Raw genomic sequence first — 55,629 nt, forward strand, 5'->3', positions numbered from 1 at the left:
CCTTTCGAAGCCGTCGAATGGGAGGTGCCCCGTGGCAGCCTGCTCGCGCTGTACACGGACGGCCTGGTCGAATCCCTCGAACACGACCTCGACAAGGGCATGGCGCTACTGCTCCAACGCCTGGAGCGGCCCGCTCCCTCGCTGGAGGCCACCTGCGACGACCTGATCCAGACCCTGCTTCCCGTACAGCCCTCGGACGACGTCGCCCTTCTCATCGCGCGCACCCAAGCCCTCGACACGGGCCGGGTCGCCACCTGGGATCTGCCTTCCGACCCGGCTGCCGTGGCGGGTGCGCGTGGCGAGGTCTCCCGTCGCCTGGCGGACTGGGGACTGGACGACGTCTCCTTCACCACCGAGCTGGTGGTGAGCGAGCTCGTCACCAACGCGATCCGCTACGGCAACCCTCCCATCCAGCTGCGCCTGATCCGCGACACCGTGCTCATCTGCGAGGTCTTTGATGCCAGCAGCACCGCCCCGCACATGCGGCGAGCCCGCATCTTCGACGAAGGCGGGCGCGGCCTGTTGCTCGTCGCCCAGTTCGCCGAACGTTGGGGCACGCGCCACCTGGCCACGGGGAAGTCGATCTGGGCTGAGATCGTCATTCCTTAACGAGCGATCGTGACGGCACCTGACCACGTGCGGTCGCTGTCGCGGAAGAACCCGCAGACAACCAGTCCACGGGCACAGTCGCTTCGACGAGGAACTTGCTTCCGGTGACCGATGCGACGCTCGCCCAGGAACATGATCAGTGCCAGTCCGGTTCGCGCTCCCGCTTCGGACCCGCGTTCTGAGCCTCAGTAAGCCGTGAGCCCGTGCTCCCTGAACTGCTCACGGACGCGCTCCGTCAGCGCCGGTTCGGGAACCGGGTTGTCCCGCAGTGGGAAAGGGACCCCAAGAGCCTCGTACTTCGAGGCGCCCAGCTTGTGGAACGGGAGGACGTCCACGCGGTCGACATTGCCGAGACCGGCGACGAAGCGGGCGAGCCCGCTCACGGCCTCCGGGTCGTCGGTCCAGCCGGGGACCAGGACGTAGCGGATCCACACCGCGGTGCCGAGGCTGTCCAGGCGGGTGGCGAAGTTGAGCGTGGGGGCCAGTTCCCCGCCGGTCAGTTTCCGGTACGTGCGAATGTCGAAGGACTTGATGTCCAGGAGTACCAGGTCGGTGTCGGCGAGGAGTCCGTCGGTGGCGCGCTCGCCGAGGAAGCCGGAGGTGTCGAGTGCGGTGTGCAGCCCCGCCTCCTTGCAGCGACGGAGGAGTTCGGCGGTGAAGGCGGGCTGAAGCAATGGCTCGCCTCCCGTGATCGTCACTCCTCCCCCGGCCGTGGTGACGAAGCCCCGGTACTTCTCGATCTCCGCCATCACCTCGTCGACCGTGGCGTCGCGGCCGTCCCGCATGTGCCAGGTGTCGGGGTTGGCGCAGTACAGGCACCGCAGTGGGCAACCGCTGGTGAAGAGGACGAACCGGGTCCCGGGACCGTCCACGCCGGTGGACAGGTCCCAGGAGTGGATCCGGCCCGTCGTCACGACCTTCATCGCACTCACAGCGAGCCGTGGAAGGTGCGGCTGATCACGTCGAGCTGCTGCTCACGGGTCAGACGGACGAAGTTGACGGCGTAGCCGGAGACGCGGATGGTCAACTCCGGGTACTTCTCCGGGTGTTCCATCGCGTCCTCGAGCGTGGTCCGGTCCAGGACGTTGACGTTCATGTGGAAGCCGCCGGAGGCCGTGTACGCGTCGAGGATGCCGACCAGGTTCCCGGCCCGCTCGCCGGGCGCGTGTCCCAGGCCCTCCGGGGTGATCGTCGTCGTCAGCGAGATGCCGTCGCGGGCCTGCTCGTAGGGCAGTTTGGCGACCGACAGCGCGGAGGCGCCCACGCCGTGCCGGTCACGTCCGTTCATGGGGTTGGCCCCGGGTGCGAAGGGCTGTCCGGCGCGCCGGCCGTCCGGGGTGTTGCCGGTGTGTTTGCCGTAGACGACGTTCGAGGTGATCGTCAGTACGGACTGGGTGTGCTCGGCGTTCCGGTAGGTCGGGTGCCTGCGCACCTTGGCCATGAAGGACTCGACCAGGCCGACCGCGAGGGCGTCGGCGCGGTCGTCGTTGTTCCCGTACGCCGGCCAGTCGCCCTCGGTCTCGAAGTCGACGGCCAGCCCGGTGTCGTCCCGGATCACCTTCACCCGCGCGTGCTTGACGGCGGACAGGCTGTCGGCGGCGACCGACAGACCCGCGATGCCACAGGCCATGAAGCGGTGGACCGGGTGGTCGTGCAGCGCCATCTCGATGCGCTCGTAGGCGTACTTGTCGTGCATGAAGTGGATGACGTTGAGCGTGTTGACGTACGTCCCCGCCAGCCAGTCCAGCATGCGGTCGTACGCGGTCGACAACTCCTCGTAGTCCAGGTACTCCCCGGTCAGCGCGGGTACCTGGGGCGCGATCTGCTCGCCGGTCAGCTCGTCCCGACCGCCGTTGATCGCGTACAGCAGGGCCTTGGCGAGGTTGACCCGTGCCCCGAAGAACTGCATCTGCCTGCCGACCGCCATCGCCGACACACAGCAGGCGATCGCGGTGTCGTCCCCGGTGCGCGGGCGCGTCAGCTCGTCGGACTCGTACTGGACGGCGCTGGTGTCGATGGAGACCTGGGCGCAGAACTCCTTGAAGCCGGCGGGAAGTCGGGGCGACCAGAGCACGGTCAGGTTGGGTTCAGGGGCCGGGCCGAGGTTGTAGAGAGTCTGCAGGAAGCGGAAGGAGGTGCGGGTGACCAGCGGACGGCCGTCCGTACCGATACCGCCGATGGACTCCGTCACCCAGGTCGGATCGCCGGAGAACAGCGCGTCGTACTCGGGGGTGCGCAGGAACCGTACGATCCGCAGCTTGATCACGAAATCGTCGATCAGCTCCTGGGCGCCGATCTCGTCGAGGATCCCCTCTGCCAGGTCCCGTTGCAGGTACACGTCCAGGAAGGTGGAGGTGCGGCCGAGCGACATCGCGGCGCCGTTCTGTTCCTTCACGGCGGCGAGATAGCCAAGGTGGAGCCACTGCACGGCCTCGTGGGCGGTGGCGGCGGGGCGGGAGACGTCGCAGCCGTACGTGGACGCCATCCGCGTCAACTCGTCCAGCGCCCTGGTCTGCTCCGCCAGATCCTCTCGGTCTCGGATGACGTCGGACGTGGACGGCTCGGCGTCCAGCATTGCGCGCTCCGCGCGCTTGGCCTCGATCAGTCGGGCGGTGCCGTACAGCGCCACGCGCCGGTAGTCGCCGATGATCCGGCCGCGGCCGTAGGCGTCGGGCAGTCCGGTGATGATCCCGGCCTTGCGGGCGGCGCGCATCTCGGGTGTGTAGGCGTCGAAGACACCGTCGTTGTGGGTCTTGCGGTAGGTGCCGAAGACGCGGGTGACGAAGGGGTCTGGCTCGTAGCCGTACGCCTTCAGGCTGTTCTCGACCATCCGCAGACCGCTGTTCGGCATGATCGCGCGCTTCAGCGGGGCGTCGGTCTGGAGGCCGACGATCAGCTCCCGCTCACGGTCGATGTACCCGGGCGCGTGCGAGGTGATCGTCGACGGGGTCTTGGTGTCGACGTCCAGGATGCCCCTGCGCCGTTCCTCCGGGAACAGGGCGCTGACCTTCTCCCACACGGTGCGGGTGCGGTCCGTCGGACCGGTCAGGAAGGCCGCGTCGCCCTCGTACGGTGTGTAGTTGGCCTGGATGAAGTCGCGTACGTCGACGTGCTCGCGCCATCGTGTCCCGGCGAAGCCGCGCAATGCCTCGGGGGCGCGTGTCCCGGCTGTCACTGTCGCTGTCATCGCCGGTTCTCTCCTTTGTTCCGCACTGGAATGTCTCGCTTTCGATACTCGCGCGACGCGATCGTCGCCGGGAGGGCCGGGCAGGGCCCACGCCCCCGCCGTCCGACCCCCGGCGGAGGCCGTTCGGCCCCCTTGTCACGGGCACTCACGCGGCAGGCAGATCCGGTCGGACGAGGGTGCCCGAGCTGCCGTGGACGATCTCGTACGCGGCGTCCAGGGATCCGATCGCGGCCAGTCCCCCGGTGCGTTCGACGAATCGGGCGGCGGCCTCGGTCTTGGGACCCATCGAGCCGTCTGGGAAGCCGCCGCGGCGCAGTTCGGCGGGGGTGGCGCCGAGGACGGGCCGCTGGTCGGGGGTGCCGTAGCCGGCGTAGACGCAGGGCACGTCGGTGAGGATGAGCAGGAAGTCGGCCTTCAGGTCCTCGGCGAGCAGCGCCGCGGTGAGGTCCTTGTCGATGACGGCCTCGGCCCCGGTGAGTGCGCCGGTGTCGGGGTCGGCGGTGACCGGGACGCCTCCGCCGCCGGCGCAGATGACGAGCGTGCCACTGTTCAGGAGTTCGTGGACGGTGTCGGTCTCCAGGATGCGTTCGGGCGCCGGAGAGGGGACGACGCGGCGCCAGCCGGTGGTGTCGGCGGCGATGTGCCAGCCGCGTTTGCGCGCGAGCGTGGACGCGACCTCGTAGGGGTACACCTGACCCACGAACTTCGTGGGGTGCTCGAAGGCCGGGTCGTCGGCCCGGACGAGGGTGTGGGTGACCAGCGCGGCGATCCGCCGTCCGGGCAGGGCGTCGTGCAGGGTGCGGGCCAGCAGGGAGCCGATCATGCCCTGGGTCTGGGCGCCGAGCAGGTCCAGTGGGTAGGGGGTGCTCAGGGCGGGGTCGGCGGCGCTCTCGACGGCGAGCAGACCGATCTGGGGGCCGTTGCCGTGGGTGATGACGATCTCGTGTTCCTGGGCGAGGGCGGCTATCGCGGTGGTCACCCGGTCGACGTTCGCCTCCTGGACGGCCGCGTCGGGACGTTCGCCGCGGTGCAGCAGGGCATTGCCTCCGAGAGCGATGACGATGCGCATGGCTCAGTCCTCCAGCGTGGCGACGAGTACGGCCTTGATGGTGTGCAGCCGGTTCTCCGCCTGGTCGAAGACGACGGAGGCGGACGAGGAGAAGACCTCGTCGGTGACTTCGAGGCCGTCCAGACCGTAGGTGTCGAGCAGTTCGCGGCCGAGGTGGGTGTGGTGGTCGTGCAGGGCGGGCAGGCAGTGCATGAACTTCACGTCCGGGTTGCCGGTGAGGGCGAGGATCTTGTCGTTGACCTGGTAGGGCAGCAGCAGTTCGATGCGCTCGCGCCAGGTGGCGGCGGGTTCGCCCATGGAAACCCAGACGTCGGTGTGCAGGAAGTCCGCGCCGCGTACGGCGGTCTCGACGTCCTCGGTGAGGGTGATCCGGGCCCCGCTGTCCGCCCCGAGCGCGCGGCAGGCGGCGACCAGCTCCGGCTGCGGCCAGAGCGCCTTGGGCGCTGCGATCCGTACGTCCATGCCGAGCAGGGCGCCCATCGACAGCAGCGAGTTGCCCATGTTGTTGCGGGCGTCGCCCAGGTAGGCGTAGCTGATTTCCGGCAGTGGCTGGGGGCTGTGCTCCTGCATGGTGAGGACGTCGCACAGGCTCTGGGTGGGGTGTGCGGTGTCGGTGAGGCCGTTGTAGACGGGGACGCCGGAGCGGGCGGCGAGTTCGGTGACGATTGACTGGGCGGAGCCGCGGTACTCGATACCGTCGAACATCCGGCCGAGGACGCGGGCGGTGTCGGCGATGGACTCCTTGCTGCCGACGTGGGTGTCGCCGGGGCCGAGGTAGGTGGTGGCGGCGCCCTGGTCGGCGGCGGCGACCTCGAAGGCGCAGCGGGTGCGGGTGGAGGTCTTCTCGAAGATCAGAGCGAGGTGCTTGCCGGTCAGCCGGGGCTGTTCGGTGCCGGAGCACTTGGCCGCCTTGAGATCGGCGGCCAGGTCGAGGAGGTGGTGGATCTCGGCGGCGGTGAAGTCGAGTTCGCTCAGGTAGGAGCGGCCTCGCAGGTCCGTGGTCATGGGTTCCTCGCTGGTGCGGTGGGTAAGGGCAGGGGCTGGGGTGTCGTGGAGGCGTACGGCCGTCTCGGCGGCGACAGCCCTCAGTTGGCCGGGTCGCGTTCGATCGGGCAGCTCATGCAGCGCGGGCCGCCCCGGCCGCGGCCGAGTTCGGCGCCGGCGATGGTGACGATCTCGATGCCCTGCTTGCGCAGATAGGTGTTGGTGGTGACGTTGCGCTCGTAGCCGACGACGACCCCGGGCGCGAGGGCGAGGAAGTTGCTGCCGTCGTCCCACTGCTCGCGCTCGGCGCCCGCGAGGTCCTGCGGCGCGGACAGCATGCGGACCTTGTCCAGGTCGAGTGCCTCGGCGAGCGCTGTCGCCAGTTCGGAATTGGGGGTGACATCGAATCCGGTCGCGTACGCGTCGCTGGGCCGCAGGGTCCACGAGCGAAGGGAGTCGGCAAGGCCGGGATAGACGGCGAAGGCGTCGCCGTCGAGCATGGTCAGCACGGTGTCGAGGTGCATGTACGCCCGGGTGGCCGGGAGTTGGACGGCGATCAGCCGGGTGGCCGTGCCTGCGGCGAAGAGCCGGGCGGCCAGGTTCTCCACGGCCTGGGCGGTGGTCCGCTCCCCCATGCCGACCATGACGGCGCCGTTGCCGAGGACGTGCACGTCGCCGCCTTCGAGCGTCCCCACAGGGCCGTCAAGGATCGGCTCGGGCGCGGCGGAGGCGAACATCGGGTGGAACCGGTAGATGGCCTCGGCGTGCAGACTCTCGCGCCGCCGGGCCTGCTTGGCCATCGGGTTGACCGACAACCGGTCGTACATCCAGCAGGAGTTGTCGCGCGGGAAGAGGTGGTTGGGCAGCGGGGCGAGCGCGAAGGCCTCGGCGTCGAGCGCGTTCCAGACCAGGCTGTGCGGGGTGGCGAGCGGCAGGTCGCTCTTGAGCATGCCGCCGATCAGATAGCCGGCGAGGGTCTCGCCGTCCAGCTCGGCGCACCGCTCGCGCACCGCGTCCAGCAGGGCGGGGCCGACGGTCGCGGGGGTGACGACCCGGTCCAGGAGCCAGTCGCGGCCCTCCGGGACGTCCAATGTCTGGGCCAGCAGGTCGGCGAAGTAGTGCACCCGGGCCCCGTGGTCGCGCAGCACCTGGGCGAAGGCGTCGTGCTCCTCGCGGGCGCGCTTGGCCCAGAGGATGTCGTCGAAGAGCAGGGCGTCGACGTTGCGCGGGGTCAGCCGGGAGAGTTCCAGGCCGGGGCGGTGCAGGATCACCTGGCGGAGGCGGCCGACTTCGGAGTCGACGTGGAAGGTGGTGGCGTTCATGGCAGGGCTGCTCCTGTGGTCGTACGGGTGCGGGGGTTGGCTCGGGGCGTGGTCAATCACGGTTGCGGAGGCGGTTCCTCCGGAGGACACCGGTGCGGCTCGTGGGCACTGCACGGGAGATCCGCTTGGCCGGCGGGACGGCGGTCTCGGGAGCCCTGCCCTCGGAGACAGACTCGGGAGCCGTCGACTCCTCGCCGTACACCCCTTGGCCCCGCTTCAGCCACACGTACACCGGCAGTCCGAGCAGCAGGACGAACAGCCCGTAGTAGACGGTCTGATAGCCGCTGCCCTGGATCGACCAGTACGAGAAGGCCATCGCCAGCGCGGAGACGGTGACGTCACGGGCCAGCCGCCGGGGGCTGAGGTTCTCGCGGCCGCGGACCAGCAGCCAGTACAGCTGGGCGGCGGCGGAGAAGAGGTACGGGATCACGGCGGTCAGCACGCTCAGCAGCACGATCTTGGTGAAGACGTTGTCAAAGCGGGTGTAGCTGAACACGGTGATCAGCGAGGCGAGGACGGTGGAGGCGACGATGCCGAAGACCGGGACGCCCTTCTCACCGCGCAGCTTCGCGAAGGCCCCGGGGAAGAGTCCGTCACGGGCGGCGGCGTACGGCATTTCGGCGCAGAGCATGGTCCAGCCGTTGAGGGCGCCGATACCGGAAATGATGGCGGCCACCGCGACCGTGTCGCCGGCCCAGGTGCCGCCGAAGATGTTGTTGGCGGCGTCGGTGAACGGCGCGGTGGAGGCGCCGAGTTCGCCGTGCGAGACGGTACCGAAGACGGCGAGGGTGCCGAGGATGTAGATGACGGCGCAGGCGAGGGTGCCGTACACGGTGGCGCGGGGCACGTTGCGGCCGGGCTCGCGGACCCGGCCGGCGACCACGGAGGCGGCCTCCAGGCCGAGGTAGCTGAACAGGGCGATGGCCGCGGCTGCCGAGATCGCGCCCATCGCCGACTGGCCACTGGCGTTGAAGGAACCGAAGTTGTGCGGGTCGATGAACAGCAGGCCGATGGTGGCCATGAAGACCAGCGGGATGAACTTCAGTACGGTGGTGACCACTTGGAAGGCGCCGATGTTCCGTACGCCGGTGAGGTTGATCGCGGCCGGGATCCACAGCCCGACCAGCGCGATGAGCACCGACATCGCCGTGCGGTGGCCGGTGTTCACGAACACCTCGACGTAACCGACCCAGGCAACCACGATGGCGGCGTTCCCGGCCCACGCGGTGATCCAGTAAGACCAGGCGTTGAGGAACCCGGCGAACTCGCCGAAGGCCTCACGGGCGTAGACGTACGGGCCGCCGCTCGCCGGGACGCGCTTCGACAGCGCCCCGAAGGTCACCGCCAGCGCGAGTGCGCCGAGCGTGACGGCGCCGAACGCCACGAGCGAGACAGGTCCGTAGGGCGCCAGGGCCGAGGGGAGAGCGAAGACTCCGGTGCCGATGATGCTGCCGATCACGAGCGCGGTCGCCGAGGGAAGGCCGAGGGCCGCCCTGGGGGTCGGCCTTTCGTCGCTTCTTTGGGTGCTGGACATGGCTGTGCTCCTTGCGCGGGTCGCTGGGGACGGGCTGCGGATGACTTGATCCGTGCACGATCCTGCTCGGCAGCCGCAATCGTGGTCAGTGGCCACCCGTCCCCCACCGGGGCCATTGATCCCATTAGGGAGGTCCCGAACGGCCCCGTGTTCCGCCTCCCCGATGGGCGGGGAGGCGGAACACGGGGCCGCTGGCGTGGCGCAGGTCTGGTCAGGAGGAGGACAGGTCCACCCCATAGATCGTGTGGCCTCCCACGAGTTGACGGCCGGTCACCAACTCGGGCTCGATACGGATGAAGACCTCCTTGGGTGAGGCCACCCATGAGCGCGGGCCGGTCCGGGCAAGGCGGCCGTGCTCGGCGGGATCGGTCACCACCGTCGCGCGGCCGGTGACCAGGACACTCCAGCCGGAGTGCGCCGTCGCATCCACCTCGTCCGCTTCGAAGGCGATCACCACGCCGTCGATCGCTGCGGCCAGCTCCGAGTCGGCCGAAGTGCGCATCAGCACCGCCGAATCGGTGTCCAAGGAGAAGTTGACCGGCAGGACGGCGGGCAGGGCGTGGCGCGTGTGGACGACGCGGCCGATCGGTGCCCGCTCCAGCAGACGCAGGCACTCCTCGCGGTCGAGTTCACGGAAGCCGTCGTTGGGATTCATCACCGGGTTCAACTTTCACGGGGTACAGCGGTACACGTTTTATCCTGTGGGGCGGCGAGGGACGGGGCGAGGGCCTGTCGGTCCAGAAACGGCCGGAGAACGGCCGCCCTTCGAAAACCGCCCCTTGCCAGGCGGTCAGCGCACCGTGATCCGGCGCCCACTGGTGTCGACGGGTTCGAGGTGTACCCATACGTCGCGCTCGCCGCCCGCCCATGGACCGCTGTACGCGAGTTCCGTCAGCCGACGCACTGCGTCGGGGTCCGTCACGGCCCGGGCGAAGCCACGGATGAGCACGCTCCAGCCCTGGCTGAGCGCCTCGTCGATGTGGTCGACCTCGAAGGCCACATGCGCCCCGACAGCTGTGGCGGGCACGGCGTCAGATGCCGTCCGGAACATGACCGCCCCGTCGATCACGGTGTAGTTCAGGGGAACGATGGTCGGCCCCTCCGGCGTGTCGATCGCCAGCCTTCCGACGCCGTGCCTGGAAAGCCTGATCCAGCACTCCTCTGCACTGAGCTCGACCAGCTCGGGGTGGCGGGCGGCCCGACCGACACCGGGTGGAAGATCGGCGTCGCCTCCGCGCAGGGCCGCCACGCTCGTCTGCAACGCGTCCGCGAGCCGGATGAGGACGGCAGTGCCCGGCATCGCGGTCGACTGTTCCTCCAGGTACTGGACGTAGCCGGGAGCCGTGCCCGCCCGGGACGCCGCCTCCTCCCGGGTCAGCCCGAGTTCCTCGCGCCGCTGAGCGATGCGGCGACCGATGTCGCCCCGCGCGCTGTCCGTGCTGTCCGCGGTGGCCGCGCTGTCCGACACGGCGTTCGACGATGTCTGTTCACTCATGGCCGTTCACTTCCTCCTGTCAGGGCGTCCTGACCGTCAGGCTTCAGGGCGTCCTGACCGTCAGGGCGTCGTGCTGCGGTGCGCCGAGGACGACCTTGAGCGCGCCTGTGTCGGCGGCCCGCGAGAAGACGTCGTACGCCTCCTCCATCGCGTCCAACGGGAAGGTGTGGGTGACCAGGGACGACGTAGGCAGTTGCCCGGCGGCCGTCATACGCAGCAGGGTGGACGTGGAGTACGTGTCGACCAGGCCGGTGGTGATCGTCACGTTCTTGCTCCACAGGTCCTCGAGGTGGAGTGTCACGGGCTTGCCGTGCACGCCGACGTTGGCCACGTGCCCGCCGGGCCGCACCATGCGCGTACACGCCTCGAAGCTCGCGGGCACCCCCACCGCCTCGATGACCACATCGGCCCCCAGGCCCTCGGTGAGGTCGGCGACCAACTGCTCCGCCTCCTCCCCCGCCACGGCCACCGCGTCGGCGCCGAGGCGCTTGGCGGCGTCCAGCCGGGCCGGGGCCAGATCCACCGCGATGATCTTCCCCGGGGTGTACAGCCGGGCCGTGGCGATCGCGGCAAGCCCGATCGGCCCCGCTCCGACCACGACGAGGGTGTCCCCGGGCCGTACCCGCCCGTTCAGCACGCCCACCTCGTAGGCGGTGGGGAAGATATCGGCCAGCAGCACGGCGTCCTTGCTGTCCACCGCCCCCGGCAGCACATACGTCGACAGGTCCGCATGCGGTACGCGGACGTACTCGGCCTGCGTGCCGTCGATCAAGTGGCCGAGAATCCACCCCCCGCCCGCACGGCACTGCCCGTACATCCCTTCCCGGCAGTAGCGGCACCGGCCACACGCCGTGATGCACGAGACCAGAACACGGTCACCGGGACGGACCGTGCGGACCTCACCGCCCACGTCGACGATCTCCCCGACGGCCTCGTGTCCGAGCACCGTTCCCGGGCGCACCTCCGGTACGTCACCCTTGAGGATGTGCAGGTCGGTCCCGCAGATCGTGACGGCGTCGACCCGGACGATCGCGTCGGTGGCATCCTGGATACCGGGATCCGCGACCTCCTCCCACGCGGACTCTCCGGAACCATGGAACACGAGTGCTTTCATGACGATCCCTTCCTGGGCCTGGTGGATGCAGGTGGCGGGGGTGACGGCGTGCGAGCGCCCCCTTGCGCACGACACCCCTTCTCGTGGGAATCACCGGCTCTGACGATGGTGGAACGCCCTTCGACGGCCTCGTCGCGCGTGGATTGACCTTGTATGTCCAGCCTGAGTGTGACGCTCGCTGTCCGCTTGGGCCGGTCGGTCCCCATTGAGGGACCTGGCGGGGCCGTTCGGGCCGGCCGACGGCCTCGCGTACGAGCACGGTGTCGCCCTCGCTCTCGGACAAGGGCCGAACGGCCCGCCAGCGGACGCCGGGGAGTACCGGACGGCCCCGCGATGCCGCCTGGTCGGCCCCTGCCCTCGCACAGTCCCCGCTGCCACCGTCCTGTCTACGACGAGACGACGAGGAGGTGCAGTCAGATGCACAGGACCAAGCATGTGAGGCAACTGCTGTGGCGGTGGCGGAGCAATCCCCTGCGACGACACGACGACGTCGTCGAGGCCTGGATCGTGCTGGCCGTCTGGGCGGTCATCGCGATCGGCGGCACCCTGACCGGCCTGCTGACGGCCCATGCCGCCGACGCGTCCTTCGCGCAGCTTCGCCGCGAGCGGCACCCGGTCCAGGCCGTCCTCGTCGAAAGCACGGCCCAGACCGTGGCGATCGAGGCGGGTACGCCCTACGACCGTGTCCGGGCGACGGTCCGCTGGACGGCGACGGACGGCTCCACGCACACCGGCCGGGCCCTTGTGGACACCGGGCATCAGGCGGGATCGAAGGTCGTCGTCTGGCTGAACAGCAAGGAGCAGCCCACCACGGAGCCGACGTCCGCGTCAGCGGCCGGCGTCGAGGCGGGCGTGTTCGGCGCCGGAGCCGCACTTGCCTTCGGCGGCCTGGCCTTCGCCGCCGGGCGCGTCGCGCAGTGGCGGCTCGACCAGCGGCGCTACGACCAGTGGGGGCGAGAGTGGGACCAGGTCGGGCCGCGGTGGCGGCGCAAGACCACGTGAGGTGGAACCCGGTACGAAGGGGCCAGCCCCGGGTGGAGACACGTGTGCGGGGCGACCACGACATGGTCGCCCCGTCGTCGTGCGAGCGTCCGCCGAACCCGGCGGACGCATGGGCTGACAGGCCTTTCGTACGGGCCCACACGGCCCTCGCGGGGCGTTCGGGAAACGGCCAAGCTGGCGCTGAGCCCAACTCGGCGTCTCCCACAGTAGTTCTGATCCACCTCCGCGGGGGCACGGGTCGGCTCCGGCGCCAGCAGGGGCCACGCGTGCAGCAGACGCAGCATGAGCCTGCGCCGCTCGGCTTCGTCGGCCGCCCAATGGGCGGCGGCAAGGCTCTCGGGTGAGCCGTCGAGGCCCACGGTGGCCACTGGCTCCATAGCGACTACCTTCGTCTTGAAAGAAGCCGGAATGACGGTGAGCGGGTCCGCTTGCTCGCTGCTCGATCGCCTGCGCCGACGCACCGAACACGGTTGCCTTTCATCCGAGGCTTACCCGAAATCTGCTCGCGGCGCATGTGGACTCCGGTGCGGCAGGCCGTAAGTGCGGGCCTCTGTGATGCCTGGCCCGGATGGCCTCCCGCCGAGGACCTTCGGCCCTATGACCGGGATTCGGCACCGTTCGACCGTGGGGTGAGGAACGGGAGCGAAACCGCCCGCGTGAAACCGGGCCCGCTCAAGGGCGAAACGCGAGCGATCCGCGCGCCCGCGCCAGTGCCTGGGCGAAGCCCCCAACCGGCTGCGCGGAGTTGCCGTCCGCATCCGAGCTCCGGTCGCGCCACGGCCATCGCGTCTGCGCGGCTGACCGCGCGCTCACCGACCGGACGGCACCGCATCGAGGAAGAACGCCCGCGCCGGCAGGTGACCGTCGGCGCTCCGGGCGGGCTCCGTCCGGATCACACCGGTCGGTACGAAGGTGAGGAGAAAGTGATGCCGCATACGGTGGAGTGGAAGGTTCGCCTCTACCTCTCCGAGGACGAGGGAACGACCAGGGCACGTGTGGTGGTGAACACCGGAACCACGACCCTCACCGGCCACGGGGACGCGCACTGCAACCCCGCGGATGCCGATGTGCCCGAGATCGGTGACGAACTCGCGGCGGGCAGGGCCATGCACGACCTCGCCCAGCAACTGGTCAACACCGCCGAGCGCGACATCGAGGGCCTGGACATGCCCGCCACCGGACGGAGTCCTCGCCCGGTGGCCGGATGGCCCATGTGACGGACGCCTGCGCGGCAGCCTCGCATCGACTCCGGCCGCACGCACGCCCAGTGCCCGGCGATGTCGGACATCCGCCCCGGATCTCATGTGTCCGAGGTGCGGGAGCCGTCGGTTCGGCAAGCAGTGTGCTCGGACACCGAGACCACGCCGTCAACGCTCCGGCACAGCCGCTCGATGACGGGGATCAGGCCCTTGACCTCGACGGATCCGCCCAGGGCCCACCTGCCCCCTCACGCGCCTCGACCGTCACCTCCGACGAGGCGGGGCCCAGCGTCCGCCGCAGCACGTCCCCGGTGATCTCCTCACAGATGGCGTCGTCGCGCCGTAGGAAGATCCGTAGCAGGTCGCCGCGGTTGACAATGCCCCGGAGCCAGCCCCTCTCGTCCACTACGGGCCGTCGCCTCACGTTCTGAACCGCCATGAGACGGGCCGCCTCGACCACCGTCCACTCCGGACGGGCGCACACCGCGGGAGCCGACATCAGCTCCTCGGCCCTGGCCCCTTCGGCCTTGACCCGCTCCCACGCCTCCGCGTGCGGAAGCGGGATCCGGCCCGGGGGATCGGCCTGGGTGGAGGCCTTGCGCAGCAGATCGGCCTCCGACACGACACCCATGGAGCGGTCCAGTTCGTCGACCACGGGTACGGCGGTGGCATCGTTCTCGGCCAACAGTCCGACGATCTCCTTGAACGGCATGTCGCGCGGCGCCCGGACGACCTCCCGGGTCATGAGCTCCTCGACCGTACGGTGGTGCATGTCGCCCATCCCGTCCGAACCATGGTGGTCAGGCTGCCGGGCCATGGCGGTCAGGCGTGGTCGCGCGGCAGCTGTGCCAGAAGCCGGCCACTACCGGTTGCGGTGCCCGCGGCACCTGTTGAGGGGCAGGTCGGCCGGAGAACGGTCCGTTCGGCACTCCTGGTCGGGCTGCCCGGCCCATGCGGCGGCGCTGCACACGTGGCACGTTGGGTACAGCACCATTCTGAGGAAGGGGCGGCGACCATGCGAGCTCACCTCGGCGATCAACTCGTTGTCGAAAGCCCGGCCACCGGCGTCACCAGGCGCGACGGCGAAATCGTGGGGCTCCATCACGAGGACGGAACCCCTCCCTACGACGTGCACTGGTCGGATACAGACGAGGTGACGCTCGTGTTCCCCGGGCCCGACGCGCACATCCATCACCTCGAACCAGGGTCAGGAGAGAGCCCTGACCTGGTTTCCCCGCCGAGGACGGACGAGGCACGTCAGCAGACGGGGGCCGGGTCCGACACACCACCACCGGACAGGGCGTCCCACCCTGGTGACATCGGCCGCCGCGTGGCTGCCGAACGCCGGCGGCAGGGACTGACCCGCGCGGAGACAGCCCGGCGCGCCAAGATGGCGCCGCAGTACCTGGCCTACCTCGAAGAGCGGTCGGCCGACCCGAGCCTGGCGACTCTCATCAGGCTGGCCGCCGCGCTCGGCACCTCCGTCGCCGCCCTGCGCGGGGGCGGAATCGATCTCCCGCCCGGCCAGGGCCAGGCGCTCCTCGATCCCCAGCTGCAGGACCTCAGCCCGGAGGAATGTCGCGCCCGGCTCTCCACGCACGGTCTGGGGCGGGTCGCGGTGTCGACCCCGGGCGGACCGGCGGTCGTTCCGGTGAACTACGAAGTCGTCGACGACGCGATCGTCTTCCGGACCGCGCCGGACTCAGCCCCGGCGGCGGCTGTGGGAACGGACGTCGCCTTCGAGGTCGACCATGTGGACGAGGCCATGAGTCAGGGCTGGAGTGTGCTGGCCGTCGGCCCCGCCCGGGCGGTCACCGAGCCCGACGCGGTGCGGCGGTTGACCGATCGCGCCCACAGCAAGCCATGGGCGGGCGGCGCACGCGAGCTGTGGGTGTCGATCAGCCCCACCCAGCTCACGGGCCGTCGTATCAGTCCGCCCGATCCCAGCGGGCACTGACTGCGCTGCCCGGCGGGCATTCCACCGCGAGGATCCGCGACAACCGAGAAGCGGGCTCCGTCCAAGGGTTCGCCGACTCGTGAAGGGAGCCACCGGTGAGCCAACGAGCACTCCCCCCGGAGCATGTGGCGAGCCTGGTCCACGACGCCACGGCCGCGCCGTCGATGCACAACGCGCAGCCATGGCGCTTCCGCTACTTCCAGGGCAGCCGCACATTCCATGTGCGCGCCGATATCGGCCGAGTCATACCGCACGCCGACCCCGACACCCGCGCCCTCCACCTCGGCTGCGGCGCCGCCCTGCTCAACCTGCGGGTCGCGGTCACCCACGGGGGCTGGTACCCGGCGACGCAACTGCTGCCCGACCTCACCGACCCCACTCTGCTCGCGACCGTACAACTGACCGGGTTCGGAAGCGGCGAGAGCGACCTCGCCGCGCTGTATCCGGCGATTCACCAACGGCACAGCAGTCGTTTCCCGTTCGAGGAGACGGAGATACCCGAGGCCGTGCGGACGGCGCTGAGCGACGCCGCCCGTCTGGAGGGGGCGTCACTGTCCTTCGCCACCGCATGGCATCTGGAGGAGGTGCTGGAACTCGTCGAGGAGGCCGAGGCACGCAATCGGACCGACCGGGGCAGCGACGAGGACCTGGCCACCTGGACCCGCATCGGCACCCCATCATCGGTGACGTCGGCCCCTGACGGGGTCCCGGAGTACGCCTTCGGGCCGCGCAAGCGCGGCGGCAAGGGTCCGGTGCGCGACTTCGCGGGCGCCAGGTCAGTGGCGGGCCGCACCGCGACAGCGTTCGAACGCTCCCCCCAACTCGCCCTCCTCAGCACCTCTCGCGATCGCCCGGAGGACTGGCTGCGCGCCGGTCAGGCCATGGAGCACGTGCTGCTGCTGGCCACCCTCGAAGGTCTGTCCAGCTCGTTCGTCACCCAGGCCCTGGAGTGGCCGGACCTGCGCTGGCCACTGCGAGACCCGTTGTCGGGCTCCGCCCATGTGCAGATGGTGCTTCGCCTCGGCTACGGGCCCAAGGGCCCCGGCACACCACGCCGCCCAGTACCGGAGGTACTCGACATCGAGCCCTGAAAGGTGGCATTCGACGTCCACGACACGCTCCAGGGCGTGGACGAGGCACGTGGCGTTCAGCGCCGGGCACTTCGGTCTGTGGCCGGCCCGTCCCGCTCGCCGGCCGTTCCACGCCTTTCAGGACCTGAGCGGCCCACCGCCGCCGGAGCGCGCGGACCCGTCGGCTCGTGCTCGCCTCCTCCGCGCCGACGATGCGGGCGGCAGCCCCGGCGCAGGCGTGGTCGGCGGCGGCCCGCACCGCTTGCCGGTAGGCGGCCTCGGCGTGGACCAGGGCGGCATTGCCCAGTGTGGCGGCGCTGGGCGCGCGTGCGGGTACCGTGCACGAGATCCCCCGAGGGGCGGCGCACCCCCATGGACGCGGTCCAGCCGATGGTGACGTCCGCCGGAGCGGGACCGGCCGCCGCCGAGTACAGGGCGTGTGCTCCCCGCTCAGGACGAGCCCGCGCGACAGCCAGGTATCGGCCTCCCTCAGCCGCTCCCGCCAGGCGGCGGAGCAGGCCTCCTCGGCCTGTAGGAGACGCTGGTGTTCCGTGCGCAGGATGCGCAGCTTCCTCTCCAGGAGGTCGGCTCCGCGCGCGGCGACGGCCAGGCGGTGCAGCAGGTGCTGCCGCCCGGCACGCCCGGGGGGGGACAGATGGGGGCCATCGCGTTCACCCCCGCTCCGCGCCGTGCGCGTCCAGCAGCGCGGACGGCAGCATGGCGAGCTGACCGCGGGGCAGGATGAGCAGCACCCGCCAGGCGCTTTCCAACGTCTCGTCGAGGGCCCGCAGTTCGTCGCGCCGCTGGTCCACGAAGGGCCGCAGGAAGGCCTCGTCGCAGTCGAGGTACCGGCGGTCGGCCGGGCTCAACGCGGTCTGCCCGACCAGGTCGGCGAACTCACGTACCTGCCGGGCGCGCGCCAGGGCCGCGAGCATCTGCGCAGCGACATCGAGGTGGTCGGGCCGGGTACGGCCGGGACCGGCGCCCTTGCGCATCAGGCGGGAGAGCCAGGACAGGGCGTCCACGGTGGATAGGCGCCCTGTGCGTGCGTCTGGCGGGACAGCACGATCTGCCCCTCCGTGATGTAACCGGTGAGGTCGGGGACCGGATGGGTGATGTCACCGGCGGGCATGGTGAGCACCGGAAGGACGTTGACGGAGCCGGGCCGGCCGCGGATGCGGCCGCAGCGCTCGTAGAGGGAGGTGAGGTCGCAGCTCGTCTTCAACACCGCGCCGCTGCGGGCCGCCGACTGGGTCGTGCTCGCCGGATTCGGGGCGCTGCTGCTGGCCGCCGAGGAAACCCGCAGGTGGTCGCTGCGGCGCCACCGGCCCGGGAGCCAGAAGGAAGGAGAGCGATGAGAGGTGCGGGACGCCTGGGTACGCAGATCGCCCAGGTACCTGCAGCCGCCCGCAACGACGTCACCCTCATCGATGTCGACGAGGTCCGCATCGCCGAACTGGAAGACCGCCTTCCCGTACGCCTCGTCGCCGGAGAAACCTGCGACCCCACCATCCTCGAACACGCGAACGCACACACCTCCGACCTCGTCATCGCCGCCACAGGTAACGACGAGGACAACCTCGTCGTCAGTCTCCTCGCAAAACGGCAGTACGCCGTGCCCCGCGTCGCCGCGCGCGTCAACGGCCACGGACACCGTTGCCCTGCTGAGACTGCGCAAAGCGGGTGTCGACGTCATCGAAACCGCCATCACACCGCGATCCCTCGCCGCGGGCCGCACGCTCGCCGAGATCACGCTCCCCGCGGGCGCCGTCATCGCCACGGTCGTCCGCGACGGCCAGCCCGACGTCCCCGCCCCCGAGACGCGGCTCCAGCCGGGCGACGAACGCCTCGTCGTCTCCCACGCCGCCATCGAACAGGAGATCCACGCCGCCTTCCAGTGACGGCCGACTTCTTCAGCGGAGAGATCCGGGCCATGAGCAGATCACGGCGACGACGACTCCCACGTCGAGCAGGACCCCGACGGCGAGCCACGGGTGGAACCAGATCGCCTTGAGAGCTAGCCCGCTGGAAGCCGCCACGATCGCGACGCCCGGCCACCAGCCACTGCTCACGGCGGCACCGGCTCCAGCGACCACGTACAGCAGCGCGGTGTACCAGGCGAGTGCCAGCGCTGCGGCCCTGGCGGGCGCGGCGGAGGCGTGGACCGCCGTGAGGGCCCAGGACCGTCCGGGGTCGAAGCGAAACCTGTCGGCGGGCACGGGTGCCGCCCAGATGCCAGGGTGCAGCAGGCCGTGCGCGATCAGGAACCCTGCCACCAGCACACCGATCATGACCGGTCCTCCTTGGATTCCGGCTCGGAGCCGCCCGTGTCCAGGTGGATGGACAGGTGCCGACCGGTGTCCTGGACACCGTACGAGTAATAGGCGGCCCGCCAGGTCCGGCACAGCACCCCCAGATCGAAGTCGAACGTCGCGCGAGGACAGCGCTCGGTGGCGTCCAGTTGGACCTGGCTGTCCGAGAGTCCCACCAGGGTCGCCATGGCGATCAGCTCCTTCGTTCCGGCCTTGGCCCAACCCCCTTGGATCAGGTGGTCCGGTGTCCCCACCGCGGTCCGATTTGGTCCCACTCCTGGTCCCACAGCTCGTAGCGCCGCTGGTCGAGTCTCCACTGCACGACACGTCCGGCAGCGAAGACCAGACCGCCGAAGGCGAGCGCGGCCGCGGCGCCGAACATGGCCGCCTCGGCTGCGGCCGCCGAGGCGGACGTCGGCTCCGTGGTGAGCTGTCCCTTGTCGTTCATCCAAACCACGACCTTCGATCCGGCCTTCCGCCCGGACTCCACCAACGTGCGGCCGGTACGGAGGGAACCGTCCGACGCCGTCCATCGGACCCCCGCCCGGACCTCGCCGTAGGCCGCCCCCTCACCTGTCGACAATGCCGGCGTCGTGCTCTCGAGCAGGACGGCGTGGACCGAGTGCCGTTCCTGCCGCAGTTGCGTGAGGGATTCCTCGGCGGCATGGGCCGTCACAGCCCCGATCAGGATCCCGCCCAGTGCGATCGCCGTCCACACGACCAGCACGATCCAGGCCTCGAGGATGTCGTAGTGCCGTCGCAAGGGATTGCTTCGCCACCGCCACAGCGGCTGCCTCGCACGCTTCGTCCATGTCTTGCGCATCGGACCGCACCTCCTCGTCCTCACAAACAAGAAGGTGACACCGGAGTGCGAGTGGCGGCATAGGCCGACGAGGCAGCGTCGCGGGGCCGTTCGGCGCTCACTCACGTTCGGCAGCGGGCCGTTCGGCCCTGGTCCGCGTGCGGGTCACCTCGGCCGAGCGCGGGGTCGCACACTCGCTGCCGTCTCCCACGACCGGCGTCCGCCAGGCCCCGGAAGAGGTCGTCATGAGAGCACTTGTGTTCCAGGGCTTCGGAACGTCCGCGTGGACACCGTCGCGAGCTGAGGGCTCGTACGGGCGGTGCCGCGGTCGGAACCGACATCGCCTTCCAGGTGGACCAATTCGACGAGGCGGGAGGGGCCCTACCCGCTTCTTACGGATCCTGATTGCTCGGCGCCGGCCTCTCGGACTCTCTCGGTACACCGGGCGACGGTCGAAGGGACCGCCCGCAAGGTGCTCCTGCACCGCTCCGCGACCGCGGACCTCGTCGTCGGCGGCGCCCGGCACAGGCACGGCCACTTCGGCCTTCGGCTCGGCCGGGTCGGCCACACCCTGCTGCATCACGCGGACTGCCCGGTGGCGATCGTGCCGCAGGGTGAGTGACAGCGGCCGGGCCCGAACGCTGGGCCCGGCCACCGGCCGGTATGCGCGGGCGGCTGGTGTTGAGGGTGAAGTCAGAAATCAACGGCTGCGTCCGCAGCGCCGGACCCGCGAAACCGCCCGCACCGCACGCGGCAGCGGTCGCCCGCCGCGGCGCGACACCCCCGCACACTGACCGATCCGCCGCGGTTTGAGGCCCTCCCGGTGTGGGCGGCGTACAACGCGCGCAGGCTCACTCACTCCTGACCGCCGCCGTGCGCTCGGTCAGTCGTGCGGGACCACCGCGACCGGGGCGGTGGCATGGTGCAGGACCGCTTGCGTCACCGGTCCGATGTGCGCTCCGACCGGCGTACGCCGGTTGCGACGCCCGACCACCACCAGTGCGGCGTCCCGGGAGGCGTCGATCAGGTGGGAGCCCGCGCTGCCGACCACCGCCTGCTCGTTCACGTCGACGCCGGGGAACTTCTCCCGCCACGGCCGCAGTACCTCGATCATGTTGTGCCGCATCTGCGCGCGCAGTTCCGCGTTGAGGTCGAGGTCGAAGGCGCCGCCGTAGCCGTAGGAGGACGGCAGACTCCACCCGTGGACGACACGAAGGTTCCCCCCGCGCCTGGAAGCGGCCTCGAACGCGAAACCGATCACGGAACCGTCCGGATGCTCCAGGTCGAGGCCGAGCACGACACCGTCCTTCAGGTGTTCGTCTGCGACACGTTCGACGGCTCGTACGAGGACGACGGGCCGCTCGGTCCTGGCCACGACGGCGAGTGCCACGGAGCCGACGAGGAAGCCGTGGACTCCGCCCAGGCCCCGGGACCCGAGTACCAGGAGATCGGCCTCCTCGGCGACGGCCAGCAGCGCGGTGACGGGCTGCTCCGGGATCCGCTCGGCGGTGATGTGCAGGCTGGGGTGGCGTTCGGCGAGCCGGGCGGCGGTCTCCCGCGGCAGGCGCTCGGCCCACTCGCTCCGCGGGTCGTCCATGGGCGGTACAGAGGCGCCCGCGAGCGGGGAGTACGTGTACGGCTGCCACTGCCAGGCATGTACGAGGCGCAGGGGCGCGTCGCGCAGCAGCGCCTCGTGGGCGGCCCAGTCTGCGGCGGCGATGCTCTCGGGCGAACCGTCCAGACCGACGGTGATGTTGCGGGACATGTGCGGACCTCCTCAAGGGGTTGTGACTCAGTCTTCGGGTGGCAGGCCCACGTCAGGAGGGGCCGCAGGTCCCGGCGCGGGGCCGAACGGCCCATCCGGCAGGTGTCCCGTTCTCCCGCGGGGGTCGCTTCACACGATCGCGACCGGGCAGTGGGAGTGGTGCAGCAGGGCGGCGGTGACCTGGCCCGGTTGCGGGCCGATGCGGTGGGGGTGGCCGTGGGCACCGACGACCACGACGGCGGCTTCGCGGGTCGCCTCCAGCAGCGAGTGCACCCGGCCGGAGTCGAACGTGCGGACCGCCACCTCGACCTGGGGATAGCGCTGCCGCAGCCCGGCAACCGCGCGGCGTGGTATGGCCTGTTCGGTCAGTGCGTGCACGACAGCATCGTCCCGCACCCGATCCGCAGGGAGGGGAGCCGGTGGTGCGGGCGTCCGGCTCCGATGACTCGCAGAGCGCAGCACACGCAGCCGGCCCCCGCGGCGCTCCGCCTCCGCGAAGGCGAACGCCGCGGCATCCGCGTCGGCGTCGCTTTCCAGGCCGAGCAACACCTCGCCGCGCCCAGCGGATTGGTGGTTCCCTCTCACGACGAGCAGCGGTCCGCGCGTCCGCGCGACCAGCCGCAGGCTCACCGAGCCGAACAGTAAGCCGGCGATTCCGCCGAGCCCTCGGGTGCCGACCACGGTGAGCTCGGCGTCCCGACCGTGCTCGGCCAGCGCCTGGACCGGTCCGCCCTCGAAGGCGGAGGCGGTGACGGGCAGACCGGGGTGCCGCTCACGTACCCGGGCAGCCGCGGACGCCAGCACCGGGCCGGCCTCGTCGAGGTCGGGCACGGCGTACACGATGTCCAGCAGGGCGCCGCGCAGCACCGCTTCCTCGGCGGCCCGGTCCAGCGCCCGTACGGCGATGAGCGTGCCGTCCACGCCGACGGTTACATGACGGGTGGTCATGTCTTGCCCTCCCCTTGGTCGGTGTTGTCCAGGTGGCCACGGACGCCCCGTCGGCCCGGCTCGCCAGCGCCGCGCAGCCCGCTTCCAGGCGGGCGGCGGGAACACGGAACGGCGAGCAGGAGACGTAGTCGAGGCCGGTGTCGTGGAAGAAATGGATGGAGTCCGGGTCGCCGCCGTGTTCGCCGCAGACACCGATCTTCAAGGCCGGGTTCACCGCGCGGCCCTCCTCGACGGCGATCCGGACCAGTCGGCCCACGCCGTCCCGGTCGAAGGTCTCGAAGGGCGAGGTGGCGAAAATGCCCTGGGCGGGGTAGGCGGGGAAGAACGACGCCTCGACGTCGTCGCGGGACAGTCCCCACGCCGTCTGCGTCAGGTCGTTTGTGCCGAAGGAGAAGAACTCGGCGGCCTCGGCGATCCGGCCGGCGGTCAGCGCGGCACGGGACAGTTCGATCATCGTGCCGATGGGGCAGTCGACCGCGAGTGGTCCGCGGGCACGGTCGGGGCCGGCCGTGGCTGCCACTTCCAGGCGTGCACCAGGCGCAGCGCCGTGCCTCGGCGCAGGGCTTCTCTGGCCGCCCAGTGCGCGGCGGCCAGGCCTTCGGGAGAACCGTCGATTCCCGCGGCGACGTGTCGAGGCATGGTCCGCACCTCCTGCGTGCATGCCGGTGGATTTCTCTTCTCCCATCGAGCCTGATACCGGGCCGTGCCCGGGTGCAGGGGCCGGGCAGGCCCTTCCGAAGGGCCCTTCGGCCCCAGTGTTGTCCCGCCCCTCCACGCCCGGGCAGCCTCGCTCGCGTGGGGCACGGGAAGGCGCCGGACCGTATGTACTGGCCGATGCCATACGGCCCGGACTCGGGGCCGATCGGCCCATGTTGGAAGGGGGCCAGGGGAAAGAGATTGGAGGTGGCAGGGTCGCGCTCCTGGAAGAGGAGCTCGAGGAAGAGGACACCATCATGAACGCTTCCCCCACTTCCAGCATCCTGAGGGCATTGCCCGCCGAGCACGGCGAGCGGCTGATGCACAGCGCCCGGGAAGTGTCGTTCCCGCTGGGAACGCGTCTGTTCGAGGAGGGCCGGCGAGCGGACCGGTTCTGGATCATCCGAACCGGCACGGTGGCTCTCGACATGCGCGTGCCCGGCCGCCGCGCGGCCGTGATCGAGACCCTCGGGCACAACGAACTCGTCGGCTGGTCCTGGCTGTTCGGACCGCACACCTGGCATCTGGGCGCCGAGGCCACGAGTCCGGTGCGCGCCTACGAGTTCGACGCCGAAGCCGTTCGCGATATGTGTCAGGCCGATCCGGCGCTGGGAATGGCCGTGGGTCAGTGGGTGGGAGACACGGTCGCCCGCCGGCTGCGGTCGGCCAGGACCCGGCTGTTGGACATGTACGCGCCCTACGGCAGCGGAAGCCTCAGCTGACCACGTCGCCATCCACCGAGTTGTCATCCACCGAGGAGTCACCGTGCACGGCACCCGCACATCGTCAGCGACGTGATGACCCACACCGTCGCCGCCATCGGCCGCAGGGCGAACTTCAAGGAGATCGTGCAGTTGATGGAGCAGTGGAAGGTCAGTGCCCTGCCCGTCCTGGAGGGCGAGGGCCGGGTGATCGGCGTGGTCTCCGAGGCCGATCTGCTCCCCAAGGAGGAGTTCCGCGACAGCGATCCGGACCGGTACACGCAGTTGCGGCGGCTCTCCGATCTCGCCAAGGCCGGCGCCGTGACCGCCGAGGACCTCATGACGGCCCCGGCCTTCACCGTCCGGGCGAACGCGACTCTCGCTCAGGCCGCACGGACCATGGCGCACGCCAAGGTCAAGCGGCTGCCCGTCGTCGACGACGTGGGCCTGCTCGAAGGCGTCGTCAGCCGCGGCGACCTTCTGAAGGTGTTCCTTCGGGAGGACGAGGACATCGCCGAGGAGGTGCGCCGCGAAGTGGTGTCGTATCTGTTCCGTGCGCCGTCGTCACCCGTGCGGGTACAGGTGCACGACGGGGTCGTCACTCTCGCCGGGCGCGTCCGGGACACCTCATTGGTGCCCGTGGCCGCGCGCCTGGTGCGGACCGTCGAAGGTGTGGTGGACATCGAGTTCGAGCTCACGGGGCCGTCCGGGCAGCCGGAGCGGTGACCGGCGGTCGATTCCAGGACAGCGCTCAAGTTGGGCCGGTCGGCCCTAGTGCGTTCGGCCCCGGAGCGTGATGATCGTCGTCACAACCCGCTCGTGGTCCGCAGTCCACCACTGAAACTGAACAAGGGGTCGTCATGGCCGAGGCGCGCACCTTCACGGAACAGAACCCCATCCGGGTCTTCCTGCTGGACGACCACGAGGTTGTGCGCCGCGGTCTGACCGATCTCCTGGACGCCGAGCCGGACATCTCGGTGGTCGGCGACGCGGGCAGCGTCGAGCACGCGCTGGTGCGCGGCCCGGCGCTGCGGCCGGACGTGGCCGTCCTGGACGTACGCCTGCCGGACGGCGACGGGATCAGCGTCTGCCGGGAGCTGCGCAGCCAGATGCCGGAGCTGGCCTGTCTGATGCTGACGTCGTTCGACGACGAGGAGGCCCTGCTCGACGCCATCATGGCCGGAGCCTCGGGTTACGTGCTCAAGCAGATCAAGGGCTCGGATCTGGTCTCCGCGGTACGCACCGTGGCTTCCGGCCAGTCGATGCTGGACCCCACGACGACGGCCCGGCTGATGCGGTCCCTGCGCGCGGACCCCACCGAGGCCCCGACACTCGCTCCCGAACTCGCCGGCCTCTCGCCCCGCGAGCGCGACATCCTCGCGCTGATCGGGGACGGGCTCACCAACCGGGAGATCGGCAAGAGGCTCTATCTGTCCGAGAAGACGGTGAAGAACCACATCTCCCGGCTGCTGGCCAAACTAGGCGTCCAGCGCAGGGTCCAGGCGGCGGTCCTGGCCAGCCAGTTGGAGCACCCCGACACCGCCGACCACCAGACTCGCTGACCCCGGGAGTGCCCTTTCAGGGGCGCGGTGACCTGCGCGACCAGCCCCCGCCACCCGCAGCCGGCGGACACCGGACGCAGAGGTCACCGGCAGTCTCAGCCGTGCGCCGGACCGCCCCCCGGGCCCGCGCCGGGTGCGCTCACCGGCACCCGCCACACCAGCCGCGTGCCACCGCCCCCGGGCCGCTCGCCGAGCGTCAGTACGCCCCCGAGGGCGATGGCCCGCTCCTCCATGTTCTTCAGCCCGCTGCGCCGCACGTCAGCCGGCACCCCGCAGCCGTCGTCCGTCACGGTGAGCGTCAACTCACCACCGGCGCACTGGAGCCGGACGTCCACGGCATGTGCTCCGGAGTGCCGGGCCGCGTTGCTCAGCGCTTCGCCGAGGACCGCGACGGCGTGGTCGGCGATGTCGCCGGGGACCTCGGTCTCGACGAGCCCCTCGATCCGCAGCGCGGGCGCAAACCCGAACGACGTGGTCGAGGCCGTGACCGCCTCGGAGACCCGGCCGCGCAGACCGTTGCCCTCCCGGCCCGCCCCGCCGTGCGTTCGCAGGCCGAAGATCGTGGACCGGATGATCTTGATGGTGTCGTCGAGGTCGTCGACGGTCCGAGTCAGTCGCTCCATGCCCTCGGCATGCTCCATGAAACGCTGGGCGCTCTGCAGCGTCATGCCGGCCGCGAAGAGCCGCTGGATGGCGAGATCGTGCAGATCCCGGGCGATACGGTCACGGTCCTGGAGCAGTGCGATCTGTTCCGCGTCCCGCCGTCGCTCGGCCAGCTCCAGCGCCAGCGCCGCCTGATCCGCGAACCCGAGCAGCGGCCCGGTGTCCGCATCCCCGAAAGGCGCGCCGCCCTGGACCCGCCCCAGCAGCAGCACACCCCGCGCCTTCCCGCTGGTACCGAGCGGCACCGCCACGACGGGTCCGAGCCCGGCCCACTGAGCCTCGCCCTCGCCCACGCGCGCATCGTGTGCGATGTCCGCGCTGACCACCGGCTCCGCAGAGCTCAGCGCGGCTCCGACGAAACCGTCCCTGGCCGACATCACCAGGCCACCGCACTCCTCCGCGCCGAGCCCGACGGCCAGCGCCGGCCGCAGCGCCTCCTCGCCCGGTACGCCCTCCGCGATCATTCCCATGTCCGCGGAGACGATCTTCCGTGCCTCATCGACGATCAGCTCCAGCACCTCCGCGCTCGGCGCGCCGGTCAGCAGGACGCTGGTGACCTTCCCGCTGGCCCGCTGCCAGCGTTCGCGGAGCCTGGTCTCCTCGTACAGCCGCGCGTTCTCGATGGCCACGCCGGCGGCCACGGCCAGCGTCGCCAGGACGGACTCGTCCTCCGCGTCGAACTCCCGCTCATTGCGCTTCTCGGTGAGGTACAGGTTCCCGAACACCTCGTCCCGCACCCGGATCGGTACACCGAGGAAGGAGTGCATCGGCGGGTGGTGGGCGGGGAAGCCGTACGACTCGGGATGCTCGGAGAGCTCCGGCAGCCTCAGAGGCACCGGATGCCGGATCAGCTCGCCAAGGAGCCCGTGCCCGCTGGGCAGCGCCCCGATCTCAGACCGCCGCTCCTCGCCGATGCCGACGGTGATGAACGCGGACAGCTTCCGGTCACCACCGATCACACCCAGCGCCCCGTACTCGGCATCCACCAGAACCACGGCGGCCTCGACGATACTGCGCAGCACCTGCGGCAGGTCCAGCTCCCGTCCGACCGACAGGACGGCCTCCAGCAGGCTGTGCAGGCGGTCCCGAGTGCCACGGACGGCGTCGATGCGCACCTGCAGCTCGCCCAGCAGCTCATCGAGGCGAAGCTTGGGCAGATGCTGCTCGGATCCTCCACGCGTGTCCGCGCCCATCGCTTCCTCCGGCCCATCAAGCGGACAAGGCCGCGCACCAGTTCGCCTGCCCTCACGGTACTGCCTGGGAGGCCTCGGCAGCACCACGCGCTGCTTCGACGTCGGGAATTCTGAACACAGTTCAGGCCATCGGACCGTCGTCGGTTGCCGTCCGGTCGCATCACGCTTCAGGTCGGCGTGAGGGCGCAACCGGAAAGGTTCCGGTTGCGCCCGGTCCCGAAGCGGCGCGGGGTTCAACCCGCCCGCATCCCGGACACCAGTTCGGTTCCGATGTCCGTGGCCCACACCTCGATCTGCCCGAAGTCACGGAAGTCCCCGCCCTTCCCGGAGGAAACGATCTTCCGGGCGACGAATCCCTTGGCCCCTTCCTCCAGGCAGCCCCCGAACGTGGCGTGCGCACGGACACCGAGCCGGGTCATGGCCCGCCGCACACCGGGGACGGGCGGGATATCCTTCTCCGTGGCCGAGGCGTCGAGCGGACCGCTGCTGAAGAACCACAGCGGACGCCCGGCCAGCACTCGGCCGTGCCGACGGACGAAGCGGCGGGCGTCCTTGTGCCAGCGCCCCGCGTACAGTCCACCGCCCACGACCACGGCGTCGTACGACTCGACGCCCGTCACCGAGCGAGCGGGCACCGCCTCGGCGGGCACGCCCCCCTTGCGCAGGACTTCCGCGATGGTCTCCGCGATCCGCGCGGTCGATCCGTTCGTCGTCCCGTAGGCGACGAGCACCTTGGCCGGCATGGCGGTACCCCTCCTCTCGCCCTGCTTCACAGCTTGCGCAGCCATTCCTCGGTGACACCGTGCAGGGCCGGCTCGTCCGGCCGCAGGTGCGAGTCGTCCATCCGGTAGGTCAGCTTGTCGACCACCGCGACCACGCCATCGATCCGGTCGGTCATGGAGACGGCGATCTCCGCCTCGCTCCGGCGCTCCACGTGGCCGTCGAGGGTGACGACGCCCTCGTGCACGCCGACCTCGACGGTCGAGGGGGGCAGCCACAGCGTGCGGACCAGCACCTCGTCGATCACCTCGCGGCGGATCACGTCGTCCGGCTGCAGGAAGACCTGGATCAGATCGCGGCGGGTGACGATGCCGACGACCCGGTCCTCGTCGTCCACCACCGGCAGCCGCTCCACGCGGCCGCGCGCCATGGTCCGGGCGGCCTCGGCGATGGTTTCGTCGGCGTGCACGGTGACCGGTGGCACGGACATCAGCTGTCCGGCGGTACGTGCGTGCCCCTTCGCGGCCTCCCGTCGGGCTCCGCGGGTCAGCCCGGTGAACCGGAAGCGACGCGGCGTCTCGTAGGGCTCAGGGACGCCCGCCTGCCGGACCATGAGGTCGGTCTCGGAGATCACACCGAGGACCTTGTCGTCCTCGTCGATCACCGGCAGCCCGCTGATGCGGTGCTCGGTGAGCAGCCGTGCCACTTCCTTGAAGGGGGTGCCGTACCGGGCCGTGACGACCTCCGTGGCCATCACCGATCCGACCTTGTTCTGCCTCATCTCTGTTCCTCCTCAGCGCAGTCGGCGCAGATAGGGGTCCTGGGCGCGGCGCGGCAGCAGGCGGACGCGTGCGTCGAGCACGGTGACCGCGGCGGGTGTCGCCAGGACGGGGTTGAAGTCGGCCTCGGCGAGCTGCGGCAGGTCGCCCGCCATGCGGGACAGCCGCAGCAGGAGCTGTTCGAGGCCTTGGAGATCAGCCGGCCTGCTGCCGTGCGCGCCCAGCAGCAGGGGCGCGCAGCGCGGCGCGGTGATCAGATCGTGTACGTCGTGGTCGGTCAGCGGGGCGAGGCGGGCGGCGTGGTCGGCCAGTACCTCGGTCGCCGCGCCGCCGAGCCCGAACAACACGAGGGGGCCGAAGACGTCGTCCTGCGCCACGCCCGCGAACAGCTCGGTGCCGCGCGCCGCCAGCGGCTGGACGACGACTCCGGTCATGAGTCCGGCGAACCGGGTCTCGAAGTCCCGGAAGGCGGCGCGTACTTGGGCGTCGCCCTGGAGGTCGAGATGGACCGCGTGCTGTTCGGTCTTGTGGACCATGCCGGGCCACTGGGCCTTCATGACCACGCGGCCGTCGGCACCGCGCAGCCGTTCGGCGGCGATGACGGCGTCGTCCTCGGTCTCGGCCCAGGCCCACGGGAGTTGCGGAATGCCGTAGCAGGCGAGGAGTTCGGCGCAGGTGCGCGGGTCGAGCCAGCCGCCGTCCTGATGGGCGGCGAGGTAGGTCTCGACGACCGTGTGCGCCGAGGCCGTGTCGACCTCCACCAGCTCCGGGATCGTGCCCACGGGCCGGTTGAGCCAGGTCGTGCGACGGGCGGCGTGCGCCAGGGCACGTGCCGCCGCGACCGGTTCGGCGTACGAGGGAACGGCGCCGCCCTCCCGCGCGGGCAGCAGCTTGACCGGCAGGTCCTGCTCCAGGCGTACGACGGAGACGGCCCGTTCCCGCCGTCCGGGGCCATCGGTGAGGGCGCGCACGAGGTCGTCGCCGGTCGCCACGGCGACCGCGGTGGGGACGAGGGCCACGAGCACGGCGTCGATGCCCGGGTACCGCAGAAGCCGGTCCACACAGTCCCTGAGCTCGTCCTCCGTGACGGCCGCCGTGGCGTCGACAGGATTGCCCACGGCCGCCCCTTCGGGCAGCACGGCGAGCAGGTCGTCGATCAGCTCGGGGGTGGGGGCGGGCAGGGACAGTCCGGCTTCGGCGCAGGCGTCCGCCGCGAGGACACCCGCGCCGCCCGCGTTGGTGACGATCGCCACGCGGGTCCCGGTCGGGAGCGGCTGGGCGTGCAACAGCGCGGCGGTTTCGAGGAGTTCGCCGACCGACCGGGTTGCGGTGATGCCCGCCTGGGTGAACAGCGCCTGCCGGGTCATGGTCCGGGTCGCGGCGGCCGCGGTGTGCGAGGCGGCGGCACGGCGACCGGCCTCGGTACGGCCCGCGTCGACCGTCAGAACAGGCATCCGGCGGGTCACACGCCGGGCGGTGCGGGAGAACGCCCTCGGGTTGCCGAAGGACTCCAGGTGCAGCAGGGCCAGGTCGGTGCGGCCGTCGCTCTCCCACCACTGGAGCATGTCATTGCCGCTGACGTCGTACTTGTCGCCGAGCGACACGAAGGACGAGACACCGATGCCGAGCCGGGACAGCCCGTCGAGCAGGGCGATGCCCACGCCGCCCGACTGTACGGCGACGCCCGCCGTGCCGGGGCGCGGGTGATCGGCCGCGAAGGTGGCGTCGAGGCGGAGCCTCGGGTCGGTGTTGGAGATGCCGAGACAGTTGGGGCCGACCAGCCGCATGCCGTAGGTACGGCACGCGGTCATGAGCGCTTCCGCCTGGTCGGGGTCGAGCCCGGCCGTCACCACGAGCAGCGCCCGTACGCCGGCCTTGCCGCACTCCTCGGCCGCGGCGGGCAGAGCGTCCGCGGGTATCGCGAGGACCGCGAGATCAGGGACCTTGGGCAGCGAGCTGACCGACGGGTAGGAGGGCACGCCGAGGATCGAGGAGACGTGGGGGTTCACCGCGAAGAGCCGTCGGGTGAAGCCCCCCGCGTGCAGATGATGCAGGAGAGCCCGCCCCACCGATCCGGGCCTGCGTCCGGCGCCGACCACGGCGACCGCGTCGGGGCGCAGCAGCGGTTCCAGACTGGCGACGTCGGCGGCCCGGCCACGGGCCTCGACGGCCGCGAGGTAGGTGTCGTCCTCGTCGAGCGCGATGGTGCAGCGCACCTCCGGACCCTCGAACCGGCGTCCGGCGCGCAGGCCCAGGTCGGTGAAGAGCCGCAGCACCTCGTAGTTCTCGCTGAGCGCGTCGGCGGTGAACGTGGTGACACCGTCCGCACGCGCGGCGGAGACGAGGTGTTCGACCAGGAGGGTGCCGACACCCCGGTGGTGCAGCCCGTCGGCCACGGCGATCGACATCTCGGCCGTCTCGGGGTCGTCGACGGTCTCATACTCGGCCAGGCCGATCACCCGGCCCTGCGTCTCGGCGAGCAGCGCCCGATAGCCGGGGCGGGCCGGCGCCGCGGCCCGATCGGCGGCCAGGTCGGCGGAGCGGCGGCTGGCGGCGAAGAACCGCAGCCGGAGGTTCTCCGGTGACATCTCCTCGTAAAGCCCTCGCAGCTGCTCATGGTCACCGGGCCGCACGGACCGTATGCACACGGTGGTGCCGTCCGCGAGCAGAGCGTGCACGGTGGGGCGGTCGCGCTCGTCGTCCGTCATCTCGGGCCTCCTCAAAACCTCTCGACCCTTCGAGCATCCAGCAGTGCGCGGGCCCGCCCCAGGGGCTGGTCGGGTGCGCCGCATGGGCCGGTCGGCCCCTGTCTCGTGGGCCGGTCCACGGCGGAGGGTGGACACCCTGGAAACCCCTACGCATGGAGGGACGAACTGCCATGACCGAGCCGATCGTTGTCGGGGTCGACGCCTCCGCGCCCAGCAGGGCGGCGGCCGAATGGGCGGCGGGGGACGCGCGGCTGCGCGGACTGCCGTTGCGGGTCGTGCACATCGACGGGGCCGAACCGGCCGGAGAGATCGCCGCGGCGCTGCTCTCCCTGGGCTCGCGGGCCTCGTGCACCGTTCTCGGGCTGCGCGGCAAGGACGGCGTCCCGGGGCCGGCCGTGGGTTCCGTGGCCCATGAGGTGGCGGCCCGCTCAGACCTACCGGTGGTGCTGGTGCCGGGCGGCGGCCACGGCCGTACGGGCGGCGAGTGGCGTACGGGCCAGGTGGTTCTGGGCGTGGATGCCCGCGACCCGGTGAGCGCCGTCGTGGACTTCGCGTTCGATGCCGCCCGGCGCCGCGGTGCCCGGCTGCACGCCGTGCACGCCTGGCGGCTGCCCTCCCGCGCCGAGCGGTGGATGCCGTACGCGCTGCCGGAGGAGGACCGGGGCGCATGGGAGGACCAGGAGGTGCAGCTGCTGTCGGACGCGCTGCGGCCGTGGCGGGAGAAGTATCCGCGGGTGGACGTCTATGAGGACGTCCGCCTGCAGAGCCCGTCGGCCGCCCTGGTCCAGGCGTCGGCCTCGGCGGAGCTCCTGGTGGTCGGCCGCGCGGGCCGGACGCTCGGCCCCACGCTGAACGCGGTGCTGGAGCAGACCGGATGCCCGGTGACCGTGGTTCCCCACTGACGAGGCACCGGTCACCGGTCCGGCAGGGTGAGGGTGCGGGATTCGCCGGGCGCCACGGACACGGTACGGCCGCGAGGGCGACGTCGATCGGGCCGGACGCGGGCACGGCCACCATCAACTGGCCTGCGGACAGACGCAGTCGCACGCCACGATGACTGCGGTAGCGGAATGTAAAGCCATACTCGGGCACCTCTGGCAGCGGCACCGGATCGAGCCAAAGCGTGTCGCCCCGCGTCTCCAAACCGGTCAGGCAGAGAGCCTCTGGAGCGGGTGGAAGAAGTGCAGCCGCAGCACCGGACCCGGGCTGTTGGGCACCTCCAGCTCGGCGTTGAACCACAGCTGTTGCCAAGCCGTGCGGTGGGAGCAGGCTCGCGAGGTCCGGAGTCGAGGTGCGATCTGCCCTCGACGTAGCGCACACAGTCCTCGCGCGGGTCGAAGGGGCGCTTGCCGCGTGGGCGTAGGAAGGCGTCGAAGGCCGTCTTCCACGCGGCGGCGTGCAGCCGCGCGGAGTCCGTGATGACGCCGTCGGTGTCGAGGACCACGGCCCGCGTCCCCCGCAGCGCACGGGGTACGCGGGCCATGCCGCTCCGCGCTCATCGGTCGTCGGCCACCAGTGCGGTGAGGTCGAGGAGCCGGTTGGTGTAGCCCCACTCGTTGTCGTACCAGCCGAAGACCTTCACCAGGGTGCCGTTGGCCTGGGTCAGGGCCGGGTCGAAGACGCAGGAAGCCGGATCGCCGATGACGTCCCGGGAGACGATCGGCGCCTTCGAGACGCGGAGGATCCCGTTCAGCGGTCCCTCCGATGCCTCGGCGAAGGCGCTGTTGATCTCCTCTGCCGTCGCCGCCGTCCGCAGCACCACCGCGAGGTCGGTGAGCGAGCCGTCCTCGACGGGCACGCGCACCGCGATGCCGTCCAGGGCACCGGCCAGTTCCGGTATCACCAGCCCGACGGCGCGGGCGGCTCCCGTGCTGGTCGGGATGATGCTCAGAGCCGCCGACCGGGCCCGGCGCAGGTCCTTGTGCGGGCCGTCCAGCAGGGACTGATCGTTGGTGTAGCCGTGGATGGTGGTCATCACGCCGCACTCGATGCCGAAGGCCTCGTGGAGCACCTTGACCATGGGCGCGACGCAGTTGGTGGTGCAGGAGGCGGCGGACACGATCCGGTCGTTGTGCGAGTCGTAGGTGTCGTCGTTGACCCCCATGACGATGGTGGCGTCCGCGTTCTTGCCGGGCGCCGAGAGCAGCACCGTGTGGGCGCCGCCCTTCAGGTGCAGGGCCGCGGCGTCGCGGTCGCGGAAGCGGCCGGTGGACTCGATGACGATGTCGGCGCCGTGGTCGGACCACTGGAGGGCCGCCGGGTCGCGCTCGGCGGAGACGGAGATGCGCCGGCCGTCGACGGTGATCGAGCTGTCGTCGTGCAGGACCTCCCGCCCGATGTGCCCGAACGTCGAGTCGTACTCCAGCAGGTGGGCCAGGGTGGCGGGCGGCGCGATGTCGTTGACGGCGACCACCTCGACGTCCTGGGTGCCCGCCTGCTCCCGGTCGAGTGCCGCGCGCAGATAGGTGCGGCCGATGCGGCCGAAGCCGTTGATGCCGACGCGTACGGTCATGGCATTGAACTCCCTTGCGGGGTGTGGGATTTCGGCCGGTGCGGGGTGGGGCTCAGCCGCTCCAGGTCCAGTCGGCGACCTCGGGCAGGTCGGTGCCGTGTGCGCGGATCCAGGCGTGGTGGCGGGTGCGGACGTCGGCCATCTGCTGGCGGACGGCGGCGGCGCGGACGCCGAGGCCGGGGACTCGGTCGATCACGTCCATGACGAGGCGGTAGCGGTCCATGTCGTTGCGGACGACCATGTCGAACGGGGTCGTGGTGGTGCCCATCTCCTTGTAGCCGCGTACGTGGAGGTTGGCGTGGCCGGCGCGGCGGTAGGCGAGCCGGTGGATCAGCCAGGGGTAGCCGTGGTAGGCGAAGATCACCGGCTTGTCGGTGGTGAACAGCCCGTCGTACTCGAAGTCGCCCATCCCGTGCGGGTGTTCCTCGCGCGGCAGCAACCGGGTCATGTCGACGACGTTGACGACGCGGACGGCCAATTCGGGCAGATGGCGGCGGAGCAGGTCGGAGGCGGCCAGGATCTCCAGGGTGGGGACGTCACCCGCGCAGGCGAGGACGACATCCGGTTCGCGGTCCCCGTTCGCCGAGCCCGCCCACTCCCAGATCCCGGCACCGCGGGCGCAGTGGTCGCGGGCCTGGTCCATGGAGAGCCAGTCGAAGCAGGGCTGCTTGCCCGCGACGACGACGTTGACGTAGTCGCGGCTGCGCAGCACGTGGTCCGCCACCGACAGCAGGGTGTTGGCGTCCGGCGGCAGATAGACCCGTACGACCTCGGGGCTCTTGTTGAGGACGTGGTCGACGAAGCCGGGGTCCTGGTGCGAGAAGCCGTTGTGGTCCTGGCGCCAGACGTGCGAGGTGAGCAGGTAGTTGAGGGAGGCGACCGGAGCGCGCCACGCCAGCTCCCTCGACGTCTTGAGCCACTTGATGTGCTGGTTGACCATCGAGTCGACGATGTGCACGAACGCCTCGTAGCAGGAGAACAGCCCGTGCCGGCCGGTCAGCGTGTAGCCCTCCAGCCAGCCCTGGCAGAGGTGTTCGGAGAGGATCTCCATCACTCGGCCGTGCCGGTCCAGGTGCTCGTCCACCTGGAGGGTCTGGGCCTGCCAGGCCTTGCCGCTGGCGCCGAAGACGGCTCCCAGCCGGTTGGAGGCGGTCTCGTCGGGGCCCACCAGGCGGAAGTCCCGGCGTTGGGAGGTGTCCTTCATGACCTGTTCGAGGAGGTCGCCGAGGACCCGGGTGGGCTCGTGCAGGGTGGCGCCCGGTTTGTCGACGGGGACGGCGTAGCGGTCGAGGGACGGGACGGGCAGATCACGGACGAGCAGGCCGCCGTTGGCGTGCGGGGTGCCGCCGAGTCGCTTCGAGCCGTCGGGTACGCAGGCGAGGACGTCGGCGACGGGGCGCCCCTCGGCGTCGAAGAGTTCCTCGGGACGGTACGAGCGCAGCCAGGTCTCCAACTGCCCCAGGTGTTCCGGGTTTTCGCGGACCGCGGCCAGCGGTACCTGGTGGGCGCGCCAGGTGCCCTCGACGGGCACACCGTCGACCTCCGCCGGTCCCGTCCAGCCCTTCGGGGTGCGCAGCACGATCATGGGCCAGCGCACCCGCTCGGGCACGCCGTCCTCGCGGGCGGTGCGCTGCATCAGCGCGATACTGTCCAGGGCCCGGTCGAAGGCGCCCGCCAGCGCGCGGTGGACCTCGTGCGGGTCGTCGCCGGCGACGTGGATCGGGTCGTGGCCGTAGCCGCGCAGCAGCTCGTCGAGTTCGGCCTCCGGGATCCGGGACAGGACGGTCGGGTTGGCGATCTTGTAGCCGTTGAGGTGCAGGATCGGCAGCACGGCGCCGTCGTGGACCGGGTCGAGGAACTTGTTGGAGTGCCAGGACGCGGCCAGCGGCCCCGTCTCCGCCTCGCCGTCACCGATGACGCAGGCGACCAGCAGGTCCGGGTTGTCGAAGGCGGCCCCGTAGGCGTGCGCCAGCGAGTAGCCGAGCTCACCGCCCTCGTGGATCGAGCCCGGGGTCTCGGGCGCGACATGGCTGGGCACCCCGCCGGGGAACGAGAACTGCCGGAACAGCCGCTCCATGCCGGCCTCGTCCCGCGAGACGCTCGGATACGTCTCGCTGTAGGTCCCCTCCAGCCAGGAGTTGGCGAGGACCGCGGGCCCGCCGTGTCCTGGCCCCCACACGCACAGCGCGTCCAGAGCACGGGTCTTGATCACCCGGTTGAGGTGCGTGTGCACCAGGTTGAGGCCGGGTGAGGTGCCCCAGTGGCCGAGCAGCCGCGGCTTGATGTGCGCGGGGGTCAGGGGTTCGGTCAGCAGCGGGTTGGCGAGCAGGTAGATCTGGCCCACGGCAAGGTAGTTGGCGGCGCGCCAGTGGGCGTCCAGGGTGCGCAGTTCGTCGTCGGTCAGTACGGTGCTGTCCTGGTGTTCGACCTTGGGCGGTTCGACCTTGGGCATGGTGACTCCGTAAGTCATCGAGGTGCGTCACGAGGTGTGTCGCAGGGCGTTTCGCGGGGCGTGCATCGGTGTGCGTGATCGAGCGGAGAAGGCGGCGGCGTTGCCGCGCGAGGCATGCGAGCGGGAGCTGCTGCACCTCCAGACGGAGCTGGTGAAGCTCCAGGAGTGGGTGCGCACCGAGGGCGCCCGGCTCGTGGTGATCTTCGAGGGCCGGGACGCGGCGGGCAAGGGCGGCACGATCAAACGGGTGTCGGAGCATCTTGACGGGCGGCAAGCTTCTGAGCCGCTCATCCGCGTTGTGGTACGACGGCGACCGGGCAGGCTGAGTGGTGCAGGACCGTGTGGGCGACCCGGCCGAGCTGGAATCCGACGTGTCCACTGTGTCCGTGGTGCCGCTGGACTCCGACGACGAGCAGGTCGGCCTCGTCCGAGGCGTCCAGCAGGACCCGGCGAGCGCTGCCCTCGGCGGTCCTGCGGCGCAGGTCTACGGCAGGATGCTCGGCCGCGGCCGTGCTCAACGCCGACTCCAGGATCTCGACGGCCCGCTGCTCGTGCAAACGGGCCGGTTCACCCGTGAGCAGGGGGTGGTCGGTGCTCTCGTATGCCGGGCAGCGCCAGGCCCGTACGGCGTCCAGGGTGGCCTTGCGGACCTCGGCCTCCTCGAAGGCGAACCGGGTGGCCGCCGTGCCGTGCGGCCCCTCGCCGACTCCGAGGACCACGCGCCGGTGCCTCCCGGCCCTTGCCTGGTTGTCGTGGCTGCCGCGCAGCACGATCACCGGGCAGGCGGCGCGGCCGGCGATCGCGAGGCTGACCGAGCCCAGGAGCAGTTCGGCCAGGCCGCCGCGGCCGCGCGATCCGACGACCAGCGCGGCGGCGGTGTGCGCCTCGTTCGACAGCACGCTCACAGCGTCGTCGGGCAGGACATCGGTGGTGACCTTCACGTCCGGGGCGCGGCGGTGAGCGCGCCGTGCGGCGGCCTCGACGATGTCGTCGGCCATCACCTGCTCCGAGGACCTGCCGAGGCCCTCGGCGAGCGCGGCGCCCTCGTAGCGCTCCCACAGCGACGCGTACACCAGGCGCAGAGGCACGTCGCGCAGCGCGGCCTCGTCCGTCGCCCAGTCCACGGCACGCAGGCTGGACTCCGAGCCGTCGACGCCCACGACCAAGGGCAGCACCACGGTCCTCACCGTCCTTCAGCGAAGTCGAAGACGATCCGGGCCTTGACCTGACCGCGCAGCACCGCGTCGATGGACTCGTTGACGGAGACGAGGGGCCGGGACTCACGGATGACCCGGGTGCGGCCCGCCGCGTGCAGCTCGAAGACCTCGGCCAGGTCCTGCCGGGTGCCCACGATCGAGCCGATCACCGACGTGCCGTTCAGTACGGTGTCGAAGATCGGGACCTGGATGGTCCCGTGCGCGGGCAATGCCACCATCACGAGCTTCCCACCGCGCCGGAGTCCTCCGTACACGGCGGCGAACGCGGCCTCATTCACCGCGAGCGCGATCGCCGCGTGCGCGCCGCCGAACCTCTTGAGCACCTCGGCCGGGTCGTGTGTGCGGGCGTCGATGACGAGGTCGGCGCCGAGTTCCGAGGCGAGTTCGAGCTTCTCGTCGGTGACGTCGATCGCCGCCACCGTCGCCCCGGCGATCTTCGCGTACTGGACCGCCAGATGCCCCAGTCCGCCGACGCCCGAGATGGCCACCAGCTGGGCGGGGCCGACACCGGCGACCTTGAGCGCCTTGTACGTCGTGACCCCGGCGCAGGTGAGCGGGGCGGCGTCGAGCGGGGAGATCCCGTCGGGCACCGGCTGGGCGAAGTCGGCGCGCGCGAGCATCTTCTCGGCGTAGCCGCCGTCGCACCCGTATCCGGTGTTGACCTGCTGCTCGCAGAGCGTCTCCCAGCCGGACAGGCAGTGCTCGCACCGTCCGCAGGCCGAGCCGAGCCAGGGCACCGCGACGCGCTGCCCGAGCGCGAGATGCGTGACGCCGTCGCCGAGCGCCTCGACCAGCCCGACGCCCTCGTGACCGGGGACGAAGGGCGGGTTCGGCTTCACCGGCCAGTCGCCGTGCGCGGCGTGGATATCGGTGTGGCACAGCCCGGAAGCCTCCACCCTGACGCGGACCTGGCCGGGGCCGGGCTCGGGGTCGGGGCGCTCCTCTATGACCAGGGGTTCGCCGAACGCTCGTACGACTGCCGCTTTCATGGGGGTCTCTCCTCGGATGGTGAGGCGCGTCTGGTGGTGAGTCGTGCCGGGTGGTCGGTCGTGCCGGGCGTCAGTCGTGCGGGACCACGGCGACGGGGGCGGTGGCGTGGTGCGGTACTGCGTGGGTGATGGGCCCGATGTGGGCGCCGAGCGGGGAACGGCGGATACGGCGGCCGACGACGACCAGGGACGCCTCCGCGGAGGCGTCCACCAGGTGATCGGCCGCCTTCCCGGACAGCGAGTCCTCGACGACGTCCAGGGCCGGGAACTTCTGCCGCCAAGGACGCACGGCCTCGGTCAGGGCGGCGGCCTGCTCCCCGGCGATCTGGGCGTTCAGTTCGAAGTCCGGGGCCATGCCGTACGCGATGTAGGGCGGCTCGTTCCAGGCATGGACGACACGCAGGGAGGCGCCGCGCAGAAGGGCCGCCTCGAAGGCGAAGCCGATCAGGGTGTCGTCGGGGGCCGTGGTGTCGAGCCCGAGCACGACGGGTCGCGGGGCCGCAACGCCGGAGTCGGTGCCCGAGGTGTCTCCTTGGGCCCGCACGAGAACGACCGGACGCTCGGCGTGTGCCACGACGGCCAGGCCGACGGAGCCGACCACGAAACCGCCCACCCCGCTCAAGCCACGGGATCCGAGCACCAGCAGTTCGCCGTCCTTCGCGCCATCGGTCAGCACCTGGGCCAGCCGGCCGGTGACGTGCTCGACGAGCACGTCGACCCCCGGGTGGGCCGCCCGCAGTCCGTCGGCCGCTTCACGCAGTATCCGTTCGCTCCATTGCTGATGGGTCTCGGGGCCGGGCAGCAGTGCCTGGGCGATGGGTTCCGGGGCGGGCTCCCAGACGTTGACCAGCTTCAACGGCAGCCCTCGGAGCTTCGCCTCACGGGCCGCCCAGTCGGCGGCGGCACGACTCTCGGGCGAGCCGTCGAGGCCTACGGTGACGGTGCGGGGCATGATCTCCACCTCCTGAACCAGGATCGCGAGATCCCGGTTCCAGCGTCGTGTCGTGGGGGGTTCACGGTGCAGGGGCCGCAGGTCCCCGGAAGGGGCCGATCGGCCCTATGGACCCGCGGGGCGAGCGTGGGAGGGCAGCCCTTTCCGGGAGCCGCCCTCCCCTCCGCGGTCAGCGCAGCCAGCCGTGGTCACGGACGATCGGCAGCTTGGCCCAGAGCTTGCCGACGCCCAGGGTGTCGCCGGCGGCGGCCAGTGCCAGTGCGATGAGGACGACGGCGTAGACGAGGTGGTAGTCCGCGAACGGGTTGGTGGACATGCTCGCCGTGCCGTCGGACAGGTGCCTGGCGGGCGGCCACTCGGCGACCCACATCAGCGCCATCATCGCGGTGCCCGCCACGGCGGCCAGGCGCAGCGCGATCCCGCCGATCAGGGCGAGCCCGATGCCGAGCAGTCCGGCCATGAACAGCCAGTCCGCCCAGGTGTCGCCCGCCCAGGAGTGGAAGGTGGACTCCATCGGCCCTGCGGCGACGCCGCTGAGGAAGCCCTTGGTGGGCGAGCCGCCGTCGATCCAGCCCTTGCCGGAGGGGGTGGCGTAGCCGAACCCGAAGGTCTTGTCGAGGAAGGCCCACAGGAAGACGAATCCGGTCAGCAGACGCAGCGAGGCGAAGGAGTAGGCCCGCAGGGTGTGCGTGTCGGTGCTCGCCGACACGGCGGACTCAGAGGTGGACGCGGCCCGGTTCCTGCGGAAGGACGGCAGGTGGAACCCCGGGCTCCGGTGAGGGTGCTCGTGCACGGCCATGGTGGTGATCCCTTCGGGGAATCGGAGAGTGTCGGACCGGTGCCCGACAGCGACCACTCTGGTGGCGCGGGACGGGCGGCACCGGGTGCCGAAGGGCCGCGACCGTGGGGCTGAACGGCCCTATCTGTAAGGCCTGTCGGACTTGGCGTCCGGCGTGTCCCTGCCACTGAGCCAGAGGTGTCCACCCGGGGCGCCCGTCTCCGCCCCGGCCTCACCCATCCGCACAATTCCAGTGACAGGGGCCGTTCGTCCCCTGCCGAAGGTGGGGCCTCAGCGGTCTGATGGGAGGGAGGGCATCAGGAAGACCCGCCGCCGCCAGATTCGAGGGCACACCATGGACCGGCGCATCCCGTGGGAACTGTTCCGCCGCTCCGCCACCCTGCTCTCCGGCCGACGCTTCGAACCACTGCTGCTGGCGGCCACCGCCGGCGCCCTGACCGCCGGTGGCATCGCCTGGCTCGCCGGTGCACCCGACATCGCCGACCTGTGCTGGGGTCTGGGCACCGTGATCGCCGTCGTGCCCGCCGTCGTCTGGGTACTGGCCGCGCTGCAACGGGGACACGCGGGCGTGGATCTCATCGCGGTCCTGGCGCTCGGCGGGACCCTGGCGGTGCGGGAGTACCTGGCCGGGGCGCTGATCGCGCTCATGCTGGCCTCCGGACGGACTCTGGAGGCCGCGGCCCAGCGGCGCGCCTCGCACGATCTGCGGGCGCTGCTGGAACACGCGCCGCGCTCCGCCCGCGTCCGGACCCTCGACGTGGTCAGGGAGGTGTCACTCGCCGAGGTCGCGGTCGGTGACCTGGTCGTCGTCGGTCCGGGCGAGGTGGTCCCGGTCGACGGTCGGGTCGTCGGCGCCACGGCCGTGCTCGACGAGTCGGTGCTCACCGGGGAGTCCCAGCAGGTCGAGCGCGCCGACGGCGAGCGGGTGCGCAGCGGTGTGGTCAACGCGGGCGGCGCGTTCGAGCTGCGGGCCACCGCCACCGAGCAGGACAGCACCTATGCGGAGATCGTCCGGCTGGCGCGGCAGGCCGGTGCCGAGTCCGCCCCCGTGGTCCGGCTCGCGGACCGGTACGCCGCCTGGTTCCTGCCGCTGTCCGTGGCTGTAGCGGGGCTGGCCTGGTGGGTCAGCGGTTCCGCGGTGCGGGCCGTCGCGGTCCTGGTGGTCGCCACCCCGTGTCCCCTGCTGCTCGCCGCGCCCGTGGCGATCGTCTCCGGCCTGTCCCGGGCCTCCCGCTACGGCGTGGTCGTCCGCGACGGCGGCGCCCTGGAGAACCTCGGCCGGGCCCACACCCTGCTGCTGGACAAGACCGGCACCCTGACGTCCGGCCGCCCACGGGTGCTCGACGTGGTCGCCGCACCGGGCCGGGAGCCGACGGAGGTCCTACGGTTGGCGGCCTCGCTCGACCAGCTGTCACCGCACGTCCTGGCTCATGCCCTGGTCGACGCCGCCCAGGCACGGAATCTGGAACTCTCCATGCCCGCGGACGTCGCCGAGGAGCCCGGCCTGGGGGCCACCGGCACCGTCGAGGGCCACCACCTCGCCGTCGGCCGCCACGGCGTAGGCGCAGGGGACCCGACGTGGGCACGCGCCGTCGACAACCGTGCCGTGCTCGACGGCGCGGCCGTCGCCTGGCTGACCGCCGACGGCCGCCTCGCCGGCGCCGTACTGCTGCGCGACCCACTGCGCCCCGACGCTCCCCGGACCCTGCGCCGACTGCGCGCGGCGGGCATCCGACGACTGGTGATGCTCACCGGCGACCGCACGGAACCCGCCCGCGAGGTGGCCACGGTGCTCGGCCTCGACGCCGTCCACGCCCACCTCACCCCCGCCGACAAGGTCGCCGCCGTACGCGCCGAACGCGCCCGCGCCGTGACCGTCATGGTCGGTGACGGCGTCAACGACGCCCCCGCCCTCGCCGCCGCGGACGTCGGCGTCGCCATGGGGGCCCGCGGCTCCAGCGCCTCCTCCCAGGCCGCGGACATCGTGCTGACCACCGACCGGGTGGACCGCCTCGCCGACGCCGTCACCATCGCCGTACGGGCCCGGCGCATCGCGGTGCAGAGCGCGCTCGGCGGCATGCTGATGTCGCTCGCCGCGATGGCCGTGGCCGCCTTCGGCATGCTGCCGCCGGCCCCTGGTGCCCTGCTCCAGGAGGGCATCGACGTCGCCGTCATCCTCAACGCTCTGCGCGCCCTGCGCGCCGACCGGAAGAGCCAGCCGGCCCTGGAACCCACCACCGAGGCCCTCATCCACCGCTTCGCCGCCGAGCACGACGACCTGCAGGAGGTCCTCGAAGCCGTACGCGGCGCCGCCGACCAGCTCTCGAACACTCCAGGGCCCGCGGCCCTCGCATCGGTACGCGAGGTGCACCGCCTGCTCACCGAGCGGCTGCTGCCTCACGAGTACGCCGAAGAGCACCAGCTCTACCCGGCCCTTGCCTCCTCGCTCGGCGGCCCCGAGACTACCGCCACCATGAGCCGCGCCCACGCCGAGATCGAGCGCCTGGCCGGACGCATAGCCACACACCTCGCCCTCAGCGGGACCGACGGCACACCTCGCCCCGAACAACTCGACGACCTGCGCGCCTGTCTGTACGGCCTGCACAGCGTCCTGCGCCTGCACTTCACCCAGGAGGAGGAGAACTACTTCTCGCTCGCCCCTTGACCGCCCCCGCGTCCCAGCCACTCCCGGTAGGCGGACATGGCCGCGGGCAGGGTCGGGAAAATCAGGCGGTGTCGATGGCCTCGGTCGGCCCGAAGGCGTCGAGGTCGTCGCGCAGGTCCTGCTTGACGCGGGCGAGCGCGAAGACGATATGACGCGGTTCGAATTCCTGACGCAGGGCCCCGCCACCCGACTCAGTCTCCCGACCGACCTCGCGAAGGCGGGAGCCGTGACCGCAGCAGAGCTGATGGCTGCCCCTGCCCTCACCGTCCACGCCGACGCCACTCTCATCGAGCCTGCCCGCATCATGCGTACGGATGCAGGTGAATGACGGCATCGTGACACTCACCGGGAAGATCGAGGACCCCTCGCTGACACCCGTTGCCGCCCCTTGGTGCGGGCCGTCGAGGGCGTGGTCGTCATGCGACACTGCGCCGGCTCGGCAGACACGACAACTCCGCGACGAGCCGCCCCCGGTCCCCTATGCGGACCACGGACGTCTGCAGCGGCCCGACCCCTACCCTGATTCACAGGGCATCGACGAACTGCCACCCGCGGACGTGCTGCAAGGTGCGGGCAGTCCGCCCCCCCATTTCGCCACCTGCCCAGTGCATGTCCACCCTCCCGCGTGTTGACCCGCGCGGAGAGCGTCACGGGCGGGGTGACGCCGGCCGGGTGCGAACGGCATCCCGCTCGCGCGGGCCGCGAGCACAGCTCATGAACTGGCAAGGACCTGGCGAACGGTGGACAGACGTGTGCGCGGCCGGCAGAAATCTCCCGGACCGCGCACGGCGAACCCACACTCAAACGTGATGTACGGGGATCCTTCCAGCGTGGCGCGCCCAGACCGGGTCACGGGTGGGCCGACCGGCACCGCAAAGTCCCCGCTCGGCGGCACCTTTCATCCCGTCATCCTGCGCCACTTCGGTCCGATCCGCTCCCACTCCACGTCCCACTGCTCCATACGGCGCCGGTCCAGACCAACGCGTACGAGCCGTCCGCAGACCAGCACCGCGACGCCGCCGCTCAGGTCGGCCGGCACGCCAGTGAAGACCGCCCGCAGTCGCACCTGAGATGCGGTGGCGGGCTTCGCCACCAACCTGCCCTTGTCGTTCGTCCACACAGTGACCGTGGCGCCTGCGGCGCTACCTGGCTCAACTCTTGTCCGCCCCCTGTGCGCCGAACCGTCTGCGGCAGTCCAGCGAACCGCCCCCCATACCTTGTCGTCGCCGCGGAAACCGGACGTCGTAGTGAGCGCGGTCTCTGCCGCGGCCTCAGTCAGCGCAGCCGGGATCGCGCGCAGTCCGGCACGTTCTTCGGCGAGGCCGTGTTCCACCGACGCTGCGGTCGCGAGGCCCGCGAGCACCCCGACCACCAGCGCGAATGCCCAGGTGACGAGCACGACCCAAGCCTCCAGGCGATCGCTGTGACGCCGCAGTGGATTACGCCGCCAGCGCCACAACCACACCTTCGCCGCCCTCGTACGACATGTGTTCGCCATCAGTGGACACCCCCTCCCGAGTACTGACAGCACTCCCCGTCAGTTGCTGCCAGGAACGTCCCACTGACGCCCACCGCGCGGGAGGGACCGACCGGACCCTCCCGCAGGGACGAGCAGGCCAGACGGCAGACCAGGAGGGGCCACTCGGCACTGCCGCCCACCCTCGGTTACCCACCCAGCCTCAGGTTGGGGCCGGACGGCCCCTCCGCCCCGCTCCTCTCACGGCAGCAGGCTCAGGGCATCGCACGCCTTGCAGCTCGCCTCGCCCGAGAGGAGGCCCTCATGTCTGCCACATATCTCGACTCGTCAGCGTTGGAGAAGCTGATCTCGGCGGCCGTCGCCGCGCCCTCGATGCACAACACGCAGCCCTGGCGTTTCCGCCTCGACGCCGACTCGACCACCATGGAGATCCATGCCGACGCCGAGCGGGGACTTCCACACGAGGACCGGCACGGCCGGGCCCTACACATCTCCGCCGGCGCGGCCCTCTTCAACCTGCGGGTCGCGGTGAGCCACTTCGGCTGGAAGCCGGTCACTCGGCTGCTCCCGGATCCCCGCCACCCCGGTCTGCTCGCCTCGGCGCACATCACCATGCGCACCAACCCGCGCACCCTCCACGGCGACGACCTGTACGAGGCGATCTGGCACCGGCACAGCAGCCGATTCCCCTTCGCCAACCAACCTGTTCCCGGGACCGTGCTCCACGAACTTGCCGAAGCCGCCCACTCCGAGGGCTCGACGCTCGCCGTCACCGGACCGCGCGAGACGGCGCGGCTGCTACGGGTCACCGCCGAAGCGGAGCACCGCAACCACGCCGACCCGGCACGCAGCACCGAAAGCCGCCGCTGGTCGAACCGGGACAGGGCCGCGGACACAGGCATCCCGTCCACGGCGCTCGGGCCCCAGGACACCTTCGAGCAGCTTCCGCTGCGTGATTTCAGCGCGCGGCGATCCCTGGAGCAGCTGCCGGCCCGGCCATTCGAACGTGCTCCTACGCTCATGTCGCTCAGCACCAGCCACGACCGGCGCGCCGACTGGCTCCGGGCCGGACAGGCACTTGAGCGCGCCCTGCTCGTCGCAACAACCCACGGAGTGCGCACCTCACTTCTGCACCAGGCACTTGAGTGGGCCGACCTCCGTGACGAGCTGCGTTCCGTGACGTCTCCGTTCGACCACGTCCAGATGCTCGTACGACTCGGCTACGGCCCGGAAGGGCCTCCCACTCCGCGCCGCACACCACATCTCTTCCTCGACCACGGCGGCACTGGCCCTCAAGCGGATCAGCACTGACCGAGCAGGCGGCGGAAGCACTGCGGGCGCAAGGGCGGAACGGTCTCGTCGCTTCTCATTCGACCGTGTAGCTGGGGACCGCCGGCATGTATCCCTGCAAACTGGCTGGAGCATGTAGATGACCTTCGTCCGGCCGACCTTGAAAGCATGGCTCGCAGTGCTGTTCCTGCACGCGTGCTCCTCCGCATCGCCGTCTCGCGCCCACCGGGCCGGTCGGCCGTGCCCGGGGCCGACCGGCCCATGGGGCGACGGCCCAGTGCGCCGCACAGTGGAAAGGAACAGACGTGACGAAGGAGGCGGGAGTCATGCAGCACCGAATGGTGAGCGACCTGATGACGACATCGGTCGTACGGGTACAGAAGAACACCGGCTTCAAGGAGATCGCCAAGCTACTCGCCGAGTACGACATCACGGCAGTACCGGTCGTGGACGACGACGACCGGCCCGTGGGCGTGGTCTCCGAGGCGGATCTGCTGCGCAAGGAGGCGGGCCAGCTGGACCCCTCGGGGCTGCTGCCGGTCCTGCACCCGCGCCCCGTCGACCGGGCCAAGCAGGAGGCGACCACCGCTGAAGGCCTGATGAACAGCCCGTCCATCACGGCCAGGCCGCATTGGACGGTGGTGGAGGCCGCCCAGGTGATGGAGCGCTACCGCATCAAGCGGCTGCCGGTGGTGGACGAAGCCGACCGCCTTGTCGGCCTGATCAGCCGCGCCGACCTGCTGCGGGTGTTCCTGCGCGGTGACAGTGCCATCCGCGAGGAGATCTCCGGGGACGTACTGGTCCGCACGCTGGGCATCGCGCCCGACTCGGTGACCGTGCACGTCGTGGACGGCCGGGTCACCCTGAGTGGAACCGTCGAACGGAAATCCCTCATCCCCGTCGCCGTGCGGCTGTGCCAAGGCGTGGACGGAGTCGTGGACGTCACCGCGCAGCTGAACCATCGGACGGACGACACCTCCGAAAGCCCGGACACCGCCTCACCACGCCGCGCCCAACTGGCGCCTTGACGGGCAGCCGGATTGGCGCCTTCCCGAGTGAGACCGACCCGAGTACGGCACGACGTTCGGGGCAGGTCGGCCTGGGTCGCGGCGTACTGAGGTGGAACAGCTCCCGGGCACGCTCCAGATCCCGCTCCGTACGCGCAGCTGTACCTCCAGGTCACCTGTGCCGTGGTGACCGAGTTCCGTCACGTCGCGGGTGAAGCCGGGAACAAGGTCCACGTTCTTCGGATCGGCCTTGAGGTAGACGAGGAGCTTGGTCTGCTGCGCCAGACGCAGGCGAAGTTCCGCAGCCGCCGGTACGCGCAGTACGTCTTGCGCTGGACCTGGGTAACGCCGTCCCCGAGGCTGAGCAGGATTTCATCGACGGCCGCGGTCAACTCCGCCATCGTGGCGTCCGCCGTGCGTGATCGCATTGCCTCGGCAGTGCGGCGACGCTCCACTGCCCTCGGTACTGCTCTGTGCCCCGTGACGGAGGCCACGACCTCAAGGCCGGATCGCCCCTTGTGGGATCGGGAGCGACCTCGACGGCCAGCGGGCAGGTACAAGGGCCGGTCGTGGAGAACCCAGGGCCTGTCGGCCCTACTGCCCGCAGCGTGGGCGGAGCAGGCTCGCAGCGAGACCCAGAAGCGGTCTCGCGCGTCCGGTGCCCCGCTGCGGCGACGCCTTCCCGCACCCGGTGACCCGTCACCGCGGTTCATCCTCCGAAGGAGCGAAACATGGCCACCTTGATCATCCTCGTGATGGTGCTGGTCGTCCTGGTCCTGATCGGGCTGGCGATGGCGATCCGTATCGTCCGGCAGTACGAGCAGGGCGTCCTGTTCCGGTTCGGCCGGCTGGTCGGCCCACGCGAGCCCGGGCTGCGGTTCATCGTCCCCTTCGTCGACGTCCTGCACCGCGTCTCGCTGCGCATCGTCACCATGCCGATCCAGTCCCAGGGCATCATCACCCGCGACAACGTCAGCGTCGATGTCTCCGCCGTGGCCTACTTCCGCGTGGTCGACGCGGTCAAGTCGGTCATCGCGATCGAGAACGTGAACTCGGCGATCAACCAGATCGCCCAGACCACCCTGCGGAAGGTCGTCGGCCAGCACACCCTGGACGAGACCCTGTCCGAGACCGACCGCATCAACCTGGACATCCGTCAGATCCTCGACGTCACCACCGCTGAGTGGGGCGTGCAGGTCACCCTGGTCGAACTCAAGGACATCCAGCTGCCCGAGTCCATGAAGCGCGCGATGGCCAGGCAGGCCGAGGCCGAACGGGAGAAGCGCGCCAAGATCATCAATGCCGAGGGTGAGTCCTTGGCCGCTGCCGCTCTGGGCGAGGCCTCCGACACGATGATGGCCCACCCGCTCGCCCTGCAACTGCGTAACCTGCAGAGCCTGGTCGAGATCGGCGTGGACAAGAACACCACCGTCGTCTTCCCGGCACCGCTGATGAGCACCATCGGAGAACTCGGCGCCTTCCTCGCCCGCGAAACGACGGCGGCCGCCGCCACCACGGTGCCGCCGTCCCCCACGCCCCTACCAGCTCCCGGCCTGACCAAGTCCGCTCGGGTGCCGGCACCGTACGGGGTGACCGAGACCCTGTGAGTGTCCCTGGCAGCGCGAGGCTTGCGGTGGCCCACGGCGCACATCCGCCGGCCGGGTCACCGCATCGTGGTCCGCGTCCCTGCTCCCACCCCCCACTCGCGGCGAGGCCGACGGTTCGCATCAGGGCGGGCCGCCGACCGGCGTGGGGCGGGGCTTCGCGGTGCTGAAGTGGGCGGCACGGCGCCTCAGATGGCGGCGGCCGGCGTAGTGGCTGAAAACCGGAGGTGCCGTGGCTGCAGCTCCGTAGAAGAGCCGTTTGCCGATCTCGATGAGGGCCAGGTAGGCGAGGATCATGCCGACCAACGTGGCGAAGAACGCCCCGGGAAGTGGTTGGAAGCCCAGCGTGTGGGCGAGTGGTGTGGCCGGCAGCACTGCGCCGACCATGACGACACCGAGCGCGGCGAGTGTCAGCGGCAGGCTGGGGTGGCTGCGGAAGAACGGGATACGCCGGGTGCGGATGGCGAAGATGACCAGGGTCTGGGTGGCCAGCGATTCGACGAACCAGCCGGAGCGGAACTGGGCGGGCCCCGAGTGGAAGACCCAGAGCATGACGCCGAAGGTGACGAAGTCGAACACCGAGCTGAGCGGTCCGAAGGACATCATGAATCGGCGGATGAAGGCGATGTCCCAGTGCGAGGGCTTCCGCAGCTGCTCCTCGTCCACGTTGTCCGTCGGGATGGCCAGCTGACTGCTGTCGTAGAGAAGGTTGTTCAGCAGGATCTGTGAGGGGAGCATCGGCAGGAAGGACAGGAACAGCGAGGCGCCCGCGGCGGAAGCCATGTTGCCGAAGTTGCTCGAGGTGCCCATCAACACGTACTTGATGGTGTTGGCGAAGATCCTGCGGCCCTCGCCCACACCGTCCGCGAGGACATTGAGGTCTTTCTCCAGCAGGATGACGTCCGCCGCGTCCTTGGCGACATCGGTGGCCGAGTCGACGGAGATGCCCACGTCGGCCGCGTGCAGAGCCAGTGCGTCATTGACTCCGTCGCCCAGGAACGCCACACCGCCGCGGCTGCGCCGTTGCGCGTGCACGATACGTGCCTTGGCCTCGGGACTCACTCGCGCGAAGACGGTGGTCGTCGTGATCGCCTCGGCCAGTTGTGCGTCGTCCAGTGCATCGACCTCGCTACCGGTCATCGCGCCCGCATCGGTGAGCCCCAGGTCATGGCAGACCTTTGCGGCGACTGCGGCGTTGTCGCCGGTGACGACCTTCACCGCGATGCCGAGGCCGGAGAGTCTGCGCAGCGCTGTGGCGGCGTCCGGCTTGGGCGGGTCGAGGAACACCAGCAGCCCGGCCAGGCGCAGCCCCCGCTCGTCCTCGGGCCCGACGCCCTGCGTCGCAGCGGCGACGGGCCGGGTGGCGACAGCGACCACCCGGTTGCCTGCGGCGAACTCCGCCGCCAGGGCGTCATGGACTCCGGATGGGACGTCGACACAGCGGTCCAGGACCGCTTCCGGGGCGCCCTTGGTGGCCAGGCTCGTGTGGCCGTTGCTGTCCCGCACGAGGACCGAGACCATGCGCCGTTCGTGATCGAAGGGCAGCACCGCGACCTGTGTGTACCCGTCCAGCGCGGCCCGCTCGCCGACGGTGGCAGGAGACCTCCACAGGGCCTGGTCCAGCGGGTTCCCGCCGACGTCCTGCGCATCCCTCGCCGCGTTCTCGGTACTGAGCAGTCCCCACCGCACCACAGCGTCGGGGCCCTGGCCGTCGGCCGGAACGGCGCGCATGTACTCGATGCGGCCCATGGTGAGCGTGCCGGTCTTGTCGGTGAACAGGACATCGACGTCGCCCAGGTCCTCGATGCACACCAGCCGCTTGACCAGCACCTTGCGCCAGCTCATCCGGCGCGACCCGGCGGCAAGGCTGGTCGAAACGACAGCGGGCAGCAGTTGCGGGGTGATACCGACCGCGATGGCCAGTGAGAACAGCAGCGCGTCGATGATCGGCTTGTGCAGGGCTACGTTGATCACGAAGATCGAGGTCGTCAATGCACCCGCGACGTAGACCAGTAGCAGAGAGAAGCGCCGCAGGCCGACCTGGAACTCGGTGTCGAGCGGGTGGGTGTCGAGCCCGGCGGCGATCTTGCCGAACTCGGTGTGCGCCCCGGTGGCCACCACCACCCCTCGGGCAGCGCCGGCCCGGACGACCGTACCCATCAGAGCGCACCCGGACAATTCGGCCAACGGGGTCCCGGCCGCGACGGCGGCGAGGTTCTTGTCCACCGGCAGCGACTCGCCGGTCAGCACCGACTCGTCGCACGCCAAACCGGCGGCCTCCACCAGCCGCAGGTCCGCCGGCACGATGTCGCCCAGGCGCAGTTCCACCAGATCACCGGGAACCAGCGCCGTGACATCCACCAACGTGGCCCGGCCGTCGCGCAGCGCCACGGTCTGGTGGTGGATCTGGGAGTGCAATGCTTCGGCCGCCTTCTCGGCCCGGTACTCGTTGACGAAGCCCAGTCCCACGGACGCACTCACGATCAGCCCGATGATCACCGCATCGTTACGCTCCCCGACCAGGAAGGACGCGACAGCGGCCGCCACCAGCAGCAGCCCGAGCAGCGGCGAGCGGAGCTGATGCCACAGCACAGGGAACATCCGGGCACGGTGTGTGGCGACCGCGTTGGGGCCGAACTGTGCCTGGCGTCGCAGGACTTCCTCGCCGCTCAGCCCCTCGGAGGCGACGACGCCGAGTTCACGCATGACGTCGTCCCTCGACAGGGCCGCCGCCGACACCACGCCGGGCGAGAGCACGGGCGGCTGCGCCGGAGCGAAGACGCTCATCCCGCCCCGCCCACGGAGGCGGAGGTACCGGCCCTCGGTGCGGGGCACCGTTCGGTCTCACGATCTCGGCACTGCTGCTCGGTCACGCACATCGCCGCCCTGAGGCTGTCACGCCCGGTGAGGACGCGGGTCCAAAGACCGGGCGCGCTCAGTGGGGTCCAGCATCGCACGCTCATCGCAGTTGACTCCCGGCACGTGATGAACCCGCTCAGCATCGGCGGGCCTGACTGCGCTGCCTCGCAGGGCCGCATCGGTGACGAACTCGCCGCCGGCCGGGGCCTGGAGTACCTCACCCTCGGAGTTCAGGGTTCCGTGAAGATCAGGGCGAGTACTTGGTCCGGTCGGGACTGTCCGACCGCAGGACGGCCAGTCGGCGCCGGTACTCGTCCTCGTCGAGCTCCCCCCGCGCGAACCGTTCGGCCAGCAACTGCTCCGGGGTGGTCCGAGAGGCACGCGTATGCGTATCCGCACTGCCGCGGCTCAGAGCCCGGAAGAGCAGAACGCCGACGGCGATCAGCAGTGCCCAGAAGAGGACCATGCTCAGCGACATGGCGAGCCAGCCCCAGCCGTTCATGTGGTTCGAGTTCCAGTTCCAGTACATGGTGTCAGTTCCTCCCAGGTGGGCTGCGCGGGTCGCCGGACGCAACCCGCCGTCGTCAGTCGTGCGGGACCAGCACGACCGGCCGGTTCACGTGGTGGATCAGCGCATGGGCCACTGGCCCGGTGTGCGAGCCGACCGCGGCACGCCGCCTCCGGTGGCCCACCACCAGCAGTCCGGCTCCGCCCGCGGCGCGTACGAGGACATGAGCCGCGCGGCCCTCGTGGAGGTTCTCGCGGACGACCACATCGGGGTACTTCGCACGCCATGGTTCGAGCAGCTCCGTGAGCTCGTGCTCTGCCTCCTCTCTGATGCGCGTGCGCTCCTCGACGCCGGGGATGGCCCCGGTGAGCGGCACGTGCCAGGCGTGCACGGCGCGCAGCGGCGCCTGCCGGAGTTCGGCAGCGCGGAACGCGAAGTCCAGGACGTCGTCGCAGGGCCCGCCGCTGTCGACGGCGACCGCGACATCCCGGTAGGGCGTACGGGCCAAAGCCGTTCCCGAGTCGTCGGGGAGATGTTCGTCGGCCGTCGTCTCGCCCGCCCGTACGAGCACGACCGGCCGGTCGGCGTGGGCCACGGTGGCCATGGCGACGGACCCCGACATGAACCCGCCGACGCCGCTCATCCCGCGGCTGCCGATGACCAGCAGTTCCGCGTTCTCCGCCTCGGCGAGGAGCGCGGGCCCGGGCTGCCGGCGAATCTGCTCGGCGGCGATGTACAGCTGCGGATAGTGCTCGTTCAGCCGCTCGAGGGCACCGCGCAGGATCCGGCGCGCGTGGTACTGCGGTGCCCGGATCTCTGGCAGGTCCGCGTCGGTGTCGTCGTCGGGCAGGCCCTCCCAGGCGTGCACCAGACGGAGCGGGAGCTCTCGGCGCAGGGCTTCCCTGGCCGCCCAGTCGGCTGCGGCGAGGCTCTCGCTCGAACCGTCCAGACCGGCCACGACTGGCCTCGTCATGGCTGTCGCCTCCTTCGTCTCCCTCCGTGTCCATGAGCGCGTCGCTCAGCACGGTCCAGGAACTCCTACAGATGAGGCACGACGGCCACGGGGCAGCCGACGTGGTGGATCGCGGCGTGGGTGACGGGTCCGGTGCGAGGGCCGACCGGCCGTTCGGCGAGCCGGTGTCCGACGACGAGAAGGCTCGCTCCGGTCGAGGCCCGAACGAGTGTGGTCGAGGCCTTGTCCTCCACCACCGTCTCCAGGACCTCCACGTCGGGGTACTTGTCGCGCCACACCTGGAGCACGGCCTTGAGGAAGCCAAGCCACTCCTCGCCCCGCCAGCGGTCGTTCACCAGGCCGATGTCGCCCGATCCGAGGCCGATCGAGCCGGGCGCGTGCCAGGCGTGCACGGCCCGCAGCCGCGCGTGCCGGAGCCGGGCCGCCTCAAAGGCGAACTCGATGACCTCATCACAGGCGTCGTCCAGGTCGATGGCCAGCACCACGTCCTGGTAACCGGTGTCCGTCGAGGGGCTCGAATCGCCCGTCGGCATGTGCTCGTCCGCCGCCTCCTCGTCCGCCCGTACGAGGACGACGGGACGTGTGGCCTTCGCGACCACACCGAGCGCGACGGAGCCCACGAGGAATCCGGTGAAGCCGCTCAGTCCGCGCGAGCCCAGGACCATCACGTCGGCCTGGTCCGCCGCCTTCAGCAGGGCGGCGACGGCCGGGCCTTCCATCTGCTCGTCGGAGAGGCGGACACCCGGACACTCGGCGCGGACGCGTTCCTCCGCCTGTCGTAGTGAGCGCCGGGCCAGGTGCCGCTGAGCGGCGTTCGCGATCTCGCCCTCCTGCTGGCGGGGGTGCCAGTTCCAGGCGTGCACCAGGTGCAGCGTTCGGTCCCGCCGTTGGGCCTCGCGGGCCGCCCATGTGGCGGCGGCCAGGCTCTCGGCGGATCCGTCCACTCCGGCGACAACGGGTGGCAGCATCTCGGCACCTCCTGCGCTAGGTCTGTCTTCCTGTACCAGCATCACGCCGTGCTCCACGCGGGAGCAGGTGCCGACGGGTCCTCTCCGGGGGCCGTCCGGCCCCTCTCGGCCCCGCCCGCGGTCAGTCCGGCCGGGGGAGACGGCGCGTGTCCCCCGGCGGCACGGTCATCTCCAGCCGACCGTGCTCCAGGCGCAGCCAACCTCCCCAGTGCTCCTGGTAGTGGAGGGAGAACCCGTAGGCCGACAGCTCCGGCGCCGACACGGAACCGAGCCGGAGCCGCGGCGGCGCGGGTCTCCAGTCCGGTCGGTCCGCGCTGGACGAGGTCGGGCGTGCCGGCCATGGCGCCCGGGTGCCGCCCCGGTGGATACCCTCGCCCGTGGTGCAGCCCTGCAGGTCGGCGATGTCGCCGCGCAGGCTTCCTGGCAGTGCGTCCATACCTTCGCCGGCGGGCCCGGACCACGACCCCAGCCGTGAACCAGGCCGCTGTGGGTGGAACCGTGGCCGGCGCCATAGAGGTAGTGGTCGACGATGCGCCGCCAGGAGTCGTCGTCGAGCCGATGGCCCGGCCTGCCGAAGAGATCACGGAGTTCGGCCGATGAGAAGAGGTAGCCGAGCATCAGCACGTCGGCCTGCTTGGACGCTTTGCCGTTCGACGCCCCGGCCCGCCTCGCCCCAGCGGCGCAGCAGTGCGGCATCCCCGCTGCCGAGGACGGCCCCGCGCAGCTGCTGTTCCAGGGAGCCTCTGGGCACCACGACGAGCGGCGCCTGGGAACGCGGCAGCAGCGGGCGCGTGCCTCGCCGACCCGGCCTTCGGCCGGCAGGTGGGACACGTCGTCGAAGTCGGTCCTCACTGGGTGTGGCAGGGCATAGGGACGGGAGCCGAACAGGTCGCGTCCCAGCACGGCGCGCAGCCGCGTCATCTCGGCGCGCAGCGTCGAGGAGGGCACCTCGCGCGTTCCGGGAGATCCACGGCGAGCCGGTACCCGGCCACGCCCCGGCCGGCCAGGGCGAGCGCCAACACGACCTCGCTGTGCCGCGGACTGAGGTAGCGCACCTCGCCGACGTGCTCCAGCAGGGCGCCGTCCCGGCCCAACGCCCACAGGCGGACCTCGGCCTGAGGCGCGTTCTCGCCGCCGCACACCTGCCCGTCCGGTCCGAGGAGAGGCACGGACGGCATACCTGCGAGCCGCGCCCCGGCCGCCACGCGGCGGCGCGCACCGCGGCCAGGGCCGGCGGCGTGGAGATCACAGCGCCGCCAGACAGGTCGACGACACCGAACACACGCCCAGTGGCGGGGTCACGCACCGGGGCGGCGGTGCAGACCAGTCGTGCACGGCGGCGCTGCAGTACTCACCCGCCACGATCTGGACGGGGTTTCCCAACTCCATTGCGGTGCCGTAGGCGTTGGTGCCGGCCTGTCCCTCTGTCCAGACGCTCCCTCGGCGAAGTGCATGCGCTCGGCCCGTCTCATGGCTCCCGGGTCCCCTTCGACCCGGAGCAGGGGTGCCGTCGGCATCGGCGACCGCGAACACATGCCCGTCGTCGGAGTCACCAGAGCCCAACAGTTCGCACAACAGGGGTAGTACGGCAGCGAGGGGGTGGGCGCGGCGACGGACGTTCAGCTCCTCGGCCGCCCAGCGCGGCGGTGGCGGACGGCTGCCGTCGGTACGTACGTCAGACACCCGGCAGCGTCGCCAGGAGTCGGCCACGAGACCCCGCACGTCCCGCTCTTGGTCGGACGAGGTCAGGGACTGCTCGTGGGCGGCGCGCGACGCGGAAACCGACGGGCGCTGGAAGCGTCCATGGCACCTCCTGCGAACCTTCGTGCCGAACCGGTCCCATCACCCTCGTCCGTGCGACGGCGCGGGCCGTAGGAGCCGGACGGCCCCGGCGCCGGGAACTCTCGGCCGCGGCACAGTGACCGCGTTGCCACAGGGCCGGCCTGCGGCTCAGGAGTCAGCGGTT

The 55,629-nt window shown here is 70.9% G+C and carries 50 protein-coding genes and 11 pseudogenes (2 of these 61 running past the window's edge); 18 read left to right on the plus strand and 43 right to left on the minus strand.

Annotated elements, in window-relative coordinates; all coding sequences use genetic code 11:
• Positions 1–609, plus strand: the 3' portion of a protein-coding gene (locus OG568_RS08045) for a SpoIIE family protein phosphatase (RefSeq protein WP_329536299.1). Its footprint begins 1,770 nt before the window's first position; only the last 609 of its 2,379 coding nucleotides appear in the window; its start codon lies off the left edge, out of view; it ends in the stop codon at positions 607–609.
• A 185-nt stretch (positions 610–794) separates the two neighbouring features.
• Here the strand turns inward: OG568_RS08045 and pflA are convergent, their stop codons facing one another.
• From pflA to OG568_RS08090, 9 genes are all read right to left on the minus strand, one after another.
• On the minus strand, positions 795–1,532 hold the full coding sequence (gene pflA / locus OG568_RS08050; protein WP_329530888.1) for a pyruvate formate-lyase-activating protein: 738 nt from the start codon (positions 1,530–1,532) through the stop codon (positions 795–797).
• A gap of 5 nt (positions 1,533–1,537) precedes the next feature.
• Positions 1,538–3,796, minus strand: coding sequence for a formate C-acetyltransferase (gene pflB / locus OG568_RS08055; protein WP_329530889.1), 2,259 nt, complete (start codon positions 3,794–3,796; stop codon positions 1,538–1,540).
• Between the two features lie 145 nt (positions 3,797–3,941).
• The gene (locus OG568_RS08060) at positions 3,942–4,865 is read right to left on the minus strand and encodes a carbamate kinase (protein ID WP_329530890.1); all 924 of its coding nucleotides are present in this window, start codon (positions 4,863–4,865) and stop codon (positions 3,942–3,944) included.
• A gap of 3 nt (positions 4,866–4,868) precedes the next feature.
• Positions 4,869–5,870, minus strand: a complete 1,002-nt coding sequence (gene argF, locus OG568_RS08065) for an ornithine carbamoyltransferase (protein ID WP_329530891.1) — start codon at positions 5,868–5,870, stop codon at positions 4,869–4,871.
• Between the two features lie 80 nt (positions 5,871–5,950).
• Positions 5,951–7,171, minus strand: coding sequence for an arginine deiminase (locus OG568_RS08070; protein ID WP_181648367.1), 1,221 nt, complete (start codon positions 7,169–7,171; stop codon positions 5,951–5,953).
• 52 nt (positions 7,172–7,223) lie between these two features.
• Entirely contained in the window at positions 7,224–8,705 is a 1,482-nt protein-coding gene (locus OG568_RS08075) for an APC family permease (RefSeq protein WP_443077579.1), read from the minus strand.
• Between the two features lie 211 nt (positions 8,706–8,916).
• Positions 8,917–9,360, minus strand: coding sequence for a pyridoxamine 5'-phosphate oxidase family protein (locus tag OG568_RS08080; RefSeq protein ID WP_181648369.1), 444 nt, complete (start codon positions 9,358–9,360; stop codon positions 8,917–8,919).
• A gap of 135 nt (positions 9,361–9,495) precedes the next feature.
• Entirely contained in the window at positions 9,496–10,200 is a 705-nt protein-coding gene (locus tag OG568_RS08085) for a helix-turn-helix domain-containing protein (protein ID WP_329530892.1), read from the minus strand.
• Positions 10,201–10,243: 43 nt separating this feature from the next.
• A complete protein-coding gene (locus OG568_RS08090) occupies positions 10,244–11,314 on the minus strand; it encodes a zinc-dependent alcohol dehydrogenase family protein (RefSeq protein WP_329530893.1) in 1,071 nt (356 codons plus the stop codon).
• Between the two features lie 417 nt (positions 11,315–11,731).
• Here OG568_RS08090 and OG568_RS08095 point away from each other — a divergent pair, with 417 nt between their 5' ends.
• A complete protein-coding gene (locus OG568_RS08095) occupies positions 11,732–12,316 on the plus strand; it encodes an Rv1733c family protein (RefSeq protein ID WP_181648372.1) in 585 nt (194 codons plus the stop codon).
• Between the two features lie 152 nt (positions 12,317–12,468).
• On the opposite strand, the pseudogene OG568_RS08100 reads toward OG568_RS08095, so the two are convergent.
• A pseudogene (locus tag OG568_RS08100) lies at positions 12,469–12,693 on the minus strand (universal stress protein); the annotation flags it as partial.
• Between the two features lie 549 nt (positions 12,694–13,242).
• On the opposite strand from OG568_RS08100, the gene OG568_RS08105 reads away from it, so the two are divergent.
• Positions 13,243–13,533, plus strand: coding sequence for a DUF1876 domain-containing protein (locus OG568_RS08105; protein WP_329530894.1), 291 nt, complete (start codon positions 13,243–13,245; stop codon positions 13,531–13,533).
• A gap of 83 nt (positions 13,534–13,616) precedes the next feature.
• Here OG568_RS08105 and OG568_RS08110 read toward each other — a convergent pair.
• Positions 13,617–14,287, minus strand: a pseudogene (locus tag OG568_RS08110) (CBS domain-containing protein).
• Positions 14,288–14,530: 243 nt separating this feature from the next.
• Here OG568_RS08110 and OG568_RS08115 point away from each other — a divergent pair.
• Both OG568_RS08115 and OG568_RS08120 read left to right on the plus strand, forming a co-directional pair.
• The gene (locus tag OG568_RS08115) at positions 14,531–15,472 is read left to right on the plus strand and encodes a pyridoxamine 5'-phosphate oxidase family protein (protein ID WP_329530895.1); all 942 of its coding nucleotides are present in this window, start codon (positions 14,531–14,533) and stop codon (positions 15,470–15,472) included.
• A gap of 95 nt (positions 15,473–15,567) precedes the next feature.
• Positions 15,568–16,563: an Acg family FMN-binding oxidoreductase gene (locus tag OG568_RS08120; protein ID WP_443077581.1), complete on the plus strand. Its 996-nt coding sequence runs from the start codon at positions 15,568–15,570 to the stop codon at positions 16,561–16,563.
• Positions 16,564–16,717: 154 nt separating this feature from the next.
• Here OG568_RS08120 and OG568_RS61335 read toward each other — a convergent pair.
• From OG568_RS61335 to OG568_RS08130, 3 genes and pseudogenes are all read right to left on the minus strand, one after another.
• A pseudogene (locus OG568_RS61335) lies at positions 16,718–17,197 on the minus strand (V-type ATP synthase subunit D); the annotation flags it as partial.
• 16 nt (positions 17,198–17,213) lie between these two features.
• Positions 17,214–17,567, minus strand: a complete 354-nt coding sequence (locus tag OG568_RS08125) for an ATP synthase beta subunit C-terminal domain-containing protein (RefSeq protein WP_241756950.1) — start codon at positions 17,565–17,567, stop codon at positions 17,214–17,216.
• Positions 17,537–17,770: a hypothetical protein gene (locus OG568_RS08130; RefSeq protein ID WP_329530896.1), complete on the minus strand. Its 234-nt coding sequence runs from the start codon at positions 17,768–17,770 to the stop codon at positions 17,537–17,539. Before OG568_RS08130 ends, OG568_RS08125 begins: the two co-directional genes overlap by 31 nt.
• Between OG568_RS08130 and OG568_RS08135 the strand changes: the two genes are divergently transcribed.
• From OG568_RS08135 to OG568_RS08145, 3 genes and pseudogenes are all read left to right on the plus strand, one after another.
• Complete coding sequence (locus OG568_RS08135) at positions 17,745–17,900, plus strand: hypothetical protein (RefSeq protein ID WP_329530897.1); 156 nt, start codon at positions 17,745–17,747, stop codon at positions 17,898–17,900. The two genes, OG568_RS08130 and OG568_RS08135, sit on opposite strands and share 26 nt — an antisense overlap.
• A pseudogene (locus OG568_RS08140) lies at positions 17,897–18,136 on the plus strand (NAD-binding protein); the annotation flags it as partial. The gene OG568_RS08135 and the pseudogene OG568_RS08140, both read left to right, overlap by 4 nt.
• Before the next feature lie 154 nt (positions 18,137–18,290).
• A complete protein-coding gene (locus tag OG568_RS08145; RefSeq protein WP_241757486.1) occupies positions 18,291–18,443 on the plus strand; it encodes a hypothetical protein in 153 nt (50 codons plus the stop codon).
• A 12-nt stretch (positions 18,444–18,455) separates the two neighbouring features.
• Here OG568_RS08145 and OG568_RS08150 read toward each other — a convergent pair whose 3' ends face one another.
• Genes OG568_RS08150 through OG568_RS08160 form a run of 3 tightly spaced genes read right to left on the minus strand, consistent with a single transcriptional unit; the run spans position 18,456 to position 19,677 of the window.
• Positions 18,456–18,833, minus strand: coding sequence for a hypothetical protein (locus OG568_RS08150; RefSeq protein WP_329530898.1), 378 nt, complete (start codon positions 18,831–18,833; stop codon positions 18,456–18,458).
• Positions 18,830–19,042 carry a hypothetical protein gene (locus OG568_RS08155; RefSeq protein WP_181648377.1) on the minus strand — a complete coding sequence of 71 codons (213 nt, stop codon included), beginning with the start codon at positions 19,040–19,042 and terminating at the stop codon, positions 18,830–18,832. The genes OG568_RS08150 and OG568_RS08155 overlap by 4 nt, the downstream gene beginning before the upstream one ends.
• A 44-nt stretch (positions 19,043–19,086) precedes the next feature.
• Complete coding sequence (locus tag OG568_RS08160) at positions 19,087–19,677, minus strand: Rv1733c family protein (protein WP_181648378.1); 591 nt, start codon at positions 19,675–19,677, stop codon at positions 19,087–19,089.
• Positions 19,678–20,089: 412 nt separating this feature from the next.
• Between OG568_RS08160 and OG568_RS08165 the strand changes: the two are divergent.
• Positions 20,090–20,278: pseudogene (locus OG568_RS08165) on the plus strand (universal stress protein); the annotation flags it as partial.
• A 261-nt stretch (positions 20,279–20,539) separates the two neighbouring features.
• Here the strand turns inward: OG568_RS08165 and OG568_RS08170 are convergent.
• The 4 genes and pseudogenes from OG568_RS08170 to OG568_RS08185 form a co-directional block, all read right to left on the minus strand.
• The gene (locus OG568_RS08170) at positions 20,540–21,421 is read right to left on the minus strand and encodes a universal stress protein (protein ID WP_181648379.1); all 882 of its coding nucleotides are present in this window, start codon (positions 21,419–21,421) and stop codon (positions 20,540–20,542) included.
• 129 nt (positions 21,422–21,550) lie between these two features.
• Positions 21,551–22,369, minus strand: coding sequence for a universal stress protein (locus OG568_RS08175; protein ID WP_329530899.1), 819 nt, complete (start codon positions 22,367–22,369; stop codon positions 21,551–21,553).
• Positions 22,370–22,415: 46 nt separating this feature from the next.
• Positions 22,416–22,844 (minus strand): annotated as a pseudogene (locus tag OG568_RS08180) (putative PEP-binding protein); the annotation flags it as partial.
• The gene (locus tag OG568_RS08185; RefSeq protein WP_443077582.1) at positions 22,820–23,008 is read right to left on the minus strand and encodes a universal stress protein; all 189 of its coding nucleotides are present in this window, start codon (positions 23,006–23,008) and stop codon (positions 22,820–22,822) included. The pseudogene OG568_RS08180 and the gene OG568_RS08185, both read right to left, overlap by 25 nt.
• Before the next feature lie 314 nt (positions 23,009–23,322).
• On the opposite strand from OG568_RS08185, the gene OG568_RS08190 reads away from it, so the two are divergent.
• The 3 genes from OG568_RS08190 (at position 23,323) to OG568_RS08200 (ending at position 25,328) form a co-directional block, all read left to right on the plus strand.
• The gene (locus OG568_RS08190; RefSeq protein ID WP_329530900.1) at positions 23,323–23,787 is read left to right on the plus strand and encodes a Crp/Fnr family transcriptional regulator; all 465 of its coding nucleotides are present in this window, start codon (positions 23,323–23,325) and stop codon (positions 23,785–23,787) included.
• Between the two features lie 75 nt (positions 23,788–23,862).
• A complete protein-coding gene (locus tag OG568_RS08195; protein WP_329536302.1) occupies positions 23,863–24,492 on the plus strand; it encodes a CBS domain-containing protein in 630 nt (209 codons plus the stop codon).
• Positions 24,493–24,626: 134 nt separating this feature from the next.
• Positions 24,627–25,328, plus strand: a complete 702-nt coding sequence (locus OG568_RS08200) for a response regulator transcription factor (protein WP_329530901.1) — start codon at positions 24,627–24,629, stop codon at positions 25,326–25,328.
• 95 nt (positions 25,329–25,423) lie between these two features.
• Here OG568_RS08200 and OG568_RS08205 read toward each other — a convergent pair whose 3' ends face one another.
• From OG568_RS08205 to OG568_RS08220, 4 genes are all read right to left on the minus strand, one after another.
• The gene (locus OG568_RS08205; RefSeq protein WP_329530902.1) at positions 25,424–27,184 is read right to left on the minus strand and encodes a sensor histidine kinase; all 1,761 of its coding nucleotides are present in this window, start codon (positions 27,182–27,184) and stop codon (positions 25,424–25,426) included.
• A gap of 233 nt (positions 27,185–27,417) precedes the next feature.
• Positions 27,418–27,927, minus strand: coding sequence for a flavodoxin domain-containing protein (locus OG568_RS08210; protein WP_329530903.1), 510 nt, complete (start codon positions 27,925–27,927; stop codon positions 27,418–27,420).
• Positions 27,928–27,953: 26 nt separating this feature from the next.
• Entirely contained in the window at positions 27,954–28,685 is a 732-nt protein-coding gene (locus OG568_RS08215) for a CBS domain-containing protein (RefSeq protein ID WP_329530904.1), read from the minus strand.
• Positions 28,686–28,697: 12 nt separating this feature from the next.
• Positions 28,698–31,391: a bifunctional acetate--CoA ligase family protein/GNAT family N-acetyltransferase gene (locus OG568_RS08220; RefSeq protein ID WP_329536303.1), complete on the minus strand. Its 2,694-nt coding sequence runs from the start codon at positions 31,389–31,391 to the stop codon at positions 28,698–28,700.
• A 170-nt stretch (positions 31,392–31,561) separates the two neighbouring features.
• Here OG568_RS08220 and OG568_RS08225 point away from each other — a divergent pair, with 170 nt between their 5' ends.
• Positions 31,562–32,293, plus strand: a complete 732-nt coding sequence (locus tag OG568_RS08225; RefSeq protein ID WP_329530905.1) for a universal stress protein — start codon at positions 31,562–31,564, stop codon at positions 32,291–32,293.
• Between the two features lie 133 nt (positions 32,294–32,426).
• Here the strand turns inward: OG568_RS08225 and OG568_RS08230 are convergent.
• From OG568_RS08230 to OG568_RS08245, 4 genes and pseudogenes are all read right to left on the minus strand, one after another.
• Positions 32,427–32,711, minus strand: a pseudogene (locus tag OG568_RS08230) (glycosyl hydrolase family 65 protein); the annotation flags it as partial.
• Positions 32,677–32,874, minus strand: a pseudogene (locus tag OG568_RS08235) (hydrolase); the annotation flags it as partial. The pseudogenes OG568_RS08230 and OG568_RS08235, both read right to left, overlap by 35 nt.
• A 12-nt stretch (positions 32,875–32,886) precedes the next feature.
• Entirely contained in the window at positions 32,887–33,903 is a 1,017-nt protein-coding gene (gap, locus tag OG568_RS08240) for a type I glyceraldehyde-3-phosphate dehydrogenase (RefSeq protein ID WP_329530906.1), read from the minus strand.
• 52 nt (positions 33,904–33,955) lie between these two features.
• Positions 33,956–36,355, minus strand: coding sequence for a phosphoketolase family protein (locus OG568_RS08245; protein WP_329530907.1), 2,400 nt, complete (start codon positions 36,353–36,355; stop codon positions 33,956–33,958).
• A gap of 70 nt (positions 36,356–36,425) precedes the next feature.
• Here OG568_RS08245 and OG568_RS08250 point away from each other — a divergent pair.
• Positions 36,426–36,632, plus strand: a pseudogene (locus tag OG568_RS08250) (polyphosphate kinase 2); the annotation flags it as partial.
• A 10-nt stretch (positions 36,633–36,642) separates the two neighbouring features.
• Here the strand turns inward: OG568_RS08250 and OG568_RS08255 are convergent.
• The 4 genes from OG568_RS08255 to OG568_RS08270 all read right to left on the minus strand — a co-directional run bounded on the left by OG568_RS08255 (position 36,643) and on the right by OG568_RS08270 (position 40,312).
• Positions 36,643–37,533, minus strand: a complete 891-nt coding sequence (locus OG568_RS08255; RefSeq protein WP_329530908.1) for a universal stress protein — start codon at positions 37,531–37,533, stop codon at positions 36,643–36,645.
• 5 nt (positions 37,534–37,538) lie between these two features.
• Positions 37,539–38,561 carry a zinc-dependent alcohol dehydrogenase gene (locus OG568_RS08260; protein WP_329530909.1) on the minus strand — a complete coding sequence of 341 codons (1,023 nt, stop codon included), beginning with the start codon at positions 38,559–38,561 and terminating at the stop codon, positions 37,539–37,541.
• 70 nt (positions 38,562–38,631) lie between these two features.
• On the minus strand, positions 38,632–39,513 hold the full coding sequence (locus tag OG568_RS08265; protein ID WP_329530910.1) for a universal stress protein: 882 nt from the start codon (positions 39,511–39,513) through the stop codon (positions 38,632–38,634).
• A gap of 169 nt (positions 39,514–39,682) precedes the next feature.
• Positions 39,683–40,312 carry a hypothetical protein gene (locus OG568_RS08270; RefSeq protein WP_181652438.1) on the minus strand — a complete coding sequence of 210 codons (630 nt, stop codon included), beginning with the start codon at positions 40,310–40,312 and terminating at the stop codon, positions 39,683–39,685.
• A gap of 334 nt (positions 40,313–40,646) precedes the next feature.
• Here OG568_RS08270 and OG568_RS08275 point away from each other — a divergent pair, with 334 nt between their 5' ends.
• The gene (locus OG568_RS08275) at positions 40,647–42,977 is read left to right on the plus strand and encodes a heavy metal translocating P-type ATPase (RefSeq protein ID WP_329530911.1); all 2,331 of its coding nucleotides are present in this window, start codon (positions 40,647–40,649) and stop codon (positions 42,975–42,977) included.
• Between the two features lie 61 nt (positions 42,978–43,038).
• On the opposite strand, the gene OG568_RS61340 is transcribed toward OG568_RS08275, so the two are convergent.
• Both OG568_RS61340 and OG568_RS08285 read right to left on the minus strand, forming a co-directional pair.
• On the minus strand, positions 43,039–43,311 hold the full coding sequence (locus tag OG568_RS61340; protein ID WP_443077583.1) for a hypothetical protein: 273 nt from the start codon (positions 43,309–43,311) through the stop codon (positions 43,039–43,041).
• A 564-nt stretch (positions 43,312–43,875) separates the two neighbouring features.
• Positions 43,876–44,475, minus strand: coding sequence for an Rv1733c family protein (locus tag OG568_RS08285; RefSeq protein ID WP_329530912.1), 600 nt, complete (start codon positions 44,473–44,475; stop codon positions 43,876–43,878).
• Between the two features lie 282 nt (positions 44,476–44,757).
• Between OG568_RS08285 and OG568_RS08290 the strand changes: the two genes are divergently transcribed.
• On the plus strand, positions 44,758–45,765 hold the full coding sequence (locus tag OG568_RS08290; RefSeq protein ID WP_329530913.1) for an Acg family FMN-binding oxidoreductase: 1,008 nt from the start codon (positions 44,758–44,760) through the stop codon (positions 45,763–45,765).
• 305 nt (positions 45,766–46,070) lie between these two features.
• A complete protein-coding gene (locus OG568_RS08295) occupies positions 46,071–46,772 on the plus strand; it encodes a CBS domain-containing protein (protein WP_181652434.1) in 702 nt (233 codons plus the stop codon).
• Between the two features lie 85 nt (positions 46,773–46,857).
• Here OG568_RS08295 and OG568_RS08300 read toward each other — a convergent pair.
• Positions 46,858–47,155: pseudogene (locus tag OG568_RS08300) on the minus strand (DUF5655 domain-containing protein); the annotation flags it as partial.
• 327 nt (positions 47,156–47,482) lie between these two features.
• Between OG568_RS08300 and OG568_RS08305 the strand changes: the two are divergent.
• Complete coding sequence (locus OG568_RS08305; protein ID WP_329530914.1) at positions 47,483–48,358, plus strand: slipin family protein; 876 nt, start codon at positions 47,483–47,485, stop codon at positions 48,356–48,358.
• 120 nt (positions 48,359–48,478) lie between these two features.
• On the opposite strand, the gene mgtA is transcribed toward OG568_RS08305, so the two are convergent.
• The 7 genes and pseudogenes from mgtA to OG568_RS08340 all read right to left on the minus strand — a co-directional run.
• Complete coding sequence (gene mgtA, locus OG568_RS08310) at positions 48,479–51,142, minus strand: magnesium-translocating P-type ATPase (protein ID WP_329530915.1); 2,664 nt, start codon at positions 51,140–51,142, stop codon at positions 48,479–48,481.
• Between the two features lie 319 nt (positions 51,143–51,461).
• The gene (locus OG568_RS08315; protein ID WP_329530916.1) at positions 51,462–51,743 is read right to left on the minus strand and encodes an SHOCT domain-containing protein; all 282 of its coding nucleotides are present in this window, start codon (positions 51,741–51,743) and stop codon (positions 51,462–51,464) included.
• A 55-nt stretch (positions 51,744–51,798) separates the two neighbouring features.
• Complete coding sequence (locus OG568_RS08320) at positions 51,799–52,695, minus strand: universal stress protein (protein ID WP_329530917.1); 897 nt, start codon at positions 52,693–52,695, stop codon at positions 51,799–51,801.
• A 65-nt stretch (positions 52,696–52,760) separates the two neighbouring features.
• A complete protein-coding gene (locus OG568_RS08325) occupies positions 52,761–53,663 on the minus strand; it encodes a universal stress protein (protein WP_329530918.1) in 903 nt (300 codons plus the stop codon).
• Between the two features lie 121 nt (positions 53,664–53,784).
• Positions 53,785–54,308, minus strand: a pseudogene (locus tag OG568_RS08330) (glycoside hydrolase family 65 protein); the annotation flags it as partial.
• 272 nt (positions 54,309–54,580) lie between these two features.
• The gene (locus OG568_RS08335; protein WP_329530919.1) at positions 54,581–54,832 is read right to left on the minus strand and encodes a hypothetical protein; all 252 of its coding nucleotides are present in this window, start codon (positions 54,830–54,832) and stop codon (positions 54,581–54,583) included.
• A 781-nt stretch (positions 54,833–55,613) separates the two neighbouring features.
• Positions 55,614–55,629, minus strand: the 3' portion of a protein-coding gene (locus OG568_RS08340) for an Acg family FMN-binding oxidoreductase (protein ID WP_329530920.1). Its footprint extends 989 nt past the window's final position; 16 of the gene's 1,005 nt are visible here — the last part of the coding sequence; the start codon falls outside the window, past its right edge — the gene reads right to left on this strand; the stop codon is at positions 55,614–55,616.

Origin of the sequence: Streptomyces sp. NBC_01450, assembly GCF_036227505.1 — a bacterium.
GTDB lineage: Bacteria > Actinomycetota > Actinomycetes > Streptomycetales > Streptomycetaceae > Streptomyces.

Coding starts and splice junctions, on each gene's coding strand:
- pflA (WP_329530888.1), bottom strand. CDS start 1,532: ATGAAGGTCGTGACGACGGGCCGGATCCACTCCTGGGACCTGTCCACC.
- pflB (WP_329530889.1), bottom strand. CDS start 3,796: ATGACAGCGACAGTGACAGCCGGGACACGCGCCCCCGAGGCATTGCGC.
- OG568_RS08060 (WP_329530890.1), bottom strand. CDS start 4,865: ATGCGCATCGTCATCGCTCTCGGAGGCAATGCCCTGCTGCACCGCGGC.
- argF (WP_329530891.1), bottom strand. CDS start 5,870: ATGACCACGGACCTGCGAGGCCGCTCCTACCTGAGCGAACTCGACTTC.
- OG568_RS08070 (WP_181648367.1), bottom strand. CDS start 7,171: ATGAACGCCACCACCTTCCACGTCGACTCCGAAGTCGGCCGCCTCCGC.
- OG568_RS08075 (WP_443077579.1), bottom strand. CDS start 8,705: ATGTCCAGCACCCAAAGAAGCGACGAAAGGCCGACCCCCAGGGCGGCC.
- OG568_RS08080 (WP_181648369.1), bottom strand. CDS start 9,360: ATGAATCCCAACGACGGCTTCCGTGAACTCGACCGCGAGGAGTGCCTG.
- OG568_RS08085 (WP_329530892.1), bottom strand. CDS start 10,200: ATGAGTGAACAGACATCGTCGAACGCCGTGTCGGACAGCGCGGCCACC.
- OG568_RS08090 (WP_329530893.1), bottom strand. CDS start 11,314: ATGAAAGCACTCGTGTTCCATGGTTCCGGAGAGTCCGCGTGGGAGGAG.
- OG568_RS08095 (WP_181648372.1), top strand. CDS start 11,732: ATGCACAGGACCAAGCATGTGAGGCAACTGCTGTGGCGGTGGCGGAGC.
- OG568_RS08105 (WP_329530894.1), top strand. CDS start 13,243: ATGCCGCATACGGTGGAGTGGAAGGTTCGCCTCTACCTCTCCGAGGAC.
- OG568_RS08115 (WP_329530895.1), top strand. CDS start 14,531: ATGCGAGCTCACCTCGGCGATCAACTCGTTGTCGAAAGCCCGGCCACC.
- OG568_RS08150 (WP_329530898.1), bottom strand. CDS start 18,833: ATGATCGGTGTGCTGGTGGCAGGGTTCCTGATCGCGCACGGCCTGCTG.
- OG568_RS08155 (WP_181648377.1), bottom strand. CDS start 19,042: ATGGCGACCCTGGTGGGACTCTCGGACAGCCAGGTCCAACTGGACGCC.
- OG568_RS08160 (WP_181648378.1), bottom strand. CDS start 19,677: ATGCGCAAGACATGGACGAAGCGTGCGAGGCAGCCGCTGTGGCGGTGG.
- OG568_RS08170 (WP_181648379.1), bottom strand. CDS start 21,421: ATGTCCCGCAACATCACCGTCGGTCTGGACGGTTCGCCCGAGAGCATC.
- OG568_RS08175 (WP_329530899.1), bottom strand. CDS start 22,369: ATGACCACCCGTCATGTAACCGTCGGCGTGGACGGCACGCTCATCGCC.
- OG568_RS08185 (WP_443077582.1), bottom strand. CDS start 23,008: ATGCCTCGACACGTCGCCGCGGGAATCGACGGTTCTCCCGAAGGCCTG.
- OG568_RS08190 (WP_329530900.1), top strand. CDS start 23,323: ATGAACGCTTCCCCCACTTCCAGCATCCTGAGGGCATTGCCCGCCGAG.
- OG568_RS08195 (WP_329536302.1), top strand. CDS start 23,863: ATGACCCACACCGTCGCCGCCATCGGCCGCAGGGCGAACTTCAAGGAG.
- OG568_RS08200 (WP_329530901.1), top strand. CDS start 24,627: ATGGCCGAGGCGCGCACCTTCACGGAACAGAACCCCATCCGGGTCTTC.
- OG568_RS08205 (WP_329530902.1), bottom strand. CDS start 27,184: ATGGGCGCGGACACGCGTGGAGGATCCGAGCAGCATCTGCCCAAGCTT.
- OG568_RS08210 (WP_329530903.1), bottom strand. CDS start 27,927: ATGCCGGCCAAGGTGCTCGTCGCCTACGGGACGACGAACGGATCGACC.
- OG568_RS08215 (WP_329530904.1), bottom strand. CDS start 28,685: ATGAGGCAGAACAAGGTCGGATCGGTGATGGCCACGGAGGTCGTCACG.
- OG568_RS08220 (WP_329536303.1), bottom strand. CDS start 31,391: ATGACGGACGACGAGCGCGACCGCCCCACCGTGCACGCTCTGCTCGCG.
- OG568_RS08225 (WP_329530905.1), top strand. CDS start 31,562: ATGACCGAGCCGATCGTTGTCGGGGTCGACGCCTCCGCGCCCAGCAGG.
- gap (WP_329530906.1), bottom strand. CDS start 33,903: ATGACCGTACGCGTCGGCATCAACGGCTTCGGCCGCATCGGCCGCACC.
- OG568_RS08245 (WP_329530907.1), bottom strand. CDS start 36,355: ATGCCCAAGGTCGAACCGCCCAAGGTCGAACACCAGGACAGCACCGTA.
- OG568_RS08260 (WP_329530909.1), bottom strand. CDS start 38,561: ATGAAAGCGGCAGTCGTACGAGCGTTCGGCGAACCCCTGGTCATAGAG.
- OG568_RS08265 (WP_329530910.1), bottom strand. CDS start 39,513: ATGCCCCGCACCGTCACCGTAGGCCTCGACGGCTCGCCCGAGAGTCGT.
- OG568_RS08270 (WP_181652438.1), bottom strand. CDS start 40,312: ATGGCCGTGCACGAGCACCCTCACCGGAGCCCGGGGTTCCACCTGCCG.
- OG568_RS08275 (WP_329530911.1), top strand. CDS start 40,647: ATGGACCGGCGCATCCCGTGGGAACTGTTCCGCCGCTCCGCCACCCTG.
- OG568_RS61340 (WP_443077583.1), bottom strand. CDS start 43,311: ATGCCGTCATTCACCTGCATCCGTACGCATGATGCGGGCAGGCTCGAT.
- OG568_RS08285 (WP_329530912.1), bottom strand. CDS start 44,475: ATGGCGAACACATGTCGTACGAGGGCGGCGAAGGTGTGGTTGTGGCGC.
- OG568_RS08290 (WP_329530913.1), top strand. CDS start 44,758: ATGTCTGCCACATATCTCGACTCGTCAGCGTTGGAGAAGCTGATCTCG.
- OG568_RS08295 (WP_181652434.1), top strand. CDS start 46,071: ATGCAGCACCGAATGGTGAGCGACCTGATGACGACATCGGTCGTACGG.
- OG568_RS08305 (WP_329530914.1), top strand. CDS start 47,483: ATGGCCACCTTGATCATCCTCGTGATGGTGCTGGTCGTCCTGGTCCTG.
- mgtA (WP_329530915.1), bottom strand. CDS start 51,142: ATGAGCGTCTTCGCTCCGGCGCAGCCGCCCGTGCTCTCGCCCGGCGTG.
- OG568_RS08315 (WP_329530916.1), bottom strand. CDS start 51,743: ATGTACTGGAACTGGAACTCGAACCACATGAACGGCTGGGGCTGGCTC.
- OG568_RS08320 (WP_329530917.1), bottom strand. CDS start 52,695: ATGACGAGGCCAGTCGTGGCCGGTCTGGACGGTTCGAGCGAGAGCCTC.
- OG568_RS08325 (WP_329530918.1), bottom strand. CDS start 53,663: ATGCTGCCACCCGTTGTCGCCGGAGTGGACGGATCCGCCGAGAGCCTG.